At 46.5% G+C, this 57,671-nt stretch carries 55 protein-coding genes, 1 other RNA gene, 1 pseudogene and 2 other annotated features (2 of these 59 only partly in view); of the genes and pseudogenes, 7 read left to right on the top strand and 50 right to left on the bottom strand.

What is annotated here, in order from left to right; all coding sequences use genetic code 11:
* The 5 genes from dnaK to lepA form a co-directional block, all read right to left on the bottom strand.
* Window positions 1–1,224, bottom strand: the 5' portion of a protein-coding gene (dnaK, locus tag NFU07_RS12970) for a molecular chaperone DnaK (protein ID WP_251478767.1). It extends 609 nt beyond the left edge of the window; the window shows 1,224 of its 1,833 coding nt (coding positions 1–1,224); the start codon lies at window positions 1,222–1,224; its stop codon lies beyond the left edge, outside the window.
* A 22-nt stretch (window positions 1,225–1,246) separates the two neighbouring features.
* Window positions 1,247–1,849, bottom strand: a complete 603-nt coding sequence (gene grpE / locus NFU07_RS12965) for a nucleotide exchange factor GrpE (RefSeq protein ID WP_285835967.1) — start codon at window positions 1,847–1,849, stop codon at window positions 1,247–1,249.
* 19 nt (window positions 1,850–1,868) lie between these two features.
* A complete protein-coding gene (hrcA, locus tag NFU07_RS12960) occupies window positions 1,869–2,900 on the bottom strand; it encodes a heat-inducible transcriptional repressor HrcA (RefSeq protein ID WP_235199039.1) in 1,032 nt (343 codons plus the stop codon).
* A 167-nt stretch (window positions 2,901–3,067) separates the two neighbouring features.
* Window positions 3,068–4,207, bottom strand: a complete 1,140-nt coding sequence (hemW, locus tag NFU07_RS12955) for a radical SAM family heme chaperone HemW (RefSeq protein WP_251478765.1) — start codon at window positions 4,205–4,207, stop codon at window positions 3,068–3,070.
* A 56-nt stretch (window positions 4,208–4,263) separates the two neighbouring features.
* Window positions 4,264–6,093, bottom strand: coding sequence for a translation elongation factor 4 (gene lepA, locus NFU07_RS12950; RefSeq protein WP_251478763.1), 1,830 nt, complete (start codon window positions 6,091–6,093; stop codon window positions 4,264–4,266).
* A gap of 220 nt (window positions 6,094–6,313) precedes the next feature.
* On the opposite strand from lepA, the gene rpsT reads away from it, so the two are divergent.
* Complete coding sequence (rpsT, locus tag NFU07_RS12945; RefSeq protein ID WP_235199037.1) at window positions 6,314–6,565, top strand: 30S ribosomal protein S20; 252 nt, start codon at window positions 6,314–6,316, stop codon at window positions 6,563–6,565.
* A 46-nt stretch (window positions 6,566–6,611) separates the two neighbouring features.
* Here rpsT and holA read toward each other — a convergent pair whose 3' ends face one another.
* Entirely contained in the window at window positions 6,612–7,643 is a 1,032-nt protein-coding gene (gene holA / locus NFU07_RS12940; protein ID WP_251478761.1) for a DNA polymerase III subunit delta, read from the bottom strand.
* 156 nt (window positions 7,644–7,799) lie between these two features.
* On the opposite strand from holA, the gene NFU07_RS12935 reads away from it, so the two are divergent.
* Complete coding sequence (locus tag NFU07_RS12935; RefSeq protein ID WP_036806444.1) at window positions 7,800–7,934, top strand: YqzM family protein; 135 nt, start codon at window positions 7,800–7,802, stop codon at window positions 7,932–7,934.
* 20 nt (window positions 7,935–7,954) lie between these two features.
* Here the strand turns inward: NFU07_RS12935 and NFU07_RS12930 are convergent, their stop codons facing one another.
* The 12 genes from NFU07_RS12930 to NFU07_RS12875 form a co-directional block, all read right to left on the bottom strand.
* Window positions 7,955–10,168, bottom strand: coding sequence for a DNA internalization-related competence protein ComEC/Rec2 (locus tag NFU07_RS12930; protein ID WP_251478759.1), 2,214 nt, complete (start codon window positions 10,166–10,168; stop codon window positions 7,955–7,957).
* An 83-nt stretch (window positions 10,169–10,251) separates the two neighbouring features.
* Window positions 10,252–10,842 carry a ComE operon protein 2 gene (locus NFU07_RS12925; RefSeq protein WP_235199034.1) on the bottom strand — a complete coding sequence of 197 codons (591 nt, stop codon included), beginning with the start codon at window positions 10,840–10,842 and terminating at the stop codon, window positions 10,252–10,254.
* Between the two features lie 82 nt (window positions 10,843–10,924).
* Window positions 10,925–11,524 carry a helix-hairpin-helix domain-containing protein gene (locus NFU07_RS12920; RefSeq protein ID WP_251478758.1) on the bottom strand — a complete coding sequence of 200 codons (600 nt, stop codon included), beginning with the start codon at window positions 11,522–11,524 and terminating at the stop codon, window positions 10,925–10,927.
* Between the two features lie 157 nt (window positions 11,525–11,681).
* Complete coding sequence (locus tag NFU07_RS12915; RefSeq protein ID WP_251478756.1) at window positions 11,682–12,407, bottom strand: class I SAM-dependent DNA methyltransferase; 726 nt, start codon at window positions 12,405–12,407, stop codon at window positions 11,682–11,684.
* A complete protein-coding gene (gene rsfS, locus NFU07_RS12910; protein ID WP_235199031.1) occupies window positions 12,404–12,742 on the bottom strand; it encodes a ribosome silencing factor in 339 nt (112 codons plus the stop codon). The genes NFU07_RS12915 and rsfS overlap by 4 nt, the downstream gene beginning before the upstream one ends.
* Entirely contained in the window at window positions 12,735–13,313 is a 579-nt protein-coding gene (gene yqeK, locus NFU07_RS12905; protein WP_251478754.1) for a bis(5'-nucleosyl)-tetraphosphatase (symmetrical) YqeK, read from the bottom strand. The genes rsfS and yqeK overlap by 8 nt, the downstream gene beginning before the upstream one ends.
* Window positions 13,267–13,869: a nicotinate-nucleotide adenylyltransferase gene (locus NFU07_RS12900; RefSeq protein ID WP_251478752.1), complete on the bottom strand. Its 603-nt coding sequence runs from the start codon at window positions 13,867–13,869 to the stop codon at window positions 13,267–13,269. Before NFU07_RS12900 ends, yqeK begins: the two co-directional genes overlap by 47 nt.
* A complete protein-coding gene (gene yhbY, locus NFU07_RS12895; protein ID WP_235199028.1) occupies window positions 13,866–14,165 on the bottom strand; it encodes a ribosome assembly RNA-binding protein YhbY in 300 nt (99 codons plus the stop codon). The genes NFU07_RS12900 and yhbY overlap by 4 nt, the downstream gene beginning before the upstream one ends.
* Entirely contained in the window at window positions 14,152–14,979 is an 828-nt protein-coding gene (gene aroE / locus NFU07_RS12890) for a shikimate dehydrogenase (protein WP_251478750.1), read from the bottom strand. Before aroE ends, yhbY begins: the two co-directional genes overlap by 14 nt.
* A 10-nt stretch (window positions 14,980–14,989) precedes the next feature.
* Window positions 14,990–16,093 carry a ribosome biogenesis GTPase YqeH gene (yqeH, locus tag NFU07_RS12885; protein ID WP_251478749.1) on the bottom strand — a complete coding sequence of 368 codons (1,104 nt, stop codon included), beginning with the start codon at window positions 16,091–16,093 and terminating at the stop codon, window positions 14,990–14,992.
* The gene (locus NFU07_RS12880) at window positions 16,090–16,620 is read right to left on the bottom strand and encodes a YqeG family HAD IIIA-type phosphatase (protein WP_285835966.1); all 531 of its coding nucleotides are present in this window, start codon (window positions 16,618–16,620) and stop codon (window positions 16,090–16,092) included. Before NFU07_RS12880 ends, yqeH begins: the two co-directional genes overlap by 4 nt.
* 30 nt (window positions 16,621–16,650) lie before the next feature.
* Entirely contained in the window at window positions 16,651–17,424 is a 774-nt protein-coding gene (locus tag NFU07_RS12875) for a phosphatidylserine decarboxylase (protein WP_251478745.1), read from the bottom strand.
* Between the two features lie 247 nt (window positions 17,425–17,671).
* Here NFU07_RS12875 and pssA point away from each other — a divergent pair, with 247 nt between their 5' ends.
* A complete protein-coding gene (gene pssA, locus NFU07_RS12870; protein WP_235199023.1) occupies window positions 17,672–18,211 on the top strand; it encodes a CDP-diacylglycerol--serine O-phosphatidyltransferase in 540 nt (179 codons plus the stop codon).
* Between the two features lie 58 nt (window positions 18,212–18,269).
* Here the strand turns inward: pssA and mtnN are convergent, their stop codons facing one another.
* The 15 genes from mtnN to cymR all read right to left on the bottom strand — a co-directional run bounded on the left by mtnN (window position 18,270) and on the right by cymR (window position 33,229).
* Window positions 18,270–18,974 carry a 5'-methylthioadenosine/S-adenosylhomocysteine nucleosidase gene (gene mtnN / locus NFU07_RS12865; RefSeq protein WP_251478743.1) on the bottom strand — a complete coding sequence of 235 codons (705 nt, stop codon included), beginning with the start codon at window positions 18,972–18,974 and terminating at the stop codon, window positions 18,270–18,272.
* A gap of 51 nt (window positions 18,975–19,025) precedes the next feature.
* Complete coding sequence (locus NFU07_RS12860; RefSeq protein WP_251478741.1) at window positions 19,026–19,742, bottom strand: DUF1510 family protein; 717 nt, start codon at window positions 19,740–19,742, stop codon at window positions 19,026–19,028.
* A gap of 132 nt (window positions 19,743–19,874) precedes the next feature.
* Complete coding sequence (greA, locus tag NFU07_RS12855; RefSeq protein WP_235199022.1) at window positions 19,875–20,351, bottom strand: transcription elongation factor GreA; 477 nt, start codon at window positions 20,349–20,351, stop codon at window positions 19,875–19,877.
* Window positions 20,352–20,429: 78 nt separating this feature from the next.
* Complete coding sequence (gene udk / locus NFU07_RS12850) at window positions 20,430–21,053, bottom strand: uridine kinase (protein ID WP_251478739.1); 624 nt, start codon at window positions 21,051–21,053, stop codon at window positions 20,430–20,432.
* Between the two features lie 25 nt (window positions 21,054–21,078).
* Window positions 21,079–21,696, bottom strand: coding sequence for an O-methyltransferase (locus NFU07_RS12845; protein WP_251478738.1), 618 nt, complete (start codon window positions 21,694–21,696; stop codon window positions 21,079–21,081).
* Window positions 21,697–21,788: 92 nt separating this feature from the next.
* Window positions 21,789–22,913 carry an endolytic transglycosylase MltG gene (mltG, locus tag NFU07_RS12840; RefSeq protein WP_251478736.1) on the bottom strand — a complete coding sequence of 375 codons (1,125 nt, stop codon included), beginning with the start codon at window positions 22,911–22,913 and terminating at the stop codon, window positions 21,789–21,791.
* A 221-nt stretch (window positions 22,914–23,134) separates the two neighbouring features.
* Window positions 23,135–23,443, bottom strand: coding sequence for a DUF1292 domain-containing protein (locus NFU07_RS12835; RefSeq protein ID WP_235199019.1), 309 nt, complete (start codon window positions 23,441–23,443; stop codon window positions 23,135–23,137).
* Window positions 23,444–23,456: 13 nt separating this feature from the next.
* Window positions 23,457–23,873 (bottom strand): Holliday junction resolvase RuvX, encoded by a 417-nt coding sequence (ruvX, locus tag NFU07_RS12830; protein WP_235199018.1) that lies wholly within the window; start codon window positions 23,871–23,873, stop codon window positions 23,457–23,459.
* Window position 23,874: 1 nt separating this feature from the next.
* Complete coding sequence (locus NFU07_RS12825) at window positions 23,875–24,141, bottom strand: IreB family regulatory phosphoprotein (RefSeq protein WP_052651832.1); 267 nt, start codon at window positions 24,139–24,141, stop codon at window positions 23,875–23,877.
* An 89-nt stretch (window positions 24,142–24,230) separates the two neighbouring features.
* Complete coding sequence (alaS, locus tag NFU07_RS12820; RefSeq protein WP_251478730.1) at window positions 24,231–26,855, bottom strand: alanine--tRNA ligase; 2,625 nt, start codon at window positions 26,853–26,855, stop codon at window positions 24,231–24,233.
* Between the two features lie 92 nt (window positions 26,856–26,947).
* Window positions 26,948–27,154 (bottom strand) — a binding site (T-box leader).
* Window positions 27,155–27,367: 213 nt separating this feature from the next.
* A complete protein-coding gene (gene recD2 / locus NFU07_RS12815) occupies window positions 27,368–29,833 on the bottom strand; it encodes an SF1B family DNA helicase RecD2 (protein WP_251478713.1) in 2,466 nt (821 codons plus the stop codon).
* A 25-nt stretch (window positions 29,834–29,858) separates the two neighbouring features.
* A complete protein-coding gene (locus NFU07_RS12810; RefSeq protein ID WP_251478711.1) occupies window positions 29,859–30,518 on the bottom strand; it encodes a tetratricopeptide repeat protein in 660 nt (219 codons plus the stop codon).
* 14 nt (window positions 30,519–30,532) lie between these two features.
* On the bottom strand, window positions 30,533–31,651 hold the full coding sequence (mnmA, locus tag NFU07_RS12805; protein ID WP_251478709.1) for a tRNA 2-thiouridine(34) synthase MnmA: 1,119 nt from the start codon (window positions 31,649–31,651) through the stop codon (window positions 30,533–30,535).
* Between the two features lie 14 nt (window positions 31,652–31,665).
* Window positions 31,666–32,799 (bottom strand): cysteine desulfurase family protein, encoded by a 1,134-nt coding sequence (locus tag NFU07_RS12800; RefSeq protein ID WP_251478707.1) that lies wholly within the window; start codon window positions 32,797–32,799, stop codon window positions 31,666–31,668.
* A gap of 13 nt (window positions 32,800–32,812) precedes the next feature.
* Window positions 32,813–33,229 (bottom strand): cysteine metabolism transcriptional regulator CymR, encoded by a 417-nt coding sequence (cymR, locus tag NFU07_RS12795; protein ID WP_251478705.1) that lies wholly within the window; start codon window positions 33,227–33,229, stop codon window positions 32,813–32,815.
* A 134-nt stretch (window positions 33,230–33,363) separates the two neighbouring features.
* Here cymR and NFU07_RS12790 point away from each other — a divergent pair, with 134 nt between their 5' ends.
* Window positions 33,364–34,653: a replication-associated recombination protein A gene (locus tag NFU07_RS12790; RefSeq protein ID WP_251478704.1), complete on the top strand. Its 1,290-nt coding sequence runs from the start codon at window positions 33,364–33,366 to the stop codon at window positions 34,651–34,653.
* A 179-nt stretch (window positions 34,654–34,832) separates the two neighbouring features.
* Here NFU07_RS12790 and NFU07_RS12785 read toward each other — a convergent pair whose 3' ends face one another.
* The 4 genes from NFU07_RS12785 to hisS form a co-directional block, all read right to left on the bottom strand.
* Window positions 34,833–35,597 (bottom strand): tRNA threonylcarbamoyladenosine dehydratase, encoded by a 765-nt coding sequence (locus NFU07_RS12785; RefSeq protein WP_251478702.1) that lies wholly within the window; start codon window positions 35,595–35,597, stop codon window positions 34,833–34,835.
* Between the two features lie 98 nt (window positions 35,598–35,695).
* Window positions 35,696–35,880, bottom strand: a non-coding RNA gene (gene ssrS / locus NFU07_RS12780) — 6S RNA.
* A 45-nt stretch (window positions 35,881–35,925) separates the two neighbouring features.
* Complete coding sequence (gene aspS / locus NFU07_RS12775; protein WP_251478700.1) at window positions 35,926–37,710, bottom strand: aspartate--tRNA ligase; 1,785 nt, start codon at window positions 37,708–37,710, stop codon at window positions 35,926–35,928.
* A gap of 3 nt (window positions 37,711–37,713) precedes the next feature.
* On the bottom strand, window positions 37,714–38,994 hold the full coding sequence (gene hisS, locus NFU07_RS12770) for a histidine--tRNA ligase (RefSeq protein WP_251478698.1): 1,281 nt from the start codon (window positions 38,992–38,994) through the stop codon (window positions 37,714–37,716).
* Window positions 38,995–39,047: 53 nt separating this feature from the next.
* Window positions 39,048–39,296 (bottom strand) — a binding site (T-box leader).
* 167 nt (window positions 39,297–39,463) lie between these two features.
* On the opposite strand from hisS, the gene NFU07_RS12765 reads away from it, so the two are divergent.
* Both NFU07_RS12765 and NFU07_RS12755 read left to right on the top strand, forming a co-directional pair.
* Entirely contained in the window at window positions 39,464–41,011 is a 1,548-nt protein-coding gene (locus NFU07_RS12765) for an N-acetylmuramoyl-L-alanine amidase family protein (RefSeq protein ID WP_251478696.1), read from the top strand.
* A 209-nt stretch (window positions 41,012–41,220) separates the two neighbouring features.
* Window positions 41,221–42,413, top strand: a pseudogene (locus NFU07_RS12755) (IS3 family transposase).
* Window positions 42,414–42,633: 220 nt separating this feature from the next.
* Here the strand turns inward: NFU07_RS12755 and dtd are convergent.
* From dtd to ruvA, 13 genes are all read right to left on the bottom strand, one after another.
* Complete coding sequence (dtd, locus tag NFU07_RS12750; protein WP_251478692.1) at window positions 42,634–43,074, bottom strand: D-aminoacyl-tRNA deacylase; 441 nt, start codon at window positions 43,072–43,074, stop codon at window positions 42,634–42,636.
* A 9-nt stretch (window positions 43,075–43,083) separates the two neighbouring features.
* Complete coding sequence (locus tag NFU07_RS12745) at window positions 43,084–45,276, bottom strand: RelA/SpoT family protein (protein WP_251478690.1); 2,193 nt, start codon at window positions 45,274–45,276, stop codon at window positions 43,084–43,086.
* Between the two features lie 102 nt (window positions 45,277–45,378).
* On the bottom strand, window positions 45,379–46,920 hold the full coding sequence (locus NFU07_RS12740) for a glycoside hydrolase family 55 protein (protein WP_251478688.1): 1,542 nt from the start codon (window positions 46,918–46,920) through the stop codon (window positions 45,379–45,381).
* Window positions 46,921–46,993: 73 nt separating this feature from the next.
* Window positions 46,994–47,506, bottom strand: coding sequence for an adenine phosphoribosyltransferase (locus NFU07_RS12735; protein ID WP_251478686.1), 513 nt, complete (start codon window positions 47,504–47,506; stop codon window positions 46,994–46,996).
* Window positions 47,497–49,842 carry a single-stranded-DNA-specific exonuclease RecJ gene (recJ, locus tag NFU07_RS12730; RefSeq protein WP_251478683.1) on the bottom strand — a complete coding sequence of 782 codons (2,346 nt, stop codon included), beginning with the start codon at window positions 49,840–49,842 and terminating at the stop codon, window positions 47,497–47,499. Before recJ ends, NFU07_RS12735 begins: the two co-directional genes overlap by 10 nt.
* An 84-nt stretch (window positions 49,843–49,926) precedes the next feature.
* Window positions 49,927–50,271 (bottom strand): LapA family protein, encoded by a 345-nt coding sequence (locus tag NFU07_RS12725; protein WP_235199006.1) that lies wholly within the window; start codon window positions 50,269–50,271, stop codon window positions 49,927–49,929.
* A gap of 91 nt (window positions 50,272–50,362) precedes the next feature.
* The gene (gene secDF, locus NFU07_RS12720) at window positions 50,363–52,639 is read right to left on the bottom strand and encodes a protein translocase subunit SecDF (RefSeq protein WP_251478681.1); all 2,277 of its coding nucleotides are present in this window, start codon (window positions 52,637–52,639) and stop codon (window positions 50,363–50,365) included.
* Window positions 52,640–52,704: 65 nt separating this feature from the next.
* A complete protein-coding gene (locus tag NFU07_RS12715; RefSeq protein ID WP_251478679.1) occupies window positions 52,705–53,025 on the bottom strand; it encodes a post-transcriptional regulator in 321 nt (106 codons plus the stop codon).
* A 139-nt stretch (window positions 53,026–53,164) separates the two neighbouring features.
* Complete coding sequence (yajC, locus tag NFU07_RS12710; protein ID WP_235199004.1) at window positions 53,165–53,440, bottom strand: preprotein translocase subunit YajC; 276 nt, start codon at window positions 53,438–53,440, stop codon at window positions 53,165–53,167.
* 34 nt (window positions 53,441–53,474) lie between these two features.
* Window positions 53,475–54,617 (bottom strand): tRNA guanosine(34) transglycosylase Tgt, encoded by a 1,143-nt coding sequence (tgt, locus tag NFU07_RS12705; protein WP_251478677.1) that lies wholly within the window; start codon window positions 54,615–54,617, stop codon window positions 53,475–53,477.
* Window positions 54,614–55,666, bottom strand: a complete 1,053-nt coding sequence (queA, locus tag NFU07_RS12700; protein ID WP_251478675.1) for a tRNA preQ1(34) S-adenosylmethionine ribosyltransferase-isomerase QueA — start codon at window positions 55,664–55,666, stop codon at window positions 54,614–54,616. Before queA ends, tgt begins: the two co-directional genes overlap by 4 nt.
* Window positions 55,667–55,691: 25 nt before the next feature.
* Window positions 55,692–56,690 (bottom strand): Holliday junction branch migration DNA helicase RuvB, encoded by a 999-nt coding sequence (ruvB, locus tag NFU07_RS12695; protein ID WP_251478673.1) that lies wholly within the window; start codon window positions 56,688–56,690, stop codon window positions 55,692–55,694.
* Window positions 56,691–56,709: 19 nt separating this feature from the next.
* Window positions 56,710–57,306, bottom strand: a complete 597-nt coding sequence (gene ruvA, locus NFU07_RS12690; protein ID WP_251478671.1) for a Holliday junction branch migration protein RuvA — start codon at window positions 57,304–57,306, stop codon at window positions 56,710–56,712.
* 126 nt (window positions 57,307–57,432) lie between these two features.
* Here ruvA and NFU07_RS12685 point away from each other — a divergent pair, with 126 nt between their 5' ends.
* Window positions 57,433–57,671, top strand: the 5' portion of a protein-coding gene (locus NFU07_RS12685) for a transcription repressor NadR (RefSeq protein WP_251478669.1). The gene runs 295 nt beyond the window's last position; only the first 239 of its 534 coding nucleotides appear in the window; it begins with the start codon at window positions 57,433–57,435; the stop codon falls past the right edge of the window.

Genomic DNA, 57,671 nt, shown 5'->3' with positions numbered 1-57,671 from the left:
GATATCTACAGCTGGCTGATTGTCAGCAGCCGTTGAGAATGTTTGCGATTTTGATGTTGGGATTGTTGTATTGCGGTCGATCAATTTCGTGAACACGCCGCCCATTGTTTCAATCCCTAGAGATAGTGGAGTTACGTCAAGCAAGACTACATCTTTAACGTCGCCTGTCAATACGCCGCCTTGTACAGCTGCACCCATTGCTACAACTTCATCCGGGTTAACGCCTTTATGCGGATCTTTGCCTGTTTCTTTCTTCACTGCTTCTTGAACGGCAGGAATGCGTGTAGACCCACCTACTAAGATTACGCGGTCAAGTTCAGAAGCAGAGATGCCTGCATCTTTTAATGCTTGGCGAGTCGGCCCCATAGTGCGTTCCACTAATGAAGAAGTCAATTCGTCAAATTTTGCACGGCTCATTGTTACTTCCAAGTGAAGCGGTCCAGCTTCTCCTGCAGTGATAAATGGCAATGAAATTTGAGTAGAAGAAACGCCAGAAAGGTCTTTTTTCGCTTTTTCGGCTGCATCTTTCAAACGCTGAGTCGCCATTTTGTCCTGAGACAAGTCAATGCCGTTCTCTTTTTTGAATTCCTGTACCAAATAGTCGATGATCACTTTATCGAAGTCATCTCCACCAAGACGGTTGTCGCCCGCTGTTGATTTAACTTCGAAAACGCCATCGCCAAGTTCCAAGATGGAAACGTCAAACGTACCGCCGCCTAAATCGTAGACAAGTACAGTTTCGTCTGTTTCCATTTTATCAAGTCCGTATGCAAGCGCTGCTGCAGTCGGTTCGTTGATGATACGCTCCACTTCAAGTCCAGCAATACGGCCAGCATCTTTTGTTGCTTGGCGTTCTGCGTCGTTAAAGTAAGCTGGAACTGTAATTACGGCTCTTGTTACTTTTTCGCCTAAGTATTCTTCTGCATACCCTTTAAGATATTGTAGAATCATGGCAGAAACTTCTTGCGGTGTATACTCTTTGCCTTCAGCACTTACTTTTTGCTGAGTACCCATCAAACGTTTAACAGATTGGATCGTATTCGGGTTAGTGATGGATTGGCGTTTTGCCACTTCACCGACTTGGCGCTCGCCGTTTTTAAACGCTACGACAGAAGGAGTTGTACGGTTGCCCTCTGGGTTTGGAATGATTTTTGGTTCGCCGCCTTCTAACACTGCGACAGCTGAGTTTGTAGTTCCTAAGTCAATACCGATAATTTTGCTCATTGAAATTCCTCCATTATCTGTTTTATTCGTTTACTTTAACCATTGCCGGGCGTAAGACTCTGCCTTTTAAAGTATAGCCTTTTTGAAGTTCCATTAATACGATGCCCGGTTCGGCTGTTTCGTCTTTTTCTTGCATCACTGCTTGGTGGAAATTCGGATCGAATGGCTCACCAAGTGCCTTGATTTCTTCTAAGCCTTCGCGTTTTACCGCTTCAAGCAATGATTTCTGGACCATTTCCACACCTTTTAATAAAGACGCAGATTCTTCGCTTTTTGTTTCAACAGATAAAGCTCGGTCAAAATTGTCCATTACTGGAAGTAAATCTACCAGCAAAGATTGCGAGCGGAATTTCTCCGCATCTTGCCGGTCTTTTTGGGCACGGCGTTTGAAATTGTCATAATCAGCCAATAAACGCAGATATTTGTTCTGCTCGGCTTCCAATTCCTCTTTCAATGCAGCAACTTCATCCACTTCAGCTGGTGCGTCAACTGTTTCTTCAGCAGGTCCAGCAGCTTCATCGAGAACTAGCTCTTCTTGCTGCTCCACTGCGTCCCCTTTTGCTTCAGTTTGGACTTCCTGCTCTACTTCTTCTGTTGATTTTTGAGGTTCTTTTTCATTAGACAAATCCTGTTCCTCCTTTTGTTCACTTGCCCCTGATCATTCGGGTCAGTTCTTTCGATAAATCACCGCTAAGTGTGTCGAGTAACGTGACAACGCGTTTATAATCCATGCGTTTCGGACCGACAATAGCAATTGATCCCGTCTGTTCTTCTCCGATATCGTATGAAACGGTGATCACTGAGCAATCTTCCATTGCTGAAAGCGCATTTTCCGAACCGATCCGTATATGGAGCCCTTGGCTGCCTACAGGAAGAATCATTGGAATATGCTTGGACTCTTCCATCACATCCATGAGATTCCTGATTTTATGCAAATCGTGGAAATCCGGCTGATTCAGGATGTTCAGCTTTCCGCCATAATAGACATTGTCTTCATGCGGAAGGATAACCGCTTTTCTAAAGGTCGAAAAAAGTTCTCCGTAGCGGTTAACATGCTGTTTGAAGATCGTCAAAGTTTCCTGTTCCAAACGGCGGTGCAAGTCGTTCAATGAAACGCCGACTAGCCGTTCGTTTAAGATATTGACCATCTTTTCAATATCCGAAGGATCTAGCCCTTGCGGAATTGTAAAGACCCGGTTTTCTACGTGGCCGTTATCCGTTACGATAATGGCCACTGCAGTATCCATTGTCAGTGGAACTATCGATAGCTTTTTAACCGTATGCTTCCGCACATCCGGCCCAAGCAGAATGGCCGTATAGTTCGTCAATTCCGACAGAATCATCGCAGACCGTTTAATCACTTCTTCGGTTTCTGCAATCTTATCGTCGAAAATGGAACGTAGCTGTACGATATCCTCTTTCGGCAGCGGCCGAGGCGTCAACATATGGTCAACGTAGTAACGATATCCTTTTTCTGAAGGCACCCTGCCGGAAGAAGTGTGGGTCTTCTCTAAGAAGCCCAACCCTTCCAAATCAGCCATCTCATTACGGATCGTTGCCGGACTAAATGGGATTTCGGATTTTTTTGAGAGTTGGTTCGATCCGACCGGCTGAGCTGATTGAATGTAATCATCTACTGTTACTTTTAAAATGAGCAACTGCCGTTCTGTTAACATGATCATCACCTCTGTTAGCACTCTATAGGTGTGAGTGCTAAGACTACTTTAAAATTATCAAATTCTAATAGCCTTGTCAACGAATGCGCTTTTGTTTTTGTCAAAGAAAGACAAATTTTAAAATTAACTTTTGCCACCTGCTTAGATTTATTTCTTCTATGCAAATATTAAGCGAGAAGGAATTTCTCGAAAACTTCGTTGCCGACAAATCGGCCGTGCTTCGTTAATTTAATCCGGCCATCTTCAATGGCTAAATTCTCTTTGCCGATCTCCACTCCAATAATTTCACCGTAGACTTCTTCGAGTGAACGGCCGAACTTTTCTTGGAAATGCGCGAGTGATACGCCTGCCGTCTTCCGAAGCCCTAAGAACATTTCTTCTTCCATTTGTTCATTGACTGGCACCTCGTGCGTGCTGAGCAACGGGCGTTCCCCTTCACCAAGCGGTCCCATGTATTTCTTTAATGGTCCGGCATTTGAATAGCGAATGCCTTTTACGTAGCCATGGGCACCGGCGCCGGCGCCGATATACTCTTCGTTGTCCCAGTAGATGAGATTATGCCGGGATTCTAATCCCGGCTTTCCGAAATTCGAAATTTCATATTGCTTCAACCCGCGCTGTTCCATTTCGTTCATCAGCTTTTCATACATATCCGCTTCCAAATCCTCGGTCACGGTGTTGAGTTTGCCTTTGGTCATCAGATTATAAAATACCGTTTTAGGTTCGATGATCAATGAGTAGGCAGAGAAATGCGACAAGTCGAATTCAAAAGCCTGTTTCAGCGTATCTTCCCATTGCGCCATCGTTTGCCCTGGCAAACCATACATCAAATCGAAGCTGATGTTCGTAAAACCGACTTCGCGCGCTTCTTTTACAGCACGGTGGACGTCATCATTGCTATGGGTGCGTCCAAGGCGCTGCAGTAGATCGGCATCGAATGTCTGGACGCCCATGCTAAGCCGGTTGACCCCGCCCGCAAACAGCACTTCCATTTTCTCTTTCGTCAGTTCATCCGGATTCGCTTCTGAAGTCCATTCCAGATTTTCTGCCATCGGCACGTATTCATGGATGTAGGCCAATAACTTTCTTAATTGGTCCGGATCTAGCGATGTTGGCGTTCCACCTCCAAGAAAAATGGTTTCTAGCGGCTGGTCGAGCGCTCCTTCCTGCTTCCATAGCGCAAGCTCTTTCCCCAATGAATCGATATACGCATCCACAGGCTGATCTTTGAAAAAGACTTTATTGAAATCACAGTAATGGCAGATCTGGTGGCAAAAGGGGATATGGATATACAATCCCTTGACCATATTATTCCTTCTTTCTAATAGGAAAAGGAGGCACAAAATCGGCCTCCTTTTTTTGTTTATTTTGATTGGTCGTCCATTTTCAGGATGGCCATGAAAGCTTCTTGAGGCACTTCAACAGAACCGACTTGTTTCATGCGCTTCTTACCTTCTTTTTGCTTATCCAAAAGTTTGCGTTTACGCGAGATGTCTCCCCCGTAACATTTTGCCAAAACGTTTTTGCGCATTGCGCTGATCGTTTGCCGAGCGACGATTTTCTGGCCGATTGCAGCTTGGATCGGCACTTCAAACTGCTGGCGTGGAATCAAAGTCTTCAATTTGTCGACGATGACTTTCCCGCGTTCATAAGCGAAATCGCGATGGACAATAAAGCTAAGGGCATCGACTTGTTCACTGTTCAGCAGGATATCCATTTTCACCAATTTCGATTCTTTATAGCCGATCAATTCATAGTCAAATGAAGCATAGCCTTTCGTGCCCGATTTCAATTGGTCAAAGAAATCATAGACAATTTCAGCCAATGGCAATTCATAAATGATGCTGACGCGAGTTGCGTCGATGTAATCCATCGTCATGAAATTTCCGCGTTTTTTCTGGCAGATCTCCATAACTGCGCCGACGTAATCATTCGGCACCATCACAGTCGCTTTTACATACGGCTCTTCTACAACTTGAATTTTCTGAGCGTCAGGCATCATGGCAGGGTTATCCACTTTCAAGACTTCCCCGTCCGTCATGTGGACATCATAGATTACACTTGGTGCGGTTGTAATCAAATCAATATTGAATTCACGCTCAATGCGTTCCTGGATGATTTCCATATGCAATAGGCCCAGGAAACCGCAGCGATAGCCAAAACCTAGCGCTTGCGAAGATTCTGGTTCGAATTGCAAAGCCGCATCATTCAATTCCAATTTTTCAAGAGCGTCCCGAAGGTCATTGTATTTCGATGTATCAATCGGATACAAGCCGCAATATACCATCGGATTCAGGCGGCGATAGCCTGGAAGTGCTTCTGTTGCCGGATTATCTGCAAGCGTGATTGTATCACCAACCGTTGAATCTCCAACGTTTTTGATGGCTGCGGTCAAGAATCCGACATCTCCCACTGTCAATTCCTTTTGCAAAGAAACGTGCGGTGTGAAAACGCCAGCTTCGATGACATCGAATTCTTTGCCTGATGCCATCATTTTTATACGGTCTCCCGGCTTGACTGTTCCTTCCATGATCCGAATATAAGCAACAACGCCTCGGTACGGATCGTAGATTGAATCGAAAATCAGCGCTTTTAGCGGCGCACTCGGGTCGCCAGTCGGAGCCGGCACTTTTTCAACCACTTGTTCAAGGATCTCTTCGATACCGATGTTCGCCTTGGCTGAAGCTAAGACCGCTTCCGACGCATCCAGTCCGATCACATCTTCGATTTCTCCCCGGACCCGTTCAGGATCGGCTGCTGGCAAATCGATTTTGTTGATGACTGGCAAGATTTCAAGTTCATTATCAAGCGCCAAGTAGACATTCGCCAAAGTTTGCGCTTCAATGCCCTGAGCAGCATCGACAACCAGAACCGCACCTTCACAAGCTGCCAGACTGCGCGACACCTCATAAGTGAAATCGACATGTCCCGGTGTATCAATTAAGTGCATGATGTAGGTTTCCCCGTCTTTTGCTTTATAATTCAACTGGACAGCATTCAATTTGATCGTAATGCCGCGCTCGCGTTCGAGGTCCATGGAATCAAGCGATTGTGCTTTCATTTCTCGGGAAGTCAATGCTTCCGTTTTCTCCAAGATACGGTCAGCAAGCGTCGACTTGCCGTGATCTATATGCGCGATAATGGAAAAGTTTCGTATTTTGCTTTGCCGGGATAATCTTTCCTCATGATTCATTCTCTTCACTCCTATATAAACTACTATGAATTATAGCAGTACAGCCTGTATTCAGCAATGTATGACTGTTGAAATGATTTCAGTGTCAAGGTAAACTTCTTTGCACATATCTATTGCAATCCCTTCCGCGATTTGATAAAATAACTCATGTTGTATAGAGACATAAAAGATACATGAGATGATTCCATCTCTGTTCCTATTTGTCTAGGAGGTGAAATACATGCCAAACATTAAATCTGCAATCAAACGTGTTCGCACGAATGAAACGAAAAATGCTCAGAACTCACACGTGAGATCGACAATGCGTTCTTCAGTTAAAAAAGCTGAAACAGCTTTGCTTAACAAAGATGAAAACGCAAGCGATTCTGTAAAAGCAGCTATCAAACAAGTGGAAAAAGCAGCTTCTAAAGGTCTTATCCACAAAAACACAGCAGCTCGTAAAAAATCTAGCTTGATGAAAAAACAAGCGTAACAGCAAAAGGCCGATTCCTTACAGGGAGTCGGCCTTTTTACTTTATTCAGCGTGCCGCTGCCGGCACTGCTTTGCGTTTCATCAAAAAGAATTCCAAAATCCGTTCCCGGTTCCCGCTTTGCGTTTTTAATTGCAGATCGATTTCCGCCAAATCGTGCAGCACTTCCAGTAAACGCTGTTCGGAAAGCTGCTGGCGCTTTTCAACAAGCAATTTGACGCGGTACGGATGCGCTTTTAACTGCTTTGAAATGGCTTGGGCATGGTAGCCTTTTTTCTGCAGATAAAACACATGCACCATGAAGCGAATTTGTGAAGCAAGCAGAGCCGTAAGTGCTACAGGCTCTTCTTTTTGCCGGATCAAATCGTAATAGACGCTGAGCGCTCCACTGACATCTCCATCCAAATAGGACTGAAGCATCTTAAAAGCATCCTGTTCCAAGGTCCGTGCCGTCATCTGCTCAATCAGGCCGCCCGTAATCTCTTCTTCATCTGCCCCCAAATAAAGCGACATTTTCTCCAGTTCAGAAGATAGCAGTGTTAAATTGGTCCCTGCCATTTCGACAAGCTTCTGAGCCGATTGCTTCTCCAAGATCTTGCCGTATGTTTTCGCTTCATGCGTCAGCCATGTCTCCAAATCATTCGCTTGCAGCGATTTCGCTTCCACCATGATCGCCCGCTGTTTCATCAGCTTCGTGATTTTCTTGCGCTCATCCAATTTCTCATATGGCGCCACAAATACAGTCACGGAACTGGAAGGCGGATTTTCAAGCCATGCTTCCAAGGCTTTTAGATTGTGGTCGATTTTTTCTTTGCCGCGTTCTGCCGCTTTAAGGAAAGAAGCATTTTTCGCGATGATCAATTTTCGGTCACTGAAAAAAGGAATCGTATCCGCTTCTTCTATTACATAATCGACAGGCACTTCGTCCAGATCAAAAAAGATGAACTCCGGCTCCCCGTCCGTCAATTTCGTTTTCAATAAATCCAGCGTTTTTTCGATGAAATAACTTTCCGTCCCTGTAACGATGTATACAGGATCGATTTGTCCACTGCGTATCGCTTTCCATACTGAAGTGATCATAAACTGCACCTCCTCTTTCTACTATATCGGATTTTCAGCCATTTTGGTATTTTGACATTTTTGTGTCTGCCGCTAAATTCCTTTAGATTAATCCTCTTCAATCTAGATTTTTCCACACCCATCGCTTATAATAAGAGGGAATTAGGAGGGATAGCAATGAATGAATTTGAACAGAACGTACAGTCGAAGCGCAATGACGCGATCGACGCAGGAATGGGATTTGTTGTATCATTCGTATTTTTTGCAGCTATCTTCATTATTGCGGCAGTAGTGCAATTTGTAGCTCGCTAAATAGAAAAAAGGTTCCGCCGTCACTGGCTGGAACCTTTTTTTATTGGGCGCATCGCATCCAATCTCATTTCGCCGCCGCTGAATGTGAATTCAAGCGTTCCACGCTCAGCTGTATTGAGAGTCTCCAATTCCAGATCTTCAAAACGGTTCACCACTTCTGCCGCGGGATGCCCGTAGCGATTGTCCTTGCCTGTCGAAAAAATGGAGAGGGCCGGATTCGCCGTTTCCAGAAAGGCTTCGCTGCTTGAAGACTTGCTGCCATGATGGCCGACTTTCAACAAAGACAGATTGGCAATCAAACTCCCGTATTTCTCTACGATTTCCCGCTCACCTTCCGCCTCCAAATCACCGGTAAACAAAATCCGCGCCCCGGCCGCTTCAAGCAAAAGCACAAGCGAGTCGTTATTCCCTTCATACACATTGTCTGCAGGCGACAAGTATGAAAAGTTTATCTCTCCAGAACGCCAAGAAGAGCCGGCATAAGGGAAAGCAGCAGCCGCTTCTTTTGCATAAGGCGCAAGTGCCTGCATCAAATCCGTTTCAGCGGAGCCTGGCGATAAATGGAGAGCCTCGATTGACAAGAGCTCGAACAGTTCTTCCGCCCCTTCGGCATGATCGGCATCGGCATGCGAAAGGACGAGAATATCGACTGCTGAAATACCCTTGCCTTTCAAATAAGGCACAACCACTTGGCGTCCAATTTCATAAGGCTTTTCGCGCTCCTGGAAAGCTTCCTGCTCAAAGCGCAGCAAGCCCCCTGTATCAATGACGTAAACTGCTTTCCGGTGCGGCAGTTCAATGACTGCACTGTCTCCTTGCCCCACATCCAAAAAGGTGACTTTCAAGCTGCTGTCTGTATACGGCAACAGCGTAAAAAGAATGGCTGGAACCAGCAAGACAAACAATTGCCGATACCGGAATTGTCTTTCAGCCAGCAAGTAAAAGACGAAGACACTAGCGAGAAGCAAAACCAGGATGAGCGGCTCAGGCTTTCCAGGATTCCACATTTGATGCGGTACCGCTGCGAGCGATTCCATAAACCCAGCGACTAAGCCTCTAGCCGGTTCGTAGATGCGAAAGAGGATTTCTGCACCGGGCGGCCAAATAAAAGTCAGCACCAGAAGAATTAAATTAACCGGCAAGATAATCAAGGTATACAGCGGCACAAACAAGCTATTCACCAAAAAAGACGATAATGAAATTTCATAAAAATGGTATAGCAGCAAAGGATACAAACTTAATTGGGAAACACAAGTGATAATCAAGCCGTTTTTGAACGCTGAAGAAGTCTGTGATAAAAACCGGCTGGAATAGATGATTGCAAACGTTGCGCCGTAAGAAAGCTGGAATCCGATATTGTATAGCAGTGTCGGATTCCATAAAACAAAGAAAATCAAACTTACGGCTAAAACATGTGCAATCGGCCATTTTAGTTTCAACAAACTCCCCGCTAAGACGAGGCACACCATACTGACAGAACGCCAGATGGAAGGTGCTCCTCCGGCAAGCAAAGCATACAGCGGCAATATAGCTAGCATCAGCAAAATCACGGTTTCTTTGCGGAAATGCAGGCGAATCAGCAGGAAATAGATGATGCCGGCAATGATCGCAACATGAAGCCCGGAAATCGCAAACAAATGGGTGATGCCGAGCGTCTGGAACAATTGCCGATCTTCAAGGCTCATACGGTCCTGTTCGCCGATCAAGAGCGCTTCTGCCTCCGTCGACAAACTGTCCGGGAAACTTCCGCGAATATGTTTTTTCAACGATTCGCGCCGGCTTGCCATCCAGCTCTTAAATGTCCGATTTTCAGAAAGCGCTTGAATGGTTTCAATTTTAAATAAGCCGCTGGCGCCGTTATGCTCCAAATAATTTTTCATATTGAATGAAAAACGGTGCGACGGTTCACTGGCTTCTTCAAAAGCCCCGGTTACACGGAGCGTCGATTTATAGAGCCTGTTTTCATAAAGCGCTTTTTCTTCAGCCGATTCAAACCGGTATTCGGCATAGACCAGCCTATCTCCGCCGAGCCGGGCAAATCCGCGCAATCCGTCTCCATCGATTGTATAATTTGGCAGAAATAACAGCTCTCCAGCAAAATTCGGAGCTAAGGTTTCGCTATCCTGTTCCCTGATTTCCTGCACCATATAAATTGCACAGGCAGAAAAAGCGATAAAGCCGATCAATAAGAGGGTTTCCCGTTTCCAAGCCATCCAGAAAAAAAGCAGCGCCATGAAACCAAGCATCCTCGGTGATTCATGCGCTGCAAAGCTCGCGAGCATTGTCGCCGCCGCTAAATAAATGAAGAAATTTGAACTTACACTTCGGCTCCCTCTACTTCTTCCACGTCTCCGAATAATTGTTTCACCCGTTCGTTGTAATGGGCCAATTCTTCTTCGCTGCCGCCTTTTTCCCGCAATTTTTCAAGCAATTCCATGTACAAAGCGGTTTTCTCCACACTTAAGAAATCGATTTTGCGTTCATCAAATGGCACTTGCACCACTTCGACACCCGCTTGTTCAAGCAGTTCAATCGCATATTCATGGTTTCTGTAATCCGCTGCATAATACAGCCTCGAAATGCCGGCTTGAATGATCGATTTTGTGCATTGAAGACACGGAAAATGGCTAACATACATATCCGCACCGCCGACATTGATGCCGTATTTTGCGCATTGCAACAATGCATTCATTTCGGCATGGATGGTCCGGACGCAATGCCCATCCACGACGTAGCAGCCTTTGTCGATGCAATGGTCGCCGCCTGAAATTGAACCGTTGTAGCCGCCCGCCATAATACGGCGGTCCCGGACAATTGTCGCTCCGACAGATAGCCTTGTACATGTGCTTCTAAGTGCTAGTAAATGGCTTTGCGCCATAAAGAATTGATCCCAAGTTATTCGCTTCATCTGATTGCCTCCTGCTGGTTTAGTTAAAATAAGTGTAGCAGAGGCGAAATTTTCGTCAACCGTTCTTTTGGCTCACACCTGGTTAATTGACCGTAATGGCCTCTTTCAGTTTATCAAAAGTTTTGTCGCCGATGCCGGTAACTTTCGTCAAGTCTTCGATGCTTTGAAAATTTCCGTTCTCTGTCCTGTAGGAAAGGATCGCTTCAGCTTTCGATGGTCCAATGCCTGTCAATGTCATCAGTTCTTCTGCCGTAGCCGTATTTAAATTTACGAGGCTGCCGGCTTCTGCAGCTGCAGGCTGCTGCGCCTGAATTGCCGGAACGGCCGCTTCTTCTCCGATTTCCGGAACGTAAAGAACCATTTCATCTTGAATGACCATCGCTAAATTGATGGATAAAGTTTCAGCCGTTTCTAAAAATCCGCCAGCGGCCTGGATCGCATCTTTTGCACGCGCTCCTGTCTGCAGTTCATAAACGCCTGGATTGGCAACTTGGCCTTTAATGTCGACCATGATCACTTCAGGTATGGGATTGCTTTCGATGGGGGTTTCTATTTGCGGTGGGGGCTCAGTTTGGATCAGTTCGAGCGTTGCTTCCGGGTCATCTTGAGGAGCAAAAAAATAGATGGCTGCGGCTGCGAAGGCGATTGCCGGGATCAACACCCAGCCAAATTTGTCTTTCAACTGTGAAAAGTTCAGCGGGTTCCCCTCTTTTCCACAATCAGCAATCAGATAGAAGCTGTCTGAATTATATATTAACTTTTATCGGATGTCGAATTTATTTTTAGCAGGTCTGCTCGCACAACAAAAAAACCATCCGCTTGTTTGCGGATGGCGTATTTTACTTTTTGGATGCATGGAAAAAAATGCGTTCGCTGTCATCAACAGGTTTTTCATCTGTAAAATCAGCTGTGACTTCCATTACTTCAAAGCCTGCATCACTTAGCCAAGCACTGTATTGCGCAATTGGAAACGTCCGTTGTTCATGCGTTTCTTCAAATCGCTCGAAAAATTCCCCGTTGCGGATGAAGAAAGTCAAATCATGGATCACGCTATGTTCAGAGTCGCCTTCAGCTGTATGCCAAATATACGAAATATCTTCTCCATCATAAACAAACGGGCTGTCCATATAAATATGATCCACTTTATGGAGGGAATGGACATCAAAGAAAAAATGTCCGCCTTCATTCAGTGCAGCATGCACTTCTTTGAACGTTTCCTGAATTTGCTGTTCGGTTTCCAAGTAATTCAATGAATCGATGGCAATCGTAATGGCATCGAAGCCAGCTAGCCCTTCCAGATTATCCATCGATAATTGGAGGAGCGGCACTTGCAGCTGTGCATCTTGGAAACGCTGGCTAGCGATAGCCAACATTTCTTCCGACAGGTCGCTTGAAGTGACCTGATAGCCCATTTCAGCAAAAAGCTGCGAAAGGGTTCCTGTCCCGCACGCCAAATCCAGCAAAGCGCCGGATTTCACATGGGCAGCAACCCATTCCACATATTTCTCATACGGAATATCTTCCATCAGCTCATCGTACACTGATGCAAATTTTCCATATCTCATATTTCCATTTGAGGAGCTTCTCTCCACAAGCGCTCCAAGTTATAGTATGAACGTTCATCTTTATGGAACACATGGGCAACAACGTCTCCTAGGTCGATCAAGATCCAACGCGCTGCATCAAATCCTTCAACGCTCTTCACTTCATTCCCCGCTTTGTTCGACTGCTCGATCAATTCACGTGCAATCGCTTGGACTTGGCGGTCAGAGTTCCCGCTGCAGATGACAAAATAATCTGCAAGAAGCGAAATGCCTTCCATATTTAAAACCACGATATCCTCGGCTTTTTTATCCTCCGCGGCATCATATGCCATTTGTAATAATGTGTGTTTAGTCATTCTTCACTTTCCCTTTCTGTTGCACGAAGTATTCATAACACTTCAGTGAATCCGGATAAACCGGCTGATTTTTTGATTCTAAAAAGTCGATCGTATGCTTGATGCTGGCTTCCATCATAACATCCAATCCTTGATCTTTTAATTGTCGCAATTCTTCAACTCCTGAAAATTTGCGGTTCGGTTCTACCAGATCGGCAATATAAATCACTTTTTCCAGATCCGACATTCCTGGACGGCCCGTCGTATGGTAGCGGATCGCGTTCAAGATGTCTTCATCGTTGACGCCGAATTCGTATGATGCGACGTAAGCGCCGACTGGGGCATGCCATAATTCAGAATGGTATTCGAGCAATAAAGGATCCATCTGCTGTTTTTCAATAATGGACTTCATCCAATCTCGATCGGAAAATTTAGCTACATCGTGCAGAATAGCTGCAATCTGCGCTTTTTCTTCCGATACGTTGAAAGTTTGGGCTAAAGCCATGGCCGTCTTCATGACCCCGAGTATATGATTAAACCGGTTTTCAGGAACGCGTTTCTTCACTCGCTGAAGCATTGTACTCCGATCCATATAACCGCTCCTTTCGTATATACGCTTCCACTTTTTCGGGAACCAGGAAGCGAATTGTGCCTCCAATAGAAGCCCTGCTGCGAATCATGGTTGACGAGAGATGGATTTCCGGCGTATCGATCATCTCTACCGGGTACGGGCTGGAATGTGAATAGCCTGGCCGTTTGATTCCGATAAAACGGATCATCTCTGCCAATTCATCGATTCGATGCCAACTGGCCAAACCTTCCACCATATCCCCGCCAATAATGAAATAAAATTCGCTGTCGGGTTCTTTTTCACGCAATTTCGATAAGGTGTCGAAACTATAGGAGACTCCGCCTTGCTTGATTTCAAAGTCTTCAACGCAGAAATACGGAATGTTTTCAACCGCCAGCGCCGTCATCGCCAACCGCTGCTTAGCCCCTGCCCCGCTGACTTCTTTATGAGGCGCGATGAAATTCGGCATAAAGCGCACTTCGTCCAAACCGACGGCGTGGAGCGCTTCATTGGCCATGATCAAATGGCCGAGATGAGGTGGATTGAAAGTTCCGCCTAATATCCCGACTTTTTTCATCTGCTCACCGGCAGCTCGATCCGTTTTTTATTGACCGATGGTTTGTAAAGCACGACCGTATGGCCGATTAATTGGACCAATTCCGCATAAGTGCCTTCAGCCAGCTGGTTCGCAACGTCGTGCTTGTCGTCTTCGTTGTTTTGCAGGATGCTGATTTTCACTAATTCTCTTGCTTCCAATGCTTCTTCAATCTGGCGCAGCATCGTTCCGCTGACGCCTGCTTTGCCGACTTGGAAAATCGGATCTAAATGATGAGCTTCGCTTCTCAAAAAGCGTTTTTGTTTACCTGTTAACATAATTTCCTCCTAGTTTATCTGTGATGATTTCGATCATTTTTTCTGTGTCCGGGCTAATGCCTGTCCATTTTTCAAACGCGATGGCGCCTTGATAGACAAACATGCCGACGCCATTCAAAATCACGCAGTTTTTCTCTTTTGCCGCTTTTAGAAACGGAGTTTCCAGCGGAGTATAAATAATATCCGCTACCAATGCTCCCGGTTGGATTGAGTCCAATGACAGCGGCAAGGCTTCATCTTCCGAAAGCCCGACCGAAGTCGTCTGGATGATGATGCTAAAATCCCCTAGTGATTCCTCTGCATCTTTCATCGTGATGGACGCACTTCCCGTAGCTGTGGCCAATTCTTCGGCCCGCTGAAAAGTCCGGTTAGCAATCGTGACATCCTGGAAATCAGCTCGCTTCAAAGCAAAAGCAATGCCTCGAGCCGCACCGCCTGCCCCAATAATCAACACTTTTTCATTTAACGTAATCGGCTCGGACATGAGCGAACGGACAAATCCATCCCCGTCCGTATTCCAGCCTTTATATTTTTGGCCATCGAATGTCACTGTATTGACAGCGTCCATTACAATGGCCGTTTCATCCAATTCATCCAAATAAGGAACGATTGCCTGCTTATGCGGCAAAGTGATATTGAATCCGCCCACTCCAAGCGTCTTCAAAGCATCGAATGATTCTTTTAACCGCGCTGGTTTTACATGGATCGGGATATAACTGGCATCAAGTCCGTGTTCATCCATCCACAAATCATGCATATAAGGCGATAGCGAATGACTGATCGGATCTCCTATTACGGCATACCATTTCTTCATTAGAATCCCCCTAGATCAATGATGGACGCAAAATCACTTCGACGCCTTTTGGCGCATAAGCAGCGATAACCACATTCGGATGCTGGACGGTAATCCATCCAAGACCTGAAAATACGATATCTGTTTTACTATCCTTTACCCGGAATTCGTGGCGCACTAACTCTGGGAAATCTTCCTTGTATTCAGCAGATGGCGGAGAAAGCATATCGCCCAGGTGCTGTTCATACAAAGCGTCTGCATTTTCCAGTTTTGTCCGGTGAATCCCAAGGTCATTGGCTACGTGGACAGTAAACGAAGACCGATCCCCTTTGATGAAATCAAAACGGGCAAGGCCGCCGATATAAAGCGTTTGTTCCGCATTCAATTGGAAAACGCGCGGCTTCAGCTCTTTTTTCGGCATGATCATTTTCAAATCAGCCGGATTCAAATAATGCGCAAGCTGATGGTGGTTGATGATCCCCGGTGTATCGTATAGGGAACGTTTATCATCAAGCGGAATTTCAATAATATCCAGTGTCGTTCCCGGGAAATGAGAAGTCGTGATAATATCGGACTGTCCGGTTGCCTGTTTGATGATGCGGTTGATGAATGTCGATTTCCCGACATTTGTAGAGCCGACAACGTAAACGTCTTGCCCTTTGCGGTATTTATCGATCAGCGCCATCGCTTCTTCAACACACGTGCCTTTATGGGCGCTGACCGTCAAAATGTCGACCGGCTTCAAGCCCAGTTTCTTCGCTTCTTGCTTCATCCAGTTGATGAGCTTTTGCTGTTTGACTGATTTCGGCAACAAATCCGCTTTATTGGCAATCAACAGGATGTCATTGTTGCCGACGAAACGATGAAGGCCTGGCAGCCAGCTGCCGTTAAAATCAAAGATATCGACGATTTTAACAATCAGACCTTTGCGTTCTCCAAGTCCATTAAGGATTTTCAGGAAATCGTCATCCGTCAGTGAGACCGGCTGCAGTTCGTTGTAATTTTTCAGACGAAAACAGCGTTGGCAAATAATTTCTTCTTTATCTAAAGACGACACAGGAGCATATCCAAGTTCGCCAGGGCGATCTGTCTGGATTTGTGCTCCGCATCCGATGCATGTTGGCATTTCGTTCAATTTTCTTCCTCCCAAGTAAGTTGACCTTTTTGTTTTAATTTTTTCATGATGCGGCGTTCGACCATACGGTTGAAGCGCGTAAAAAAACCATCCGATTGTGCAACCGGCAGTACAAGAATGGTATGCAGTTTATTCAGGTTGCCTCCGAAAATATCGGTCAGCATTTGGTCGCCGATCACCACGACATTCTCACGTTTTACATTCATGATCGCCAATGCTTTCCGGAAAGCCCGCCCCATCGGCTTTCGTGCCTGGAAAATAAACGGAATCCCGAGCGGATCTGCAAAAGACTTAACGCGAAGTTCATTATTATTGGAAACAATCACTACTTGGATGCCAGCATCCTTCATGCCCTTCAGCCATTCGATCAGCATCGGCGTAGCATCAGCCCGGTCCCATTCCACTAAAGTATTGTCCAAATCGGTAATGATTCCCGTTACGTTCTGTTCCAATAGCATCTCAGGCGAAATGTCATAGACTTTTTTTACGTATTGGCTTGGTATAAAATATTGATACACTGCAAACAACTCCTGTTTCTCCGAACTTAATGCTATTGATTATACCATATATGCGAGTGCTTCTCCCATATAGATACGTTTTCCAGCTCTCACATTTTCGCTAAATTCAATCTTGTCTTTTTCAAAGAAAAGCACCACGGTAGAACCAAAGCTGAAATAAGCGACTTCTTCCCCTTTTGACCAATTATCCGTAAGATTCGTCAGTTGAATGGAATTTACGAACATGGCGCCGACTTTTACTGACAGCATGCGTCCAAATGCCGTTTCCAGTTCAGAAATCAATCGATAATTTCCACTTAGAGGCGATTTGCCGAAGCTTAGCCCCCAATTATTTACTGGATACGATTTTTTGCCAAGCACGTATTGTTTCATAACCTTCCCGGTCGCGGGGCTGTGTATTCGGTGGTAATCTGCCGGGGAAAGGTAAAGAACGATATATTTTCCGTCTTGATACAAGTCCGCCAGTTCTTTGTTTCCGAGCAGATCCGTAAGAGAATAATGTTGGTCTTTTACTAGAAACTGAATGCCTTCATGCAAATCTCCCGCAATTTCAATTTTAGCATCGACAGGTGAAACGACTTCTGTGGAAGCAATTGGCCGGCTTTCCGGTTTCAGCGTGCGAATGAAAAAATTATGCAAAGAGTGGAAAGATTCGAGCGGTTTTTCAATATCATTTGTCTCAATTTTATAAGTTTTAATATAGCCGGGAATGAACTTCCGACTTATCGGTGATTCAGCAAATTTCCTGACTAGGCCCGAGGTGAGAGGGCCATTCGTCAATTCAATTGATTGCTGATAAAGTTTTTTCTTCACAGGTACACCTCCATCGCTTAAAATAGTCTACCATTTTTTGGCCTTTCACAGTATAATGAAATGAATAAGTATACTATAAATATACAATCCTCATTAAAATTTTTTAGATTCAGTTGGTTTGCAGGCTCGAATATGCCATACTGAATGATCCATCATCTCTTCAATCCTAGAGAATGTACGTTGATAAAAGCGCAAGCATTTGTATTTCACATGTGCTGTAGACTAGACAAAAAAGGAGTGTTTTCCATTGCTGATAATCGAACGAATGGATAGCACAATCAAAAAGTTAAGATCTCAAACTGCAAATATGATCACCATCGGCAATATGGCATTTGGCGGCGCCTCTTTAATGGCTTCACTGAATGGCTTTTATAGCTATAGTGTACTTTTTATTTTCATCGCTGCATTTTTGGACCGTTTTGATGGGATGGTTGCAAGAAAGTTCAACCAGGAATCGGAACTTGGCAAACAGCTCGATTCGATGAGCGATATCATATCATTCGGTGTAGCGCCCGCAATTCTAATTTATGAATTAGTGCTAACGGATTTCGGCATCACCGGAATGGTCTTCACCGTGATTTATATTGCCAGCGGCGCGTTCAGGCTCGCCCGCTTCAATATCTCTGAATCGAACGGCTATTTTGTCGGTTTGCCGATTACAGCAGCCGGAACAGTTGTCACCTTATCCTTTTTCGGAATATCCGTATTCCCGCCTGTTGCATTCATGTTTCTTTTCATTATCTGCGCCATCTTGATGATCAGCACATTTACCTTAAGAAAAGTTTAAAAGCTGGAAGCGTTGTGAAAAACGCCTCCAGCTTTTTCTTTTTGCCCATCTATTCAAATTAAATTCGGTCTGCAAGACGCTCGATTACATGGAGGACGATTTGCGTTGAATGTTTTGCCGCTACCGGAAGGAATTCGTCAAAAGAAATATTCGATTCTTTGCCGGCAATATCGGATAAGGCACGGATGACGACAAAAGCAACGTTAAATTGATAGCAAACTTGTGCAACGGCTGCCGCTTCCATTTCAGAAGCTTTCATTGTCGGGAAAAATTCCCGTACTTTCGCTACGCGTTCTGGATCGTTCATGAATGAATCGCCTGTGGCAATCAAGCCAACAGCGTGAGAGTGCTCTCCGATCTCCTCTACCGCTTTTACCGCTAATTCGATCAATTCCTCATTGGATGTAAAAGCAGCCGGCATTTGAGGCACCTGGCCCATTTCATAGCCGAAAATTGTAACATCTACATCGTGGTGGCGGACTTCATCCGAAATGACAATCGCACCAACTTCCAATTCTTCATCAAATCCGCCAGCTGATCCCGTATTGATCACGATATCCGGTTTAAAATGATGCAGCAAAAGGGTTGTCGACATGGCAGCATTCACTTTGCCGATGCCGCTTTTAAGCAAGACCACTTCCTGTCCTTTATAAGTACCGGAAGTGAATTCACAATTTGCAATCGTTTCTGTCTCCGCATTTTCCAAACTGCTCCGCAGCAGCTCCACTTCTTCTTCCATTGCTCCGATTACGCCAATTTTCATTTTATTATCATCCTTTCATCCACAAATCATTTCGTAAAAAAAGACGCCTTATTAATAGGCGCCATCAAGCGTTTTTAATACATCCATTTTAACAGGTTTCCAGCCTTCGCTGTCAACCCATTCCAGATGGACGCGGTATTTCTGGGATTGGTCTTTCGACTGTACGACGCCGATGGATTTCTGTGGCCCACCGCCGTTTTTGATCATCATGATATACATATTGTCTTCGCCTAAACCCGTTGCATATGAGATTGCTTTGATTTTTTCATTCCAGTCCACTGAACCTTTGTCATAGACCGAAACGTGATTTCCAGATTGAGATGTGCCGACCGGCTCCCAGCTTGTGTTGATGACAGTTTCTTCAACGATCGGATCATTTGACTCCTCACGCGTGATTTTCCCGCCAACCGTCACAGTGCCTTCTTCCGTTTCTTCTGCTTCACTGTCTTCTTCAGTTGCTTCCGCTTCTGTGTCTTCAGTTGCTGCATCAGTTTCTGAGTCTGCTTCTGTATCCGTGTCAGTAGGTTCTTCTGTTGCTGTTTCGTCTTCTGTTGTGTTTGTATCTTCTTCACTCGTTTGCTGTTCAGTATCTGATGCGATTTCCACCTTTTCAGGTTCCGCCGCATTTTCTTCTCCATTATCCAGGAAGATAAAAGCTCCAGTAATCAGGATTAATGTAAATACCAAACCGATCATCATATTTAAAATAGAGTTCGATCGGTTTTTCTTTTTCAAACGAGAAGGATACGGTTTTTCTTCATTCGACATTCATTTGCCTCCTCTTCACATTATTTTAGCATAATGCGCTGTAACAAATTTGACGATTTGACGAAAAGAATGTTTCATTTTCGATTAAATTTTAATAAAAACAGCCATTCTTACTAAGAATGGCCCCAAGCATTAGGTAATTGAAACGATTTTAATTTCCATTTCGCCGCCTGGTGTCAATACTTTCACATTCTCACCGATTGTCCGGCCGATCATACTTTTTGCGATAGGCGAGTCATTTGAAATTCGCCCTTCCAACGGATCTGCTTCCGCTGATCCGACGATTGTGTACGATTCTTCATCGCCATCCGGAACTTCTACGAAAGTAACCGTTGTCCCTAAACGGACAATATCCTTGTTCAGTTCGTTTTCATTGATGATTACCGCGTTGCGGATCATCGATTCTAATGTTGAAATTCGACCTTCTACAAATGCCTGGTCTTCTTTAGCCGAATCGTACTCAGAGTTCTCGGAAAGATCTCCGAAACTGCGTGCTATTTTAATCCGTTCAACGACTTCTTTACGTTTTACGGTTTTTAAGAAATCCAGTTCTTCTTCCAACTTCTGCTTTCCTGCAGCTGTCATCGGAAATTGTTTTTCGTTCGCCATTGTTCCCACTCCTTCAACTGCTGACTTTGGATATTTCCTATCCGTCAGTCTCGTATCATCATATTATAAACTGTCAATCTATTCAAGAATTGTTTTAATTTTTGTAACCATCAAGTCAATTGCGACTTCGTTCTGCCCGCCTTCAGGGATAATCACATCTGCATAGCGCTTTGTCGGCTCGATAAATTGATTGTGCATCGGACGCACAACGGTCAAATACTGCTCGATGACAGAATCGATTGTCCGTCCCCGTTCGTTGATATCACGCAGCAGGCGGCGGATAATTCTTAAGTCGGCATCGGTATCAACAAATAGCTTAATATCCATCAAATCACGGAGGCGTTGGTCTTCAAGCACGAGAATGCCTTCTAAAATGATGACATCTTTCGGTTCAATCACGACCGTCTCTTCAGCACGGGTATGTAAGGCATAGTTATAGACAGGTTTTTCTATCGGTTTTCTGGCTAATAATTCATTGATATGGTCAATCAGCAAATCTGTATCGAATGCCAATGGATGATCATAGTTCGTTTCCAGCCGTTCCTCAAATGCCAAATGGCTTTGGTCTTTGTAATAATAATCTTGTTCGATCACTACTACTGAATTTTCTTTGAATACTTCATAAATGGAATTTGTCACGCTCGTTTTGCCTGAGCCTGATCCTCCTGCAATTCCAATTACGACTGGACGGTTTTTAGACATACTTCCAAGCTCCTTGCAAACTATATTATTTTTTTAATGATTTTTTACGGCAAATCATGATGCCGTCTCCTACCGGCAGCAATTCCGCTTCGTAAGAGGGGTGATTCATCATATGTTCTTTGAAGGCTTTCAGATTTCGGATCATCGTCCGTTTTCTTCTCGGAATTTCCGAGATATCCATTTCAGCCATGCCGTGCATATGCATATTATCACAATAAATCAAGCCATTGTCTGCCAACAGGCTTTCGTATTTATTAAAAAACTTCTCATATTGCCCTTTGGCTGCATCGATAAAAATTGCGTCATAAGAGGTTTTTAGCTCCGCTAAATCCATTTCCAATGCGTCTGCATGGAAAATGCGGATGGCCTCACTTAAGCCAGCAAGTGAAATAAATTCAACCGCTTTTTCGTAGCGCGTATCATCCCGCTCAATCGTATCGACATGGCATCCTGGCATTCCAGCAGCCATTTTAATGGCTGAAAACCCGATTGCCGAACCGATCTCCAGGATATGGTGAGGCTGCTGCTTTTTTAACAAAGCGAGCAGTTCATCGATTCCGGTTTCTTCCATGATCGGCACATGATGCTCTTCTGCGTAACTTCTGACCAATGCCAAAGCAGCGGATAATTTCTGTTGTTCCATCATTAATAGCTCCTTTTTACCGCAGCAAAAATTACTACCTATAATAACATAAAACAAGAAGGAATGCGAGGTCGCTTCCTTCTTGCGCATCATCAGTTGCCGATGTATTCGGCCTGATTCTTCAAATGTTCGTCATATGTCTTAGCAAAATGGTTGACTCCATCGGAATCGGCTAAGAAATAATAGTATTCCGTCGTTGCAGGATCTAATACAGCCTCGATCGATGAAGCTCCTGCTCCAGCAATCGGCCCCGGCGGCAAGCCTTTGTTCTGATAGGTGCTGTAAGGATCTTCGAATTCATAATCCTTATTGAACAGACGTTCTTTGTGTTCACCCATCGCGTAAATGACGGTCGGATCTGTCTGCAGCGGCATATCATCGTTCAAGCGGTTGTAGAAGACACTTGCAATCGTCTCGCGATCTGCCTGGGCTGTCGCTTCTTCCTCAAGAAGGGAAGCGAAAGTCAAAAGCCAGTGCGGCGTCTTTTCCATTTCTTCCAGTACCGTCTGATATTGGGAGACAACTGAGTTTGTGGCATCCAACATTTGTTTAATGATCAGCTCCAAGGATGGATCTTCTTCATAAAACGGATAGGTCGCAGGGAATAAATAGCCTTCCAGTGCAAACTTGATATTTTCGCCTTTGATTTCTTCTGTCAACAGCGTAGGATACTCATTCATCAATTGGTCGATATAAGCTTCATCCGTTACACGCGCCATAAATTCCTCAGCTGTATAATCGGTTTTTTCTTCAATGACCCGCGTTGCAATTTCTTCGAGCGTGAGCCCTTCTGGGACAGTGATTGAAAACAACGGTTCGCGGTAGACTTTACCCGTTTTTAAGCTTTCGGTGATTTCATCCAACGTCATCGACGGCAGCAACCCGTAGGTTCCCGCTTGGAAATCAGAATGATTATTGAATTTCACGTAATATTTATAAACCCGTGCATCTTCAATCAACCCTTTTTCTTCAAGCAATTCCGCAATGCTGTCTAGATTCGAACCGATCGGCACTTCAACTTCGATCACTTTTTCAGAATCCGGATCGACCGGTGCTAATGCACCTGTCACGTAATTATACGTCAGGAATCCAGCGACCCCGACAATAAGCAGCAATACCAGCGCAATAATCGCCACGATTCGGCGGACGACCTTCATTTCTTTTTTCTTTTCGCTCATCCGTTCGAACATGACTTGTTTCTTTGACGGCTTGTCCATGGGTCCCCCCCTTAGCTTTTTCTTCAATCCATTTTAATGGCCAGCAAGACTCTGCCCGTTCAAGCAGAAAATCACTGGCCACTATCATTAGTTCCATACTATTGAAACGCAGCAGGAATGAAGAAGTTCCATGTCTAAAAGTTTCTCTCTATCAGTATACAGAAGTCGCTGCAAAAGAAAAAGACGGAATCAGCAATCAATTCCGTCCCTTTCCAATTAGATTAAAATTCTTCGTTTTCTTCTTCTTCGTCAAGGAACGTGTTCAGCATTTCTTCGATCATGTCCCACTCTTCGTCTGTTTCAACCGGGCGAAGTTCGCCTCCAGCGATTTTTCCATCTGCATCTTCGTTTTCAGTGAATGAAGAAGCTTGGATTTCAATCTCGCCTTCGTCATCTTCCTCAGCGCCTACCGGGAAATACAATACATATGATTTTCCGAAATCCTCTGATTCAAATGTAAACAATACCTCAAATAATTGCTCGTTGCCGTTTTCGTCTACGACCGTAATATGTTCTTGTCCGTGTTCCATTTGGGTCACCTCATCATTTTTTAAAATCAAGATAGCCTTGCAAAATCATCACTGCCGCCATCTTGTCGATCACTTTCTTGCGGTTCTTTCGGCTGACATCCGCTGAAATCAGCATTTTCTCTGCGGCCATCGTCGTCAACCGTTCATCCCATAGCACAACAGGTATGGAATACGCTTCTTCAAGCATCGCTGCAAATTTCTCGGATGCTTCGGCGCGCGGACCGATTGAGTTGTTCATGTTTTTCGGATAACCGACAACAATATGGCTGACTTCATACTGTTTGATCAATTCACCTAAACGCTCCAAGCCGAATTCGCCTATCGCTTCATTGATTTTGACAGTTTCAATGCCTTGGGCTGTCCACCCAAGCGCATCGCTGATGGCAACACCAATTGTTTTCGAACCGACATCCAGTCCCATTGTTCTCATGTTATTCCTCGTTATTCTTTTTGATGTAGAATTTCACAAGCTCTTCCAGAATTTCATCCCGTTCAAGTTTGCGAATCATATTGCGTGCATCCTGGTGGCGAGGAATATAAGCCGGATCACCTGATAATAAATAGCCGACAATCTGATTGATCGGGTTATACCCTTTTTCTTCGAGTGCAGCATGGACCTGAAGCATCACATGCTTCACTTCCTGCTCCATCGATTCATCAGACGGATTGAATTTCATAGTTTGATCAAATGAACTCACGACAAGCACCTCGCTTTCGGATTTAGATAGGAGATAAACGTTCTCACTGCCTGAATCTCATTATAAACGATATCTTCCATTTATTAAACCTATTTGAGCAAGTTGTAGACAGATTCTAACGCTTCATCGAGTTTGCCTGGATTTTTTGCACCGGCCATCGCCATGTCCGGACGGCCTCCACCCTTGCCTCCGCAAAGTTCAGCTACGTGTTTGACGATTTGTCCAGCGTGATAGTTCCCGCCTGCCAATTCTTTTGTCACGCCTGCAACCAACATGACTTTTTCACCGTCTGTTGCACCTAACACAATAACGGCTTTCTCAAACTTCTGTTTCAAGTCATCCATCATTTGGCGCAATTGGTTATTGTCTTTCGCTTCAACTCTAGCAGAAAGCACCGTGATATCGTCGATCTGACGTGCAGCTGACATAATTTCTGAAGACTGGGCATTCGAAATTTTCGCCATCAGCGATTCGTTCTCGCGTTGGAGGTTTTTCATTTCCTGCTGGAACGATTGGACTTTCTGGATCAGATCTTTCGTAGAAGATTTCATCAAGCCAGCTGTTTCTTCAAGCAAGTTCTCGCTTTCTTTCAAGTTTTCATAAGCCCCTTTGCCCGTTACCGCCTCAATACGGCGGATACCCGCACCGATTCCGCTTTCGGAAACAATTTTGAAGACGCCGATTTCAGCTGTATTCGTTACATGGACACCGCCGCAAAGTTCAAGCGAATAGCCGCCAATTTCAACAACTCGGACAACATCTCCGTATTTTTCACCAAATAAAGCCATAGCCCCCATGTCTTTTGCTTCTTGCAGGTTATGGTAGCCGGTCTGAACTGAAATGCCTTCCCAGACTTTTTCGTTGACGATTCGTTCGATCTGTTCCAGTTCCTCACTTGTCACTTGCCCGAAATGAGAGAAGTCGAAACGCAGGCGATCTGGCCCGACATATGAACCTGCCTGATTGACGTGTGTTCCCAAAGTATCTTTTAATGCCTGGTGCAATAGGTGGGTTGCCGTGTGGTTTTTGACGGTGTGGCGACGTTCACTTGAATCCACTTGTGCGTGAACCGATGCTTTCGTCAATTCCCCAGTTTCCACTCGAACTGAATGAAGGCTTTGGCCATTTGGCGCTTTCTTCACATCAAGAACCACCGCTTTCACTAAATCGTTCGTCAATTTTCCGTGGTCGGCAATCTGCCCGCCGCTTTCTGCATAAAAAGGCGTCTGGTCGAGAATGACTTGCACTTCTTCCCCTTCATGCGCACTTTCAGCTAACTCACCGTCTTTGATAATGACAAGAACTTTTGCATCCGCAACTGTTTGCGTATAGCCGATAAATTCGCTCGGTTCTTTAATATTCCCGAGTACTTCCGATTGCGTCTGCATCGAGTTGACGTTTTGGCGCGCACTGCGTGCACGGTCGCGCTGCGCTTGCATCGCTGCTTCAAATCCATCGTGGTCAATGGACATGCCTTCTTCTTCCGCATATTCTTCTGTCAATTCAACCGGGAATCCGTACGTATCATACAAACGGAATGCGTCTTCGCCAGGAATTTCAGAATGGCCCGCTGCTTTTTGCTGCTCGACAACTGTCGAAAGAATTGCTAAGCCGTCATGCAAGGTTTCGTGGAAACGCTCTTCTTCCAATTTCATGACGCGGATAATGAAATCCTGTTTATCCGTCACTTCCGGATAGAAATCGTTCATGATTTCACCGACAACCGGCACAAGTTCGAACATGAACGGCTTTTCGATGCCCAATTTTTTCGCGTAGCGGACAGCCCGGCGCAGCAGGCGGCGCAGAACGTATCCACGTCCTTCATTGGACGGAAGCGCCCCGTCTCCGATTGCGAATGCGACTGTACGGACATGGTCAGCAATAACTTTGAATGCCATATCAGCATCCCCGTCTTCGCCGTATTTCTTGCCTGAAATTTCTTCCGTTTTTGCGATGATCGGCGTGAAAAGATCCGTATCGTAGTTTGTTGGAACATCTTGAACAACAGAAGCCATGCGCTCAAGGCCCATTCCGGTATCGATGTTCTGTTTCGGAAGCGGAGTATACGTATGGTCAGGATTATGGTTGAACTGGGAGAATACCAAGTTCCATACTTCTAGGTAACGGTCGTTTTCCCCGCCTGGATACAATTCCGGATCATTCATGTCGCTGCCGTATTTCTCGCCGCGGTCATAAAAGATTTCCGAGTTCGGGCCGCTTGGGCCTTCTCCAATATCCCAGAAATTACCTTCTAACCGAATGATGCGTTCAGCCGGCACACCGACTTCGTTCAACCAGATGCTGTAAGCTTCTTCATCTTCCGGATGGATCGTTACAGAAAGCTTTTCAGCGTCAAAGCCCATCCATTTTTCGTCTGTTAGAAATTCCCATGCCCAGTGGATTGCTTCTTTTTTGAAGTAATCACCGATCGAGAAATTCCCGAGCATTTCAAAGAAAGTATGGTGGCGCGCCGTTTTTCCGACATTTTCGATATCATTTGTCCGAATCGACTTTTGTGCATTGACGATTCTCGGGTTTTCCGGAATCACGCGTCCGTCAAAATATTTTTTCAAAGTTGCTACACCGCTGTTGATCCACAATAAGGAAGGATCTTCAAACGGGACTAAAGGTGCACTCGGTTCTTGATCGTGGCCTTTTTCTTTAAAGAATTCGATATACAATCTTCTGATGTCTGCAGCTTTCATGTTTTTCATCTTAATTCCTCCTCGATTCTTTTGGCTAAAGCTAGGTAGGCTGCAAGCGCTAGGCGAGGGCACAATAAAAAGCCTCCATCTCTTGCGCTTGCGCAAGGGACGAAGGCTTTAATTCGCGGTACCACCCTAATTACACGGAAAACATCCGTGTCTCTCATTATGCCTTAACGCAGCGTGACGGCAGGGATTAGCTGCACTCCGGAGTAGCTTTCTAAAATCGCAAGCAGAAGGTTCTTCCAGCCTAAGGAACCTTTTTCTGGTCAACTGCAAAATTATACTGTCTCCATCAATGTGTTGTTTACTATAAATTGAATTATATAGAAAAAGGTTTAGGTGTGTCAATAGCAGCGTTTATCCGCAAAATTTTGAAATACGCCCAGTAATGGACGAAATACGCTCGGTTAAAGTGGAAATACGCACAGTTATCCAGAAAATACGCCCAGAAGCTAAAGAAATACGCTTCTATCCGGAAATCTTCAAGAAAAAAAGCGCTCGCCATAAGCGAACGCCCCTTACACTTCCATGAAATCTTTCGGCGTGACGCCTTCCATGCCGACGAGCGGATGGATGACGTGGACATTTTCATTCGTCAAACTTGCCGGGCCTTTTGTTTTCGGCGCAGCTGTTTGAGCTTCTGTTTTAGTGATCGCCACTGCTTCAGCCGTCGAAACTTTTTCAGCAACAGCCGTTTCCTGCACAGGTTCTTCCGCAGACAATTGCAACCGTTTCTTCAGCGTCGTCATTCGCTGCACATCATCAGTCCGTTCGACTCCGTAGCGGAACACTTGCGGATCTCCGCAAAGAATCAAAAAGTCTTTGCTGCGGGTAATGCCTGTATAAAGAAGGTTGCGCCGCAGCATTTTCATATAACCGCGGACGACCGGCATGATGACTGTCGGGAATTCCGATCCTTGTGCTTTATGGATCGAACAGCAATACGCGAGCGTCAACTGGTTCAAATCACTGCGCTGGTAGGTCACTTCAATGCCGTCAAACGACGCGACGAGCATGTCTTGCTTCTCCACCGTTTCTTTTGCTTTTAGAATCGCAATCACTTCACCCATATCCCCGTTGAAGACATTGCTTTCCGGTTGGTTTACTAGCTGCAGGATTTTGTCGCCGATCCGGTACGTGATGTCGCCGAAGACCAGTTCTTTTCGTGAACCATCCGGGTTCGGGTTGACCATTTCCTGGATCATGCGGTTCAAGGCATCGATTCCAGCCGGACCCCGGTACATCGGCGCAAGCACCTGGATGTCTTTGATCGAATGCCCTTTTGATAAGGCGCTCTTGACCACTTTCTCGACGACAGAAGCTATTTGATCCGCACCTGCTTTGATAAACGAACGGTCTGATGTTTTTGCTGTAATATCTGCAGGCAATTGGCCTTTTTTCATTTGGTGGGCAAGTTCAATGATCGATGAACCGGAAGTCTGGCGGTAAATGTCTTTCAACTCGACCGTCGGAATGCGTTTTGATTCAAGCAGGTCGCGCAGCACTTGGCCCGGTCCGACTGGCGGCAGTTGGTCCTGATCTCCGACAAAAATAATCTGGGCATCGTCCGGAACAGCTTTCAGCAATTGATGCGCAAGCCACGTATCAACCATCGACATTTCATCGATGATGATCAAACGCCCTTCGATTTCCTTTTCCGTTTCTTCTTCTTTTTCCTGGCCGTTAAAGCCGAGCAAGCGATGGATCGTCATGGCGGGAAGTTCCGTCGATTCACTCAGGCGCTTTGCAGCGCGGCCGGTCGGAGCAGCGAGAATGATGGGAAACGGCTCTTTTTTCTTCGCGTAGTCTTTCGGATCGAGAGATAAGCCGTGCAGTTCCGCATACACTTCGACGAGGCCGCGGACTACCGTCGTCTTCCCAGTACCTGGTCCCCCAGTCAATATCATGACTGAAGAATTGATGCTGCCGTCTATCGCTTCAATCTGCGTTTCGGCATAATTCACCCCGAGCCGCTCTTCCGCTTCACCGAGTGCACGCCGTACTTCTGACGCCGGAAAACGGTCCCGGTTTGCCTGCGAGCCGAGCAAAGTTTCGAGTTTTGTCGCAATGCCGACTTCCGAATAATACAAAGACGGCAAATAGAGGCGGGTTTCTTCACCCGCCACTTTGCTTTCTTCATTCAGCTCGATCATCGCTTTGGAAATTGCTTCGATGGATATCTCGTCGCGCTGGCTCGATTCGAGCATCTCTTTGACGAGCGGGATCAAGTTTTTCGCATCCATATAAACGTGGCCTTCAGACAGCGACGCCTGGTTCAATAAATGCAGAATCGACGCTTTGATGCGATCCGGATGCGCGCCAGTGATGCCGAGTTTTGCTCCCAGTTCATCTGCCCGCTGAAACCCGATGCCTTCAATCTCTTCAATCAATCGGAAGGGGTTTTTCGTCAACACATCGATCGTTTCTTCACGGTAAGCCTGATAAATCCGCATACCGACTTGCGGACCGAAACCCCAATCGTTCAATTGGATCATCACGCGCTCTAGTCCGAGATTCATCTGCAGCGTGGAACGGATAGTGTCTTTTTTGTCATCTGAAAGGCGCGGTACGGCATCAAGTGCTTCCGGATCTTCCAAAATCTTTTTAATGGCATCTTTCCCGAGCTTTTTGACAATCGTTTCCGCAGTTTTACGGCCGATGCCATTGAACATATCGCTCGATAGATAGTGGACGATGCCTTGTTCCGTTTCAGGCACTTCTTTTGTGAAGGTCTCCACTTGAAATTGCACCCCGTATTTCGGGTGGTTTTTTACCGAGCCTGTAAACCGGTATTGCTCTTCCAGCGACAATTTCGGGAAATAGCCGGAGACAATAATTTCTTTTTCAGTATAGGAGGTGTTCGTCTCTTGGATTTTCACTTTCGCGATGGAAAATAGATTCTGGGGATTGTGAAAAATCGAGACGACGGGCCTGCCCAGTACAAATTGCACTTCTTCCTGGAATAAATCGATTTGTCCGGTCATGTCTGTCGTCTCCTTTCTTCCGTGGTTACTGCAGTTTCGTTGCGATCATATCATAGGCGTAACGAGCCATTTCGTTTCGTTCATCCAACGTATAAGCTTGCTTTAAATGATGCATGGCATCTTGCGTACGGTCAGTCGATACGGCATATAAGACACCCAGATTGTAATGGGCATCTGCATGGTCCGGCTCATGTTCTAACACCTGCAAAAATTGCGGTTCTGCCAGGTCAAACAATTCCATCGACGCCAGTGTGATGCCGTAGCTGAGCCGCGCTTGGACGTCTTTCGGGTCCAGTTCAATGGCACGCTGAAGATAAGGGAGCGCCAATTTCGGCTGTTCCAGCTTTTCAAAGCATTTGCCGATCATGAAGTGGGCATCTGCCCCTTCAAGACCGTATTGAACTGCTTTTTCATATAATTTCAAGGCTTCTGCAAAACGCTCCACATTGAAATAAAGGTTCGCTAACCCGTAATAAGCGGTCGCTGATGTTTCATCGAGCGTGATCGCTTTCTGGAAAAAGCGTTCAGCGCGCTCGATATCATCCATCGAAGTCAGCACGTGGCCGAAATTGATGTAGCCAAGGGCGTTGTCCGGTTCTTCTTCGATCGCTTTCGTGAAAGCTTTGATCGCTTCTTCTGTATTGCCTTCTTGCAAGGCTTGAATTCCGATTTCATTGTAATTCATATTCGTCTCTCCCATTAACCTACATATTCCAGACGTACACCATTTTTGAACACACGGTCGATTGTTCCTCCGCCGAGGCATTCTTCGCCGTCATAGAAAACGACCGCTTGTCCTGGTGTGATGGCACGTACCGGCTCGTCGAATGTCACAATCGCTTCTTCACCTTTGAATTCCACTGTTACGCCAACATCAGCCTGGCGGTAACGGAATTTCGCCGTGCATTTCAAAATGCCTGTCGGTGCTGTATCTGACGTGAAGCTTAAGTTTACCGCAGACAAGCTATCTGAGAAAAGGGCTTCATGATTGATATTTTGGCCGACATAAAGAATGTTCTTTTCCAGATCTTTGCCGATGACGAACCACGGGTCTCCGGCGCCGCCGATTCCCAGTCCTTGGCGCTGGCCGATTGTGTAATACATCAAACCGTCATGTGAGCCTTTTTTAACGCCTTCAAGCGTTTCCATCGATCCTGGCTGCGCTGGCAAATATTGACCAAGGAATTCCTTGAAATTGCGTTCGCCGATAAAGCAGATGCCTGTCGAATCTTTTTTCGTTGCCGTCGCAAGTCCTGCTTCAAGTGCAATTTCACGCACTTTTTTCTTTTCCATATGGCCGATCGGGAACATCACTTTCGACAATTGCTCTTGATTCAATTGGTTCAAGAAATAGGTTTGGTCTTTGTTATTGTCTTTGCCGCGAAGCATTTTCGTTTCGCCGTTTTCTGCATGTTCTACTTGAGCGTAATGGCCTGTCGCTAAATAATCCGCACCGAGGCTAAGTGCATGCTCCAGGAATGCTTTGAATTTAATTTCTTTATTGCACATGACGTCCGGGTTCGGCGTTCTGCCGGCTTTGTATTCTTCAAGGAAATACGTGAAAACCTTGTCCCAATATTGCTGTTCGAAATTCACGGCATAATACGGAATACCGATCTGGTTGCAGACACGGATAACGTCTTCGTAATCTTCCGTCGCTGTGCAGACGCCGTTCTCATCGGTGTCATCCCAGTTTTTCATGAAAATTCCGATTACGTCATACCCTTGTTCTTTCAATAAATACGCGGCGACCGAAGAATCAACTCCTCCGGACATGCCGACGACAACGCGTGTATCTTGTGGAGCTTTTACCGTCATTTTTTATCACCTTTTCATAGCAGCGCTAAACGCTTGCTGATTTGTGCTGTCTTTTGGGCAGCTTCAGTTATTTGTTGTTCCGTCAGGCCGATGCCGAAACTGAAACGGATGGAATTGCGCAATTGCTCCGCTTTTTCCCCGAACATCGCAACGAGCACATGCGACGGATCGATGGAACCGGCCGTACAAGCCGATCCGCTTGAAGCGGAAACTCCTGCAATATCCAAATTAACGAGGAATGATTCGATATCAATTCCCGGCAAGCTTAGATTCAGAACATGCGGCATCTGATTGCCGCCGTTTTCCGAAAACTCGATGCCTTCATTCGTCAAAACGTTTTTGAAAATCTGTTTATAGTTTGAGTAGGCTGCTGCCCGCTCGTCCATCGTCGCAAGCGAAATTTCAACCGCTTTTGCGAACGCTGCAATCGCCGGTACATTTTCCGTTCCGGCACGGCGCTTCCGTTCCTGTTCGCCGCCAAATAAAATCGGCGACAGTGGTGTTCCTTTTCGTTGGTAAAGGAAACCGATGCCCTTTGGCCCGTTGAGCTTATGCGCGGATACCGACAGAAGGTCGACATTCAGCGCTTCCACGTCAATCGGCAAAACGCCGTATGCTTGGACGGCATCTGTATGGAATGTGACGTCCGTATCTTTTAACAGCTTACCGATTTCAGCAATCGGCTGAACCGTTCCGACTTCATTATTGCCTAGCATGATGGTCACTAGAATTGTATCGTCCCGCAGCGCTTTTTTCACGTCTTCTGCTCGGACTAGGCCTTTTTCGTCAACCGGCAAGTAAGTGACCTCGTAGCCTTCCCGTTCCAATTTCTCGCAAGCGTGCAAAACGGCGTGGTGTTCAATCTGCGACGTGATGATATGTTTGCCGTCTTTTTTGGCTGCTGTGCCGAAGATCGCCATATTGTCCGCTTCGGTGCCGCCGCTTGTGAAAATGATTTCCGGGTCGTCTGCATGGATGCTCGCAGCGAATACACGGCGTGCGTCGTCCAATGTCTTGCGCGCAGTACGTCCGGTGCCGTGAATGCTTGATGGATTGCCGAATACGGTGAGAAGCGCTTCGGAAAAGGTTTCAGCCACTTCCGGATGCATCGGAGAAGTGGCTGCATGGTCTAAATAAATTCGATTCATTTTAACTGTCTCCTTATATATAAAACATATAATTTTCGTTATTATCGTCTTTTTGATTGGCTAAATCGTCTATGCTCGTCGTCTCAAGCACGTTCTTAACTGCGTCGCGGATGCGGATCCACAATTCGCGCTGCGGCTGAGCTTCGTCTTCGATGCCTTCGACCGGCTGGATCGGGCCTTCAAGCACTTTGATGACGTCTCCAGCGGAAATTTCTTTCGGGTCGCGCGTCAGCATATAGCCGCCGTATGCGCCTCGCACACTTTTCACTAACCCTGAATTGCGAAGCGGACCCACCAATTGTTCCAGATACGCTTCGGATAAATCATATTCTGCCGCAATTTTCCGGAGCGGAATCGGCCCTTCTCCGTAATGTTTGGCGAGTGAGATCATAATCGTTAAGCCGTAGCGGCCTTTTGTTGAAATTTTCATGCTTACACCTCTGAGTCAGATTCCAATTATTCTTCAAAATAGTATAGCATATTTGTCGGGAATGGACTTGCAATGACTTTTATTTGGCAAAACGATATACTAATAGAACGAATGTACGGAAGGAGATTTTTTGATTGCAGAACGAACCTTTAGCATTCCGTATGCGTCCGCGCACCATTGACGAAGTGGTCGGCCAGCAGGATGTCATCGGCCCGCATACGGCGTTATATAAAATGATCCAGAACGGCCATATTCCGTCGATGCTGTTGTACGGCGAACCGGGCATCGGAAAAACTTCGATCGCCCACGCCATCGCCGGCACATCAAAATTGCCGTTCATCGCCCTGAATGCGACGACTTCCGGCAAAAAAGATGTCGAAGACGTGGTCAAAGAATCGCGCATGACTGGGAAAGTCTTATTATTCCTGGACGAAATCCATCGCTTCAATAAACTTCAGCAAGATGCATTGTTGCCGCATGTGGAAAGCGGCGCGATCGTTTTGATCGGTGCCACGACTGAAAATCCGTTCCATGACGTGAACCCCGCGATCCGTTCCCGCTGCGGTGAAATCAAACAGCTTAAGCGGTTGACGCATGACGATATCGTGAACTTGCTGAATACGGCGTTGAGTGATCCAAAACGCGGACTCGGCAATTTAAAAATCGAGATTTCACCAGCGCAAGTGGAGCGCATCGCAGACGGCACAAACGGCGATGCCCGAAAGGCATTGACTATGCTTGAGTCCATCATCATCGCATCTGACGAAATCGACGATATATTTATTGTCGAAGACCAAATGGTGGAACAGATGATCAAGCGCGTCGGCGTGTTTGGCGATAAAAAAGGTTCCCATTTCTTTAATTTGCTGTCCGCGCTCCAAAAATCCGTGCGCGGCAGCGACGTCAATGCAGCGATGTATTATTTGGCGCATTTATTGGAAAACGGCGATTTGACCGCCGTCACCCGCCGCCTGCTCGTTATGGCATATGAGGACATCGGCCTTGCGAATCCGGAAGTCGGCGGCCACGTGCTCGCTGCCTGCCAGGCGGCTGACCGCCTTGGTTTGCCGGAAGCGCGCATCCCGCTCGCACAAGCGGTCGCCGAGATGTGCTTGTCCGAAAAATCGAACTCCGCTTACCGGGCGATCGACGCTGCCATCTCAGCCATCAATAAAGGCGAGACGGGCGACATCCCGATGCATCTTCGCGACACGCATTATGCCGGCAGTGCCGAACTTGGCCACGGCGGCTATCGATATCCGCATGACACACCGCTCGGCTCGTTCGGCGGCTGGGTCGATCAGGATTATTTGCCGAAAGAAGTGCAAAAAGCCGAATACTACAAGCCGGTGATTGCCGGAGCCGAGAAAAAGTACGCCGGCATTTATGAAAAACTAAAATCATTCCGGAAAAATAAAAAATAAGTTATCGAAAGCCATTTCCAAATGCGGAAATGGCTTTTATTTGCGTTCAAAATTTTTTATTTGCGCTTAGAACGTTTTATTTGCGGTTAGCGGAATTTATTTGCGTTCACTCCCGGTTTATTTGCGTTCAGCAAAATTCCGCATAAAAAAACCGGCTCAAACCTCGAGCCGGATCGTTTTTAATTATTGCGTACGCGGTTGATATGGATCGATTTCGTCATATCGTTGATGACCCAGCTCGCACAGATCAAGCCGACCGTCGACGGCGTAAAAGCATTCGAGGAAGGCGGCATCTGCGCTTTGCGGATCGGCGCATTCGGCTTTCCTACCGTTTCAACGACGTCTTCACGGACAATAATCGGACTTTCATCGGAAAAGACGACGGGGATTCCTTTTTTGATGCCGGCTGCTCGCAATTTCCGGCGGATCACTTTCGCTAGTGGATCGGTATGCGTTTTTGAAATATCGGCGATTTGGAAGCGAGTCGGGTCTGTTTTATTGGCAGCACCCATGCTTGAAATGATTTTTACGCCGCGCTTGTAGCATTCCATCATCAAATGCACTTTATAGATCATGGTATCCGATGCGTCAATGACATAGTCGGGTTCGTAGCTGAAAAATTCTTCATACGTTTCTTCCGTATAGAACATATGTAAAGAAATCACTTCACAGTCTGTATTGATGTCTGCAATGCGGTTTTTCATGACTTCCGCTTTGGACTGGCCGACGGTCGAAAGATTCGCCACCAATTGGCGGTTGACGTTGGTGATGTCGACATTGTCTTTATCCACTAAAATAATGCGGCCAACACCGCTGCGCGCGCATGCTTCTGCAGCAAACGACCCAACGCCGCCCACTCCTAAAATGGCCACGGTTGAATTTTTAACAAGATCCATGCCTTCTTTGCCTATTGCTAATTCATTTCTTGAAAATTGATGTAACATAAGTTCCCTGCCCTTCAAAGTTGATCATTCTACTAGGAATTATACACAAATAAAAACCCCCCGACAAATTGCCGGAGGGCGAAATTTTAAAATAATAGGAGAATCCCAATCGTGCCGTCCTTGGTGTTGCGCATCGTTTTTGAACCCGCTTCTAGCAGGTGGGTGACCTCTCCATCACTTATAACTTCCCGTTAAGGCATGTTAGCCATGATGAAATCTGGTCTCCCGACGACAAAATGTTGGGTCAAAACTGAATTGCTCGTAACGAACACATCAGGATTCTCTACTAATTGTATGTTAGCACACTCTTTTTATTTGTACAAGAAATTTACTCTGGTTCTTTTTCAGTATTCTGAACATTCAGCAATAGGCTTAAGTCATCAAGCTGTGCTTTTGAAACTGGACTCGGCGCGTCCGTCAACAAGTCGCTTGCGCTTGCTGTTTTCGGGAAGGCGATTGTGTCGCGCAAGTTTGTGCGGCCTGAAAGCAGCATGACCAAACGGTCTAAGCCGAATGCGATTCCACCATGCGGCGGTGTGCCGTATTCGAAAGCATCCATCAAGAAGCCGAACTGTGAACGGGCTTCTTCTGCCGTAAAGCCAAGAACACTGAACATTTTCTCCTGGATATCACGACGGTAAATACGAAGTGATCCTCCGCCTAGCTCATAGCCGTTCAATACTAAGTCATACGCTTGTGCACGGACGTTTTGCGGCTCTGTCTCCAATTTATCGATATCTTCTTCGAAAGGCATGGTGAACGGATGGTGAGCTGCAAAATAGCGGCCTTCTTTTTCATCGTATTCGAATAGCGGCCAGTCTGTGATCCATAGGAATTTGTAAACCGAGCTGTCGATCAAGCCAAGCTCTTTGCCGAACTTCGAACGCAAAGCGCCTAGTGTATCTGCCACAACAGATGCAGAATCTGCAACGAATAAAAGAAGGTCTCCTGCTTCCGCTTCTGCACGTTCTGTCAATGCCTCTGCCGCTTCGCCTTCAAAGAACTTCGCGATTGGCCCTTTAATGCCATCTGCTTCCACTTTCAGCCAAGCAAGGCCTTTCGCTCCGTAGACAGCCGCAAATGAACCCAATGCATCGATATCTTTGCGTGAATAATTCGCCGCTTGCCCTTTGACATTGATCAATTTCACTTGGCCGCCGTTTTCAATCGCGCCTGTAAACACTTTGAAAGAAGAATCTTTCACAAGATCTGAAACATTGACAAGTTCAAGGCCAAAGCGAACGTCCGGTTTATCCGATCCGAAACGGTCCATCGCTTCTGTATAGCTCATGCGCTCAAATGTCGGTTCGATGTCGACGTTTTTCACTTCTTTCATCATCTGGACCATCAAGCGCTCATTCATGCCGATAATGTCTTCCATTGACTGGAAGCTCATTTCCATATCGATTTGTGTGAATTCCGGCTGGCGGTCAGCACGCAAATCTTCATCGCGGAAGCAGCGGGCAATCTGGTAATATTTATCGAATCCGGAAACCATCAGCATCTGTTTAAAGAGCTGCGGCGATTGCGGAAGCGCGTAGAATTCGCCATCATGCACACGGCTTGGCACCAAATAATCGCGGGCGCCTTCCGGTGTTGATTTCGTTAAAATCGGTGTTTCCACTTCCAGGAATCCTTCTGTGTCCAAGAATCTGCGGATCGATTTTGTGATATCCGAACGCATTTTGAAGGTTTCGAACATGGCCGGACGTCTCAAGTCGAGGTAGCGGTATTTCAAACGCAAGTCTTCGCTGACGTCTGTATTGTCCTCAATCGCAAAAGGCGGGTTTTTCGCAGCATTGATGATTGAAGCGTGGTCCACTTGCACTTCCACTTTCCCTGTTTTCATCGCTGTGTTGACTTGGCCATCCGCTCTCGCAACAACCAGTCCGTCGATGTGTACGACGAATTCGTTGCGCAAGGATTCACCGATCGCTGCCGCTGCTTCTGAGATTTCAGGATTGAAGACGACTTGGACGATGCCGCTGCGGTCGCGCACATCCACGAAGATCAAACCGCCTAAATCCCGGCGTTTTTGTACCCACCCTTTTAATGTTACACGTTGTCCGATAACAGTTTCATTTACTTCACCACAATAATGCGATCTCGACATGTTTTATTCCTCCAATGATTTCTTATTGTTGATCGTTTTAGCCATTTCGGAGAATAAAAGCTCTTGCTGTTCGCCGGTAGCCATTTCTTTCAGTCCGGCTTTGCCGCTTTCCATTTCCGTTTCTCCGATGACGATGACGTAGTTTGCGCCTTTGCGGTCAGCTGACTTCATCTGGGCTTTCAATTTGCGTCCGGTATAATCCATATCTGCCGAAATGCCATTTGACCGGAAATCTTTGAGCAAGCTGAACGCTTGTTTCTTCGCTGATTCGTCCATCGCGATCACGTAGACTTCCAGATTCTGCGATTGGCCGATTTCCACTTTTTCCATTTCCAATGCCAATAATAAACGCTCAATACTCATCGCAAAACCGATTCCCGGTGATTCCGGTCCACCAAGGTCTTCGACAAGTCCGTTATAGCGTCCGCCTCCACAAAGTGTCGTGATGGCGCCAAATCCTTCAGCGTCGCTCATGATTTCAAAAGCGGTGTGGTTGTAATAATCAAGGCCGCGAACCAAGTTCGGATCGACGACATAATCGATGCCAAGCTCTTCCAGATACATTTTCACCTCATCAAAATACGCCTGCGAATCTTCATTTAAATAATCGGCAAGTGACGGTGCTGTATCCATCAATGGGTGATCGCGGTCGACTTTGCAATCAAGGATGCGAAGCGGATTTTTTTCCAAGCGCGTTTGGCAGTCGCTGCAGAATTCATCGATGCGCGGGGCGAAATGTGCCACAAGCGCTTCTTTGTGCGAAAGCCGGCTTTCGGTGTCGCCAAGCGAATTGATGACTAAGCGCAGCTTTTTCAAACCGACGGAACGGTAAAGTTCCATAGCGAGTGAAATCACTTCTGCATCAATCGCAGGATCTTTTGAACCAATTGCTTCCACCCCGAATTGCACAAACTGGCGCATGCGGCCGGCTTGCGGGCGTTCGTAGCGGAACATCGGGCCTGTATAGAATAATTTTACCGGTTGGTCCGGCAAGCCGAATAATTTATTTTCCACAAACGAACGGACAACAGAAGCTGTGCCTTCCGGACGAAGCGTCAAACTGCGATTTCCGCGGTCTTGGAATGTGTACATTTCTTTTTGAACAATATCAGTTGTGTCGCCTACGCCGCGCTGGAATAATTCGGTGTGCTCGAATACAGGTGTCCGAATTTCCTTGTATTGATAAAGCCGGCATAGTTCGTTGATTTTTTGTTCGATTTCCTGCCATTTCTCCGATTGGCCAGGCAGAATATCGTATGTGCCACGTGGTGCTTGAATGCTCATTTTCTTCACTCCCTTATTTTTTCCAAACAAAAAAGCCCTCGCCCCTTGCTTACGCAAGGGACGAGAGCTCTGTTTTAAGCTTCCGCGGTTCCACCCTAGTTGATGTACAAAAACGCTGCACATCCTCTCATTCCGGGTAACGGCCGGTTCCGTTCTTTCCTAATAAGCCCGAATTTCAGCCTTTCAGAAAAAAGCCTCAGAAGTGTTTTTCATCACAGATCCCTGCAGGAAAGTTTACAGCCCAGGACTTCCCCTCTCTTTTCAGCCAATCATGCAATTACTTTCTTCGTCATCAGCAAATCTAAATATATGAGTATAATGATTAATCTTAAGGACTCCCTGAATCCTTGTCAACCTTTTTTGACAAACGCCGTTTTTTTTACAATAATACAAAGTAGGTGAAAAGAAATTCCATGCCGTTTTTCTTTTCTTCACGAATCCAATTAAATAAGTTCCAAGGAGGTGCTACATGAACCGCAAATGGCCAATCGTTCTTATTTTATTTATTTTATTGGCCGCCGGCAGCCTGCCTGCCGCAAAAGCTCCGGCTGTCTATGCTGCTGGCACGGATATGAAAATATCCGCTTCCACCGTCAATATCCGAAGCGGTCCGGGCTTATCGTATAGCGTTACCGGTTCCTTGTCTAAAGGTGAAACCGTTAACGTCGTGTCGCAGTCGGATGAATGGTATGAAGTGAATATCGACGGCGAAACCGGCTGGATCGCTTCTTGGCTGACAACTTCTACGGGCGATGCTTCCGAAAGTGGTGCATCAGGCGAGACCGCTGTTTCAACTGTAGACCGCTTGAACGTCCGCGCGCAGCCGGATTTATCGTCATCCGTCTTGACGCAAATGAATGCAGGCGAACAAGCGACAATCGTCCAACAAACCGGTGATTGGGTTGAAATCGATTTCCATAATACACGCGGCTTTGTTTCCAAACAATACATAAGCGTTTCCGAAAGCTCGGTCAGCAGCCCCTCGCCTGAAGCGGCCGCAGTATCTTCTTTTGAGATTGCTGTAGATGCATTGAATGTCCGCACGAAACCGGATCTGAATTCCGACGTGAAAGATTTGGTGCGTAAAGGCAAAGTCTTCCCGATTAAATCGATGGAAGGCAATTGGGTCGAAATTGAACTGAGCGCGAATGACAGCGGTTGGGTGTATGCGTTTCACGGACATTTATCCGACCAAAGCGCAAACGCTGTTTCCGGCACCGATACGGAAGTGGTGACCGTCTTGACGGATGGGACCAATCTCCGTTCGAAGCCTTCGACTTCTTCTGAAGTCGTAAGCCGCACAAATGCAGGAGAACGTTTATCAGTCATCGGCCAAGACGGCGACTGGTATCAAGTTTCCTTGCCTGGCGGACAAGATGCCTATATCGCGACTTGGGTCGTGACGAGCGGTGAAACGGAAACTGTCCAGCAAGAAAAGAAAGAAAAACCTGACCGAAAAGCTGGCACATTAGACGGCTTGACGATTGTCATCGATCCCGGGCATGGCGGAAATGATGGCGGTACGGTCGGTGCACGCGATACCGAAGAAAAAGACCTGACCTTGAAAACGGCTGAAACTTTGACGCACCATCTCCGTTCTGCTGGAGCGGAAGTGGTGCTGACACGGCAGTCCGACGTGTATGTTGATTTGAGAAAACGCGTTTCCACTGGACACCAGGTGGCGGCGGACGCCTTTATTTCGCTTCACTACGATGCGACAAATGACAGCAGCGTCTCTGGATTCACCACTTATTATCTGCATGATTACCAAGAACCGCTTGCTGAATACATCAATGCGGGACTCGGCAAGAAAATTGATCTGCGCGACCGCGGCGTCCAGCCCGGAAATTATTTAGTGCTGCGCGAAAACCGCCAGCCCGCTGTTCTCGTTGAACTGGGCTTCCTCAGCAATTACAACGACGAACGCATCGTTTCGACCGGCAAATTCCGCGACCAAGCTGCACTTGGCTTGTACAACGGCATTATCCATTATTTCGATGCACAATTAGAAGAGTAGGAAAAAACAATGCGGAGAATTTTCTTCCGCATTGTTTTTTTGTGCATTTTGGGTATTCTGCAAACAAACTCGATGATTCCGCAAAGAAAGTCCGATATTCCGCAAATAAACTCTTTTATTCTGCAAATAACTAGACTTAGACTTAAAAGTGGACACGACCAAATGAGTTTCGACATACTGAAACTACTTAAGTAAAGGGCGTGTCAGACATGGGCAAACGAAAAGACAAAGAATATAAGGAATATGTGGCCAAACTTATAGTGGACGATGGAAGAAAAGCCACCGAAGTCGCTTACGAGCTGGATCTGGTTGCGTGTACGATCCGCCGCTGGGCATCTGAGTATCAAGAAAAGAAAGATCGGTTGGCGAATCCGGATCGGGAACAACTGATGAGCGCAACCGAACTGCAACAGCGGCTCAAAGATGCCGAACGGCGTCTGCAGGAACGGGAAGAGGAGATCGACATCTTAAAAAAGGCCATGCATGTCTTCACTAGAAACCAAACGTGATTTATGCGTTCATCCATGCGCATCGAAATGAGTATCACGTCGTGAAGATGTGCCAAGTCCTCGGGGTCTCCAAGAGCGGTTTTTACAAATGGCAAGCCACCTTGGCCAGCAGCCAGCTGTCTGAACTCCAGGCAAAGCGGGAAGAAATCAAACAGAAGATCGCCCAGTCCTATTACGAAAGCCGGGGCATCTACGGCAGCCCACGCATCCATGAAGACTTGGAGGCATGGGGGTATTCCGTATGCGAGCGGACCGTGGGCCGCTATATGAAGCAGATGGGACTGAGTGCGTTGCCGGAAGCGAAATTCCAAGTGACCACCGATTCACGGCATGACCAGTTCGTCTATCCGAACCTGCTGGAGCGCAAGTTCCAGGTGGCGGCACCTAACACTGCCTGGGTCACCGACATCACCTACATCTGGACAATGGAAGGCTGGCTTTACCTGGCGAGCGTCATGGACCTCTTTTCCCGAAAAATCGTTGGCTGGAGCTTGGACGTCACCATGAAAACCGAATTGCCCCTTGCCGCACTGAAGCAGGCTCTCATCTTCCGAAACCCGGATGCGACGCTGATTCACCATTCCGATCGGGGATCCCAGTACTGCTCGACCGAATATATTGATTGCTTGAAAGGCAAGGAAATCCAGATCAGCATGAGCCGAAAGGGCGACCCGTATGACAACGCGTGCATCGAATCCTTCCATGCCAGTTTGAAGAAAGAACTCATTTACCGTACTCGTTACAAGACACGGGCGGAAGCCAAGGCAGCCATCGGCTGGTACATTGACAGCTTCTACAATCCGAAGCGCCGCCACTCGACACTCGGTTACCTGTCGCCGGTCGAGTATGAGAAAAAGCAATTTCATCTCTTCACGGAAAAGAGCGTTTCGTAAGCAATTGACGGTTGGGGGCAGCGGTCCAGTTATGAACCGCTGGCACCGGCTGTCCGAGCAAGCGAAGCGCAGCAGCCTTTTCCCAATGAAAAAATTCAAAACCCCGTGTCCACTTTCTTGACGGAAGACCATAACTTCGTTTATTCCGCAAACAACGCGGCTTTTCCCGCAAATAAAACAAAAAACCGGTTCGAAGGGTCTCCCCTTCAAGCCGGTTTTATTATTTCGATTCCACTACGATGGTGACTGGGCCGTCGTTCACGAGCTCCACATCCATCATTGCACCGAAAACGCCGGTTTCCACTTTCAACCCGTTGTTTCGGAGTGCGTCGTTGAACGCTTCCCAGATCGGTTCGGCCGTTTCGGGGCGCGCAGCTTGGATAAAGCTCGGGCGGCGCCCTTTTTTCACGTCGCCGTAAAGGGTGAACTGGGAAATCGACAGGATGTCTCCGCCGTTTTCCAAAATCGACCGGTTCATCTTGCCTTCTTCGTCTTCAAACAACCGCAATTGGGCAATCTTCCCTGCGACGTAATCGACATCTTTTTGTGTATCTTCATGCGTAACCCCTACAAGCAGGACGTAGCCCGATTCGATCGAACCCGTCACTTCCCCGTCTACAGTCACGGATGCTTCTTTTGAACGCTGCAAAACAACTCTCATAGTTCCTCCTTAGTTCGTGACGCGGCGAACGGAATAGACATCCGGAATCTGTTTGATGCGTTCCACTACCCGGTTCAGATGCGTAATATGCGGAATCAGGATCGTCATGTTGATCGTCGCGATTTTATTCGAATCGGCTCGGCCGCTGACGGCAGCGATGGTCGTTTTCGCTTCGCTGACCATCTGCATCACTTCGTTGATGAGGCCGGTGCGATCGTAAGCTTCCACTTCGATATCGATTTGGTAGTCTTTCTTTTCCGGAAGCCCCGAATTGTCCCATTCAACCGGGATCAATCGGTCCATCTGGTCGGCATGGATATTCGGGCAATCGGCACGGTGCACAGAAACCCCGCGCCCTTTCGTAATAAACCCGATGATGCTGTCGCCTGGAACCGGGTTGCAGCATTTAGACAAGCGGATCATCATATTGTCGATGCCACGCACGATGACACCGGATTCCGTTTGTTTCCGCGGCGTATGGGATTTCATTTCCACGGTCAATTTCTCGATCGCTTCTTCCTGCTCACGTTTTTTGCGCTCGCGTTCAGCCAACCGGTTGACGACTTGCTGCGCAGTCATGCCGTTAAAGCCGACCGCCGCATACATATCCTCTTCGCCGGCGAAATTAAATTTCTCGCAAACCCGTTTGATGTTTTCGTTCGTCAACACATCTTTTGGAATAAAATCCTGCGCTTTGATTTCTTTCTCGACGAGTTCTTTTCCTTTTTGGACATTGTCAACACGCAATTGCTTTTTAAAGAATTGCTTGATCTTATTTTTCGTCTGCGTTGACTTGGCGATTTTCAGCCAGTCGCGGCTAGGACCGAACGATTGCTTTGAAGTGAGAATTTCCACAATGTCGCCCGTTTTTAATTCGGTATCAAGCGGGACCATTTTACCATTCACTTTGGCGCCGATGGTTTTATTGCCGATTTCCGAGTGGACACGGTACGCGAAATCAATTGGCACCGAGCCAGCCGGCATTTCGATCACATCGCCTTTTGGCGAGAAAACATAGACCATATCCGAGAACAGATCAAATTTCAATGATTCCATAAATTCTTCTGCATTATCCGCTTCGTTCTGGAAATCCAGAATTTCACGGAACCATGTCAAACGCGAATCGACCGTATTCTTTGGCATATCGACTTTTTTGCCTTCTTTATAGGCCCAGTGGGCAGCAACCCCATATTCTGCGATGCGGTGCATCTCTTCTGTACGGATCTGCACTTCCAACGGATCCCCTTGCGGCCCGATTACCGTCGTATGAAGCGATTGGTAAAGATTCTGTTTCGGCATCGCAATATAGTCTTTGAAACGGCCAGGCATCGGCTTCCATGTGGAGTGGATGATGCCAAGAACGGCGTAGCAGTCCTTGATGCTTTCAACCGTCACCCGGACAGCGAGTAAATCATAGATTTCGTTAAACTGCTTGTTTTGGATCGCCATTTTGCGGTAAATGCTGTAAATATGTTTTGGACGTCCAAAAAGATCCGCTTTTATCTCAACTTCATTGAGCTGCTTGCGGATTTCATCCATGACATTATTCAAGTATTCTTCGCGTTCGGTGCGTTTCTTTTTCATCAGGTTGACGATGCGGTAATATTGCTGCGGATTTAAGTAACGTAAGGCTGTGTCTTCGAGTTCCCATTTAATGGTATTAATTCCTAAACGATGAGCAATCGGCGCGAAAATCTCTAATGTCTCGTTCGCTTTCATGCGCTGTTTCTCGACAGACTGGTATTTCAAAGTCCGCAGATTATGCAGACGGTCCGCTAGTTTGATTAAGATGACGCGAATATCCTGCGCCATGGCAACAAACATTTTGCGGTGGTTTTCCGCTTGCTGCTCTTCTTTGGACATGTATTTAATCTTGCTTAATTTTGTCACGCCATCCACAAGCATTGCGACTTCTTCATCGAAATCACGGACAATGTCTTCGCGGCTGACTGTCGTGTCTTCGACGACATCATGCAAAAAGCCTGCTGCGACAGTTGCTGGGTCCATTTGTAGTTCTGCAAGTATCCCGGCCACTTGCACCGGGTGGACGATATACGGTTCACCGGATTTACGGAGCTGTCCTTCATGGGCTTTAAGCGCTACTTCATATGCTCGTTTAATTGTTTCTACATGATCGGCATTCATATAAGACGCAACCATCTCGAATACGTCTTCAGGTGTCCTTACTAAATCTTTCGCCATAATTGCCCACCTTGCTTTTAATTTTTCGAAAAGTATATCTTTCTATTATAAAAACCAACAGGTGTAAAAGTAAAGCTTTGTTGCAATTATCCTTTAATTGTTTCACAAATCCGCCTTAATTTTGTCAACTATGGCCGTCTTATTTCCTTTTCCGATAGAAACAGACTTTTTAGCGGAAGCAATGCATTGGATATTTTCCACTTTTACATTTACTGCCGGCTGCTTCCCGCCTGCAATCGAAATGTCCGCCGAAGCGGTGTGGAAGCCGGAAAATTTCCCGTTTGCAAGAAAGACATTTGCCGCTTTATACTGGATGGCCGCAATTGGATTATTCGCGTAGTCATAGCGCGGATCCCCGATAAACCGGAAACGGTTGATCGCAACGTTGCGGAATCCTGAAACGACCAAAGCGCGCGGAGATGATCCGGCATACATATCTGTGAAAACGGGCGCTACGGAAACGAGATTTTGTGCAGCAATATTATAGGCACTAAGAGAATCCGGATCTTCCGCTTTATGATGCCCAATATGGCGGAAATTGAACGAGCGGTTATCGTGAACCGATAGATGCCCGGAAATAAAAACACCGGTTGCAGCTGATGAAGTGGCATGGGCTTTGATTTCCAGTCCGCCGAAACAGCGCGCTGTCGAATTGTTCGACAGCCAGACAAAACGGGAGCCATCATCAATTTCGATGCCGTTTGAATTGGAAAAGCCTTTTTTATGGGAGCGGCCGCTTGGGTCGCAGAAATGTGAATTGGATATGAAAATATAATCGCTGTGGTGGGTTGTGATGCCGTCATCTCCAAATCCATAGCCGCTCGCCCGGTCGAGCCAAATAAACTTGCTGCCGCCTCTCGCCCGGATGCCGTCGCCGCCGTAGTTATAGGTAGGAGACGAAATATCGAAGCAGTGCAGCCCCGGGTTATATGCTGCGACGTTTTTCACCCAGCCATATGTCAGATGGGCATAAGTCAGACAGCTGGAATGATTGAGGCCGGCGCTTGTGTTTTCAACATTGCCGAGGCGTTCCACATTCCAATCCAAACTTAAATTTTCAACAGAAATGTGGTGGTTGCCCTTCACATAATTTCTATTGGTTACGAGCCGCTGTTTTTTCAGCGCTTCATCGTGGAGCCGGATCACCGTCGCCCCTTTTCCTGCTCCGCGGAGCCTGGTCCAAGAAGGCAGTTCGATTTTCCGTACGATGAATATGCCAGCAGGGACTAAAACATCTACATAGCCGCTGCCGATCGCTTTACGGAAGGCCTCTGTAGAGTCGGTCATTCCGTCTCCAACTGCGCCGAAAGATTCCACATTAACGATTCGTTGAAAAGAACGTTCGAGATTCGCATATTCCCTGTCTAATCCGCCTTTCCATTCGGGTACAGCTTCATCAGCAACCACTTTAACGGAATAATTGTGTGGATCCAGCGTTGAATGTTTTTTGCCAGTCATTGCCCATAAACGCTCCATCCATGATTTCCGGTACTGGCTGTTGAGGGGAAGCGGCTTTGAATTTTTTAAGGACCTAAAATATTCGATCGTTTCTTTTGTGGTCTCCGCTAAAGGCTGTGGATCGTCCAAAATAGCCGTTATCAATTCTTTATTTTTTCCAGGATCGTGGTATTTGCTTAATTCCATTTCCATCACCTCTCTTTTCCATACCCCGGCATCTATAAAAAAATCCCTCTGCCAAAAGGCAGAGAGAAATCGATTAATATTGAAGCAAAGTCATGACGTCGTAGCCGTCTAAGTTTTTGCGTCCATCCAGATACGTCAATTCGATCAAGAATGCACAGCCGACAACAACGCCGCCAAGCTGTTCAACCAAATTGATCGTAGCGCCGATCGTACCGCCAGTCGCTAAAAGATCATCGGTGATCAATACTTTTTGTCCAGGTTTAATGGCATCTTTGTGCATCGTCAAGATATCTTTTCCGTATTCAAGGCCGTATTCAGCGCGAATCACTTCACGCGGCAATTTTCCTTCTTTGCGGACCGGTGCAAAGCCGATTCCAAGTGCATAGGCTACCGGGCAGCCAATGATGAATCCACGGGCTTCAGGGCCGACGATAATGTCTGCGCCTACAGTTTTAGCGTATTCCACCATTTGGTCTGTCGCGTATTTATACGCTTCGCCGTTATCCATGATTGTCGTGATGTCTTTGAAGCTGATGCCAGGTTTCGGCCAATCTTCAACAATTGTTACGTACTGCTTTAAATCCATATCTGTTCTTCCTCCTTGGCTGATACTTTCGCATCAAACCACTCTTTTAAGTCTTTATAAGATGCATACAAAAGCTTTTCTTCCAATGCAATCTGCTGTTCCCGCTTCTTGTAGATCGGCGCTTCCGACAAATCACGTTTTCCTGGAGATTCAGCAAGCTCTGTAAGTCCATTGTTAAGTGTAACAAAACCGAGTTCAAAAAACACCTGCAGCATGAAAAATATTGACTCCCGGCTCCAGCCTTTATGCTTTGCCAGTTCATCGCCATGCTTTTTGAAATCGAACGTCCCCCGCTTTTTAAGAAACGCAAACAGCCATTTAAATTGCTCGCGCGTAGGGATCTGCTCGAAATACTGCGATTCCTTTGCATAGAAATGAGCATAGATTCGCTGCGGTTTTAAAATCGACAATATTGTGGCTAATTGCTCTTCCGTGTCCGGCATATCGAGCAGCACCAAATGGTGTTTCGGCTCGTCCAATCCACCCAAAGCTTCCGGGCTATAGATGGGCTCATCGATCAGCGTTCGGAAAACCGCTGCTGTATCCGGCTTAAAGGCAAGGAAAACCTGCCCTTTTTCAGGAATCAGCTTCGACCAGCGCGATACTTGGCGGATGCCGCGGATATCGAATAATTGCCACTGATCGGTCCGCACATCTTCTACCATTAATTGCGGTTTCTTGCGGCCGTTCCATTCATTGATCTGCAAGTCGCCAATTACATCAATTTTCACATCCGGCGTCAACTCATCGCCAATCGGCCCGATGCCAAATCCTACTGCATCTAGTGTTCCTGAATTTTGTGCAAGCTCCATCTTCAAATGATTCTGTGCGGCACCGATCTTCCGGATGGACGAAACCGTCACGCCTTCCAAGAAAAACTTCGGCTTCGCAAAGCCCATCCCAAATGGAGCAAGGTAGCGCATCGATTCGATCGTCTCAATATCGATTTCATCCAGTCTGACCGGAATGTCAATTTCCACGACCGGAATCAAATCTTCCTCCGTCAAGCTGTCTTTTGCTTGATGATTCAATCGTTCACGCAGTTCATCGACATGCGCCATTTGGAGCGTCATGCCGGCCGCCATCGGGTGTCCCCCAAAATGCGGCAAAATATCCCGGTTAACCGCAAGCTCGTTATAGAGATGGAAGCCGTCGATGCTTCGGGCAGAACCTTTCGCTTTTCCGGTTTCCGGATTCAGCGACAAGACAATGGACGGACGGTAATATTTTTCCGTCAGTTTGGATGCAACGATCCCGACCACTCCCGGATTCCATCCTTCCTGGGCCACCACAATGACATAGGGCGGCTCGTCCGGATAACGCTGGTCCACTTGAGCTATGGCTTCATCTGTTATTTTCTTTACGATCGCCTGGCGTTCTTTATTCAAGACATCAAGGCCGCCTGCCAAGTTCCGCGCTTCTCCTGGATCGTCTGTCATGAACAATTTTACGGCAGGGTCTGCATCTTGCAGTCGTCCAATTGCGTTAATACGAGGACCGAACATAAAGCCTATCGTTTCTTCTGTGATTTCACGCTGCTTGACACCTGACACTTCTGCCAAAGCTTCGATAGCGGGACGCGGTGAATTTTGAAGCGCCGAAAGTCCTTCTTTGACGAACAAACGGTTCTCGTCGTGCAGCGGCACAAGATCCGCGATGGTACCGATCGCAACAAGTTCAAGCAAATGCTCCGGCACATCTTCGTACAAGGCTTGGGCCATTTTAAAAGCCACACCGACCCCTGCCAGTTCACCAAAAGGATATTGCCCCTCCGGATGCCGCGGATGGACGATAGCGAGTGCGTCCGGCATCGTGTCGCCGATGTCATGGTGGTCACTGATAATGACTTCCATGCCTAAATCATTGGCAAATGCCACTTCGTCAATGCCCGATATGCCATTATCGACTGTAACGATCAATTTAACGCCTTCGTCGAATGCTTGCTGGAACAATTCCTTATTCGGACCATAGCCATGCTTGAACCGGTTCGGAATCTTGAATATGGCATCTGCTCCTAAATCTTCTAAAACCGTCATCATGACTGTTGTGCTTGTTACTCCATCGGCGTCGTAATCGCCGTAAACCATAATTTTTTCCTGGGATTCAATGGCCTGGCGTATCCGCTCGACAGCTATATCCATATCTTTCATCAAATAAGGATTATGTATGCCGCTTGGGTCCAAGGCCATAAACTTTTTGGCTGTGTCTGCGCTTGTAATGCCGCGCGTCACCAGAATTTTTGCCAAGACGGACGAAATTGATAATTCCTTTTGAATTTCTTCTACTAAATTTTGATCAGGCGTCGTTAAGCGCCATCTTTTTTTCGACTCAATCATCCTCATTCACTTCCTTACCCGTTCATTATACAGAAATTTTCTCCAGACAAAAACCTTTCGGCAGTTTCGCCGAAAGGTTTTGGATTAAAGCTGTGCTTTTTCGTCTGTGATGATCATCGCTTCCGGCTCCACGCCGGCTTTCTGGTATTCCGCGATTTCATTTTGCTGAGTAGCGATCAAAGATTCCTTCACAGCCATTTCTTTTTGAAGCGCCTTTACTTTCCGTTGCAAAGTGAATGTCCGGATAATGCCGACCACTCCGCTTAACAGGAACCCGAGCAGCGCAGAAGCTAAAATGACGAGGATCAACGGCCATTCCGCTTCCCCAAATACATAATTCACCGGTACAGGGTCTACGTTTACCGTCGCAAAAATGGCAATAATTACAGCGAATAAGAGTCCTAACAATACGAGCCATTGATATTTCATATGGGTTATCCCCTTTCGAATAAATAAAAAAAAATGGAACAAGGTCATATTCTCTATACCCTGTTCCATTTCCTTTATAAACTTATCCTGCTTATACGACAGGCTCGTCAGAACCCCATTTGCTTTTCTCTTCCAATTTCTCGATGTCGATTGGACCTTTTTTATTCAGTTCACGTTTCTTCAACACGAGCCATAATTGAGCTGCGATGAAAATAGAAGAATACGTACCGGCGATTAAGCCGATCAATAACGCGATCGAGAAGTTTGTTATGGATGGTGCTCCGAAAATCAATAATGCAATGACCACAAAGATAACAGTTAATACCGTGTTCACTGAACGTCCAAGCGTCTGGCGAAGTGATTTGTTGACAATATCTTCTAATGCATCAAGTGTATCGATTTTCTTCATGCGTCTCATATTCTCGCGGATACGGTCGAATGTAACGATCGTATCGTTGATCGAATAACCGACAATCGTTAGTACAGCTGCGATAAAGGTGATGTCGACTTCCAGTCGAAGCAAACTGAACACGGCAATGATGAAGAATGCATCGTGCAGCAAAGCAACGATAGAAGCGACACCCATGCGCCATTCAAATCGGAATGCGACATAAATAATAATTCCAATTGCGGCATATGCCAATGCTTGAATAGCGTTTTTAGCCAATTCGATTCCGACAGTAGGAGAAACGGTTGAAATATTCGGCTCTGCACCGTATTCTTCCATCGCTACAGCTTTCAGATCATTGATCTGTTCTTGGCTAAAATCATCTGTATAACGGGCAACTCCGATATTGTTATCATCACCGGAAATAACAACGCCTTCTGTTTCGTATCCAGCTTCATCCAAGAAGCTTTCAACTTCCTCTTTCGTCAGCGCTGAATCCGCAGTGATTTCAACACGTGTACCGCTTGAGAAATCGATTCCCAGATTAAGCCTAAATATACCGATTACAACCATTCCGGCTACAATCAAAGCAATAGAGGCGATAAAGAATTTATTGCGGTTGCGGGCAAAGTCGAAACGGTCGAAACGAGTCGACAAATCCAGAATTTCAAGATTTTCTTCCGGTTTATGGACAAGCGATTTACGCAAACCGAATAATCCGTATTTGCCATCCAGCACGCCGCTGTGAACCCATAAGCCAAGAAGCAAACGAGAACCCCAAACAGCGGTCAAGAAGCTGACCAAAATCGAGATGATCAATAGTGTCGCGAATCCTTTAACTGAGCTCGTCCCGAAAATGAAGAGCACGATCGCTGCAATCAAAGTCGTGACGTTTGCATCCAGAATTGCCGAGAACGAACTAGCAGCTCCCGCTTTAAACGAATCTTTGATCGAACGGCCAGTACGCATTTCTTCGCGAATCCGCTCGTACGTGATGATATTGGCATCGACTGCCATCCCGACACCGAGCATGATTGCCGCAATCCCTGGGAGCGTCAAAACGCCGCCGATCATTTCGAATACCAGAAGGATCAGGTAAACGTAGACCGATAAGGTGATGACTGCAATAAGGCCTGGCAAACGGTAATATACCAACATGAACAGCAAGACAAGCGCAATACCGACTGCTGCTGCAAATACCGTTTGATCCAATGCTTGAGCGCCGAATTGTGCACCTACGGAAGTCGAGTAGATTTCCTCAAGGGCTACAGGAAGCGCTCCGGCATTTAAAATACCGGCTAAGTTTTGAGTTTCCTCAACAGTGAAAGCACCGGAAATTTCGACTGAAGGTGAATTGATGCGCTGTGAAACGCGCGGTGCTGAAACGAATTTCGGATCAGGCTTCGCCATTTCAGCTGCGTAAGAATCCACGCCTTCTTCAAAATCCAACCAGATGACCAAGACGTTGCTTGGCGGCGGCATTTGAGAAATTTCGCTCGTGATTTCAGCGAATTTGCCAGGATCATTCAATTCAAGCGTTACAACCGGCTGGCCATTTTCATCGAAGTTAGCAGCTGCTCCGCCTTGCTTCAAATCATTGCCGGCAAGCATGACTTCATCTTCCGCATTGCGGAAAGTCAAGTTTGCTTCTGTGGATAAAAGTTCCCGGGCAGTCGCCTGGTCCTCCACCCCAGCAAGCTGGACACGAATACGGTCATCCCCTTCAATTTGGATGACAGGCTCGCTGACGCCGAGTACGTTGATCCGGCTAAGCAAAGCATCCGTCGTGTCTGCTAAAACATCTTGAGTGATTTCCTGTCCATCTTCAAGGGCAGTCACTTCATAAAGAACTTCAAATCCACCTTGAAGATCCAGACCTAATTTAATGTCTTTTGCGATGGGTAAACTCGTGGTGCCAATCATTCCTATCAGTACGATGACCAGTAAGAAAAAGGCTATAATACGACCTCTTGCTTTCATATGTAACTTTCCTCCTCAGTGTGAAAAACACAGCACTATCATTATGAAACAGGTGCTGAACCGTGTCAAATCGAAGTTGGCTTTTTGTTCGATGGACGCAGCAGCTGTTCTAAGTCCTCTTGTCCACTTTCCGTAAACCAATTTCCGCCCTTTAAACCTTCAACTTGATGATAGGCAACGAATTCCGAGGCGGTCATCTCCATAATTTCATTGACCATTTCGTGCAGGCGCATCGTTTCAACGTCTTTTTTCCGCCATTTTTTCTTTACACAATATTGCCACAAATCTTCAGGCGTGAAAGTATCGTATTGGAAATAATGAAATTCCGAACATTTGCTTTCGAGCGCAGGCAAAACCATTTCGTATTGTTCGGTAAATTTTAACATATTAGATCTCCTTTCAGCCGTTCTTTTCCATTGTATACGAATGAAGGAAAGTTTAGAACAATCTTTTTTCTGTATTTGGAACATCTTCAGCTTAAATTATTCAAAAAAAATCGCCTTCTAGTCGAAGGCGAAATTTTTATTAGATCGTCGATTTAGCAGATTCAACAACGCGAGCGATTGCTTGGCGTTCGAATTGCATACGCGTTCCGTCAGCAACTGTGATGTAGACAGTTGCATCGTCAACAGCGTCGACTAGGCCATGAAGGCCGCCGATCGTGACAATGCGGTCTCCACGGCGCAATTCCGACTGCATATTCGCTGTTGCTTTCTGGCGTTTTTGAGCAGGACGGATGATGAAAAACCACATTAACAAGAACATCAATAGTAATGGTGATAAGGCTATTAAAGTATCCATTTTTCAATTTCCCCCTTTCACTTTCTATCTGTGTTTAGAAATTTTTAGCGTTTGGCTTATTGAAACCGTAAGCTTCAAAAAATTCTTCGCGGAAATCTCCCAGGCGGTCCTCACGAATCGCTTGGCGCACCTGTTCCATTAAGTTTAACAGAAAATGAAGATTATGATAACTAGTAAGTCGGATTCCGAACGTTTCATCTGTCCGGATCAAATGATGGACATACGCACGTGTGTAATTTGTGCATGTGTAGCAGTCGCATTTCTCATCAATCGGACCAAAATCACGTTTAAATGCTGCATTTTTCACATTCAAACGGCCGGTGCTCGTCATCAATGTACCATTTCTTGCGATGCGGGTCGGCAAAACGCAGTCGAACATATCAATGCCGCGGATTGCACCGTCAATCAATGAATCCGGTGAGCCAACACCCATCAAGTAGCGCGGTTTGTTTTCTGGAAGCAATGGCGTTGTGAATTCTAAAGCACGGTTCATTACATCTTTCGGTTCGCCTACAGACAAACCGCCGATTGCGTATCCTGGGAAATCAAGCGATACTAAATCGCGTGCGCTTTGTTTGCGCAAGTCTTCGTATTCGCCGCCTTGCACGATTCCGAACAAACCTTGGTCGTTTTTGCGGGCATGCGCTTCTAAGCAGCGTTCTGCCCAGCGGGATGTCCGTTCCACACTCGACTTCATGTATTCATGAGATGCCGGATACGGCGGGCATTCGTCGAAAGCCATCATGATGTCGGATCCAAGGTCGTTTTGGATTTCCATCGCTTTTTCCGGGCTCAAGAACAATTTATCACCGTTCATGTGATTGCGGAAGTGAACGCCTTCTTCTTTGATATTGCGGAATTCACTTAATGAGAATACTTGGAAACCGCCTGAATCCGTTAAAATCGGGCGATCCCAGTTCATGAATTTATGCAGGCCGCCTGCTTCTTTGATGACGTCGTTCCCTGGGCGCAGCCAGAGGTGATACGTATTGCTCAAGATGATTCCAGCGTTCATCGCTTTCAATTCTTCCGGCGACATCGTTTTCACTGTCGCTTGCGTTCCGACTGGCATAAAGGCAGGCGTTTCAAAAGAACCGTGCGGTGTATGGACGATCCCTAAGCGAGCACCTGTCTGTTTGCATGTTTTTATATGTTCATACCATACTGCTTGCGTCATTGATGAGTCTCCTTTTTCTGTGGTTCAATGAACATCGCGTCTCCGAAACTGAAAAAGCGGTAGCGTTCATTAACAGCTTCATTATAAGCATTTAAAATATTTTCACGGTTCGACAAGGCGCTGACGAGCATGACCAAGGTCGATTTCGGCAAATGGAAATTCGTGATCAAACCGTCGATCGCTTTAAACTCAAAGCCCGGGAAAATGAAGATATCGGTCCAGCCGCTGTCTTCTTTCAATTCGCCGTCAAATTTGCTCGCGACGGTTTCAAGTGTCCGTGTTGACGTCGTTCCGACTGATACCACGCGGTTGCCACGTTTTTTCGTCTCATTGATCAAATCAGCCGTTTCCTGATTGATGCGGTAAAACTCCGCGTGCATCGTATGCTCTTCGATCGAATCGACTGATACCGGACGGAACGTGCCGAGGCCGACATGCAGCGTAATAAAAGCGATATTGACGCCTTTCGCACGGATTTCGTCGAGAAGCTCGTCCGTGAAGTGAAGGCCTGCTGTCGGAGCCGCAGCGCTTCCCCGCTCTTTTGCAAAAACGGTTTGGTAGCGTTCCTGATCTTCAAGCTTTTCACGGATATAAGGCGGCAAAGGCATTTCGCCCAATTGCTCCAAAATCTCGTAGAAAATGCCGTCATAGACCATTTTAAAATGGCGTCCGCCATGATCAAGGATGCCGGTGCATTCCGCTTTTAAAAGCCCGTCTCCGAACGAAATCACCGTTCCAATTTTCACTTTCTTCGCAGGCTTCACGAGCGTTTCCCATACATCGTCTTCGATTTGCTTCAGCAGCAATAATTCGATATGGGCACCCGTCTCTTCTTTGACGCCCATTAAGCGGGCCGGCAGTACGCGTGTGTCATTCAATACTAAGGTGTCGCCCGCTTCTAAATGCTCGGTGATATCCCGGAAATGGCGGTGCGTGATAGTGCCTGTTTCTTTATCCATCACCAGCAGCCGGCTCGAAGTCCGGTCAAGCAAAGGCGTCTGGGCAATCAATTCTTCTGGCAAGTGGAAATCAAAATCATTAACATTCATGTCAAAAAACTTCCTTCATTTGGAGTCATTCAGGCATTTCCATATTGAAATGCTCATATGCTGTATGGGTCACGACGCGGCCTCTTGGGGTCCGTTGAATAAAACCGATTTGCAGCAAATAAGGTTCATAGACATCTTCGATCGTCGTCGATTCTTCCCCGATGCTTGCGGCAATCGTATCCAGTCCAACCGGGCCTCCCCGGAAGCGCGTGATCATGCCCATCATTAATTTATGGTCAATATGGTCGAGGCCAAGCGGATCGACCTGCAGCATCTCAAGTGCTTGCGATGCCATTTCTTCTGTAATCGTCCCGTTGCCGCGCACTTGCGCAAAATCACGGACGCGTTTCAATAATCGGTTTGCAATTCGCGGCGTCCCACGGGAGCGCCGGGCAATTTCAACAGCGGCATGAGGATCGATCTCCGCTTCAAATAATTGCGAACTCCGGACCACAATATCCGTAAGTGATTCGGTATCGTAATAGTCAAGGCGCGCATGCACCCCAAAACGGTCACGAAGCGGTGCAGACAAAGCACCCGCCCGAGTTGTCGCACCGATCAAGGTGAACGGCGGTAAATCAAGGCGCACAGACCGTGCAGTCGGCCCTTTTCCAACGACGATGTCGAGGCAGAAATCCTCCATTGCCGGATAAAGCACTTCTTCGATGGACCGGTTCAAACGGTGAATCTCATCAATGAACAAGACATCGCCCGGTTCTAAAGACGACACAATGGCCGCCAAATCCCCAGGACGTTCAATCGCCGGTCCGCTCGTCATTTTGACATTGACCTCCATTTCATTGGCGATAACCGCAGCAAGCGTTGTTTTACCGAGTCCGGGAGGCCCGTACAACAACACATGGTCCAGACTTTCTTCGCGCATTTTCGCCGCTTCGATAAATATCTCCAGGCTGTGCTTTACTTTTTGCTGGCCGATATACTGTGATAAAAACTGCGGCCGCAGCGACTGTTCAAAGCGTTCGTCAAATTCGGAAATTTCACCGCCAATTACGCGTTCTTCCATGCCGTTCGCCTCCTTTTCATCAGTTTTGTTTCAATAATAATTGCAAAGCTTTCTTCATATAGCCTTCCGTATCCAGATCCAAGTCTTTCAGCTTCGGCTTCACTTTCGCAATTTCGCGCTCAGAATAGCCGAGAGCACCGAGTGCAAGCATCGCTTCTTCAAGTTCCATATCGTCATTTGACAATAAGCCTTGGAAGTTATCCGATTCAAGCGGCTCGCCGAAGAATTCCGTAAGCTTCCCTTTTAAATCGAGGATCATCTGGCGGGCCGTTTTCTTTCCGACGCCCGGGAATTTCACCAAATACGATTCATCTTCCCGTTCGATCGCTTCAATGACGTGCTGCGGCTGACCGCTTGCTAGGATCGCAAGAGCACCTTTAGGACCGATGCCGGAGACAGAAATCAATTTACGGAATAATTCGCGCTGCTCCAAGGTCGGGAAACCGAATAATAATTGCGCATCTTCACGGACATGGTGATGCAGGAAAACCTGCAGCTCTTCCGATCCGAACGAATACGGATTCGGCGCAAAAATCTGCCAGCCGATGCCTTGCTGTTCCACTACCAAATATTCAGGAGTCACTCGCGTAACCGTCCCTTTTATGTAATCGTACATTCTATTCGCCCCTTCAATTTAACCTATTGATTATAGCATATTTGTTCCCCTTTTACGAAACAAACCCGTTCCGAAAACGTCCGTGGTAAAATAGAAGAAATCATTTAAAAAAGCTGGAGGATTCCCATGAAAAAACTTTACGGCGAACAGCGGCGCCAAATCCTGCTGGAAAAATTAAAAACAGCCGAAGAACCATTGACCGGCGGCGAACTCGCAGCTTTTGCAAATGTTTCGCGGCAAGTGATCGTTGGAGACATGACGCTGTTAAAAGCAAAGAATGAACCGATCATTGCGACCAGCCAAGGTTACCTCTATATGAATAACCAGCCGAATCCCGAAATCAGCCGGACCATCGCCTGCCACCA

Source organism: Planococcus sp. NCCP-2050 (genome assembly GCF_023708025.1).
Lineage (GTDB): Bacteria > Bacillota > Bacilli > Bacillales_A > Planococcaceae > Planococcus.
The sequence above is the reverse complement of the archived record's forward strand: the minus strand, read 5'-3'. Positions and strand labels throughout refer to the sequence as shown.

Bases quoted from the DNA above. Each gene is read 5' to 3' on its own strand.
- secDF (WP_251478681.1), bottom strand. From the start codon at position 52,639: ATGAAAGCAAGAGGTCGTATTATAGCCTTTTTCTTACTGGTCATCGTA.
- dtd (WP_251478692.1), bottom strand. From the start codon at position 43,074: ATGAGAGTTGTTTTGCAGCGTTCAAAAGAAGCATCCGTGACTGTAGAC.
- hemW (WP_251478765.1), bottom strand. From the start codon at position 4,207: ATGGTCAAGGGATTGTATATCCATATCCCCTTTTGCCACCAGATCTGC.
- queA (WP_251478675.1), bottom strand. From the start codon at position 55,666: ATGAATGTTAATGATTTTGATTTCCACTTGCCAGAAGAATTGATTGCC.
- NFU07_RS12800 (WP_251478707.1), bottom strand. From the start codon at position 32,799: ATGAATCGAATTTATTTAGACCATGCAGCCACTTCTCCGATGCATCCG.
- mtnN (WP_251478743.1), bottom strand. From the start codon at position 18,974: ATGAAAATTGGCGTAATCGGAGCAATGGAAGAAGAAGTGGAGCTGCTG.
- udk (WP_251478739.1), bottom strand. From the start codon at position 21,053: ATGTCTAAAAACCGTCCAGTCGTAATTGGAATTGCAGGAGGATCAGGC.
- aroE (WP_251478750.1), bottom strand. From the start codon at position 14,979: ATGAAGAAATGGTATGCCGTAATAGGAGATCCGATCAGTCATTCGCTA.
- mltG (WP_251478736.1), bottom strand. From the start codon at position 22,913: ATGGACAAGCCGTCAAAGAAACAAGTCATGTTCGAACGGATGAGCGAA.
- ruvX (WP_235199018.1), bottom strand. From the start codon at position 23,873: ATGAGAACAATGGGACTGGATGTCGGTTCGAAAACAATTGGTGTTGCC.
- lepA (WP_251478763.1), bottom strand. From the start codon at position 6,093: ATGAATCATGAGGAAAGATTATCCCGGCAAAGCAAAATACGAAACTTT.
- alaS (WP_251478730.1), bottom strand. From the start codon at position 26,855: ATGAAAAACATGAAAGCTGCAGACATCAGAAGATTGTATATCGAATTC.
- NFU07_RS12785 (WP_251478702.1), bottom strand. From the start codon at position 35,597: ATGTTACATCAATTTTCAAGAAATGAATTAGCAATAGGCAAAGAAGGC.
- recD2 (WP_251478713.1), bottom strand. From the start codon at position 29,833: ATGACCGGACAAATCGATTTATTCCAGGAAGAAGTGCAATTTGTACTG.
- NFU07_RS12745 (WP_251478690.1), bottom strand. From the start codon at position 45,276: ATGGCGAAAGATTTAGTAAGGACACCTGAAGACGTATTCGAGATGGTT.
- ruvB (WP_251478673.1), bottom strand. From the start codon at position 56,690: ATGGAAGAACGCGTAATTGGCGGTGAAATTTCCGAATTTGACGAACGC.
- rsfS (WP_235199031.1), bottom strand. From the start codon at position 12,742: ATGACTAAACACACATTATTACAAATGGCATATGATGCCGCGGAGGAT.
- NFU07_RS12735 (WP_251478686.1), bottom strand. From the start codon at position 47,506: ATGGATTTAAAGCAGTACGTAACAATTGTTGAAGATTGGCCGAAACCT.
- yajC (WP_235199004.1), bottom strand. From the start codon at position 53,440: ATGGATACTTTAATAGCCTTATCACCATTACTATTGATGTTCTTGTTA.
- NFU07_RS12835 (WP_235199019.1), bottom strand. From the start codon at position 23,443: ATGGAACACGGACAAGAACATATTACGGTCGTAGACGAAAACGGCAAC.
- recJ (WP_251478683.1), bottom strand. From the start codon at position 49,842: ATGATTGAGTCGAAAAAAAGATGGCGCTTAACGACGCCTGATCAAAAT.
- NFU07_RS12765 (WP_251478696.1), top strand. From the start codon at position 39,464: ATGAACCGCAAATGGCCAATCGTTCTTATTTTATTTATTTTATTGGCC.
- cymR (WP_251478705.1), bottom strand. From the start codon at position 33,229: ATGAAAATTTCAACAAAAGGCCGCTACGGCTTAACGATTATGATCTCA.
- NFU07_RS12935 (WP_036806444.1), top strand. From the start codon at position 7,800: ATGAATGAATTTGAACAGAACGTACAGTCGAAGCGCAATGACGCGATC.
- NFU07_RS12740 (WP_251478688.1), bottom strand. From the start codon at position 46,920: ATGGAATTAAGCAAATACCACGATCCTGGAAAAAATAAAGAATTGATA.
- tgt (WP_251478677.1), bottom strand. From the start codon at position 54,617: ATGACGCAAGCAGTATGGTATGAACATATAAAAACATGCAAACAGACA.
- NFU07_RS12915 (WP_251478756.1), bottom strand. From the start codon at position 12,407: ATGAGATATGGAAAATTTGCATCAGTGTACGATGAGCTGATGGAAGAT.
- holA (WP_251478761.1), bottom strand. From the start codon at position 7,643: ATGATCACTTCAGTATGGAAAGCGATACGCAGTGGACAAATCGATCCT.
- rpsT (WP_235199037.1), top strand. From the start codon at position 6,314: ATGCCAAACATTAAATCTGCAATCAAACGTGTTCGCACGAATGAAACG.
- ruvA (WP_251478671.1), bottom strand. From the start codon at position 57,306: ATGTACGATTACATAAAAGGGACGGTTACGCGAGTGACTCCTGAATAT.
- greA (WP_235199022.1), bottom strand. From the start codon at position 20,351: ATGGCGAACGAAAAACAATTTCCGATGACAGCTGCAGGAAAGCAGAAG.
- NFU07_RS12715 (WP_251478679.1), bottom strand. From the start codon at position 53,025: ATGTTAAAATTTACCGAACAATACGAAATGGTTTTGCCTGCGCTCGAA.
- aspS (WP_251478700.1), bottom strand. From the start codon at position 37,710: ATGTCGAGATCGCATTATTGTGGTGAAGTAAATGAAACTGTTATCGGA.
- NFU07_RS12810 (WP_251478711.1), bottom strand. From the start codon at position 30,518: ATGAATTACAATGAAATCGGAATTCAAGCCTTGCAAGAAGGCAATACA.
- NFU07_RS12845 (WP_251478738.1), bottom strand. From the start codon at position 21,696: ATGGAACAACAGAAATTATCCGCTGCTTTGGCATTGGTCAGAAGTTAC.
- NFU07_RS12900 (WP_251478752.1), bottom strand. From the start codon at position 13,869: ATGAAAAAAGTCGGGATATTAGGCGGAACTTTCAATCCACCTCATCTC.
- yqeK (WP_251478754.1), bottom strand. From the start codon at position 13,313: ATGGATCGGAGTACAATGCTTCAGCGAGTGAAGAAACGCGTTCCTGAA.
- mnmA (WP_251478709.1), bottom strand. From the start codon at position 31,651: ATGACGGTAAAAGCTCCACAAGATACACGCGTTGTCGTCGGCATGTCC.
- NFU07_RS12725 (WP_235199006.1), bottom strand. From the start codon at position 50,271: ATGAAATATCAATGGCTCGTATTGTTAGGACTCTTATTCGCTGTAATT.
- NFU07_RS12860 (WP_251478741.1), bottom strand. From the start codon at position 19,742: ATGTCGAATGAAGAAAAACCGTATCCTTCTCGTTTGAAAAAGAAAAAC.
- NFU07_RS12930 (WP_251478759.1), bottom strand. From the start codon at position 10,168: ATGGCGCTGCTTTTTTTCTGGATGGCTTGGAAACGGGAAACCCTCTTA.
- hrcA (WP_235199039.1), bottom strand. From the start codon at position 2,900: ATGTTAACAGAACGGCAGTTGCTCATTTTAAAAGTAACAGTAGATGAT.
- NFU07_RS12925 (WP_235199034.1), bottom strand. From the start codon at position 10,842: ATGAAGCGAATAACTTGGGATCAATTCTTTATGGCGCAAAGCCATTTA.
- yhbY (WP_235199028.1), bottom strand. From the start codon at position 14,165: ATGTTAACAGGTAAACAAAAACGCTTTTTGAGAAGCGAAGCTCATCAT.
- hisS (WP_251478698.1), bottom strand. From the start codon at position 38,994: ATGAGCATTCAAGCACCACGTGGCACATACGATATTCTGCCTGGCCAA.